Genomic DNA, 57,671 nt, shown 5'->3' with positions numbered 1-57,671 from the left:
GATGAAACCTTCGATGATCACGCGGCCTTTACCGGCACGACCGCCTTCCTGCGCGTAATCCCAGGCGGTTTTCACGTCATCGGCGCTGCGCAGCAGGCTCTGGCCTTTACCCGACGAACTCATCACCGGCTTGACCACGCACGGGAAGCCCAGGTCCTGGACGGCCTTGCTGTAATCCTCGAAAGTGTCGGCGAAGTGATAAGGCGAGGTCGGCAGGTCCAGCTCTTCAGCAGCCAGGCGACGAATGCCTTCGCGGTTCATGGTCAGCTGTGCGGCACGCGCGGTCGGGATCACGGTGAAGCCTTCGGCTTCCAGCTCCACGAGGGTCGCGGTGGCGATGGCTTCGATTTCCGGCACGATGAAGTGCGGCTTCTCGGCCTCGATCACCGCGCGCAGGGCGGCACCGTCGAGCATGTTGATTACGTGGCTGCGATGCGCGACCTGCATGGCCGGCGCATTGGCGTAGCGATCCACGGCAATCACTTCAACGCCCAGGCGTTGCAGCTCGATCACCACTTCCTTGCCCAACTCACCACAGCCACACAGCAATACGCGGGTCGCGGTTGGCGACAATGGAGTTCCGATACGGGTCATCTCAGGTCCTCAAGAAGCGGATCATCGAGGGAGGCAGCAACGTGCGCGCGTCCCCAAAGCGCGGCATTTTACATGAACCGCAGGGTTTGGCTTCAGCTGACGACGGCCTGTTTGCGCAGGCGCCAGGCCATGATCAGCCACACGGCGGTGACTCCCGCGAACTTCGAGCCCATGGCGGTGAGGATCACGCCGGGCGTGAATGCGTCGATCATTCCGAAGAAGATGAAGGTATCGAGGGGAATGCTCAAAGCCGAACTTATCCACAGGCGATCGTGCAAGGGCCGCTTGGTGACGCTGAAAACCAGCCAGTCAATGCACTCGGACACTGCGAACGCCGTGGCGCTGGCCAATGCAATGGATGGATCGGACGTGACGTAGGACAGGACCAGTGCGGCGAGCATTGCGGCAATGGCGCCGTGACCGAAGCGGGTTTGCACCATGTCGCGCAAGACAAACACCAACCCGCCCCAGGCCGACCAGATGATGTCGAGGTGCGGGGCGGTGGAAAAGGCGAAGTTGATCAGCACAACGCTGCTGATGTAGGCGATCAGGAAGAACATGGGGACGTGGAATACCTGTCAATTTGGCGCACAGAGTACCGTAGGCACTCCTACAGGTCAGGCGTTTTGCCCAGCATCCAGAGCAGGCCGCTGGATTTGGCCCGCTCATGACACAACCCCAGCACCTTGCGGCGCTCTTCATTATCCATCCGGCTCCAACGGGTGATTTCCTCCACCGTGCGCTGGCACCCGGTGCAAATATCATCCTCGTCCAGCGCGCAAATGTTCACGCAGGGCGACAGGACCGGTCGTTCGCTGGCACTCATTCGTCCTGCTCGACCAGATCGCGGGCATAGCGCTGCGAGTTGTGCACATAGTGCGCGGCACTGGCCTCCAGCATCTTTTTCTGCGGCTCGGTCAGCTCTCTAACCACCTTGCCCGGCGAGCCCATGACCAGCGAGCCGTCCGGAATCTCCTTGCCCTCTCCGATCAGCGAGTTGGCGCCGATGATGCAGTTCTTGCCGATTTTCGCGCCGTTGAGAATCACCGCGTTAATACCGATCAGGCTGTAATCGCCCACCGTGCAGCCGTGAAGCATGGCGTTGTGGCCGATGGTCACGCCGGTGCCGATGGTCAGCGGGTAGCCCATGTCGGTGTGCATCACCGTGCCGTCCTGGACGTTGCTGTTCTTGCCGATCAGGATCAATTCGTTGTCGCCACGCAGCACCGCGTTGAACCAGACATTGGCGCCCTCTTCCAGTTTGACCTTGCCCACCAGCACGGCATTGGGCGCGACCCAACTCTGCGGATGGGTTTCGACGCGGGCATCGCCCAGGCGGTATTTCATCTTGTTTTCCTCAAGGCTCAGGCAGCCGCGTTACTCGCCATACGAACGATGGCTTCAACTATTGATAAAGCTTTTGGGTGGGTGGTGCAGGCTGATGTCAGCGTCATAAAGCAGGTTGATCAACTCTACGATCATGATCGCGGTCAGGCCCCAGATTTTGTACTCGCCGTAACGATAGCTCGGCACGTACCAACTGCGCCCCTGATAATCGATGCGATGAGTGTGTTCCCGGGGATCTTCGCGGAAGAACTCCAGGGGCACACTGAACACCGCTGCGATTTCGGCATCGTTGGCCAGGTATTCGACAAAGTCCGGAATGACGCCGACATACGGCGTGACCTTGATGCCGTGCAGGGAAATCAACGGGCTTAACGGGCCGATGACTTCGACCAGCCCTGGCGGCAGACCGATTTCTTCTTCGGCTTCGCGCAGCGCGGTGAAAATCAGGTCGGGGTCTTCGGGGTCGCGGCGACCACCGGGAAAGGCCACTTCACCGCCATGGGTCGAGAGCCCACTGGCGCGCAGGGTCAGAACCAGTTCCGGTTCGTCACTGCGAGTGATGGGCACCAGTACCGCGGCCTCGGGGAAACGCTTGTCGGTTTCCAGTGTGCGTGGGATGTGGTTGCTTACTCGATGCAGTAGCTCGTCCAGCATGAGACTTCTCGACTTGTTCGCTACCTTGCATCATGCACCAATCGAACCTGTCGCCCAACCCCATAACCACTGCATGTCGCTAAACGACAACTTGCCGACAGACACCGACGCACGCCAAGATAGGCGCAGCATTCAGGAACCCAAGCATGAAATTTTGCAGTCAGTGCGGCAACCCGGTCACCCAGCGCATTCCCGAAGGCGATTCGCGCCTGCGTTTCGTCTGCGACAGCTGTCAGGCGATTCACTATCAAAACCCCAACATCGTCGCCGGTTGTGTGGCGACCTGGGGCTCGAAAGTGTTGCTGTGCCGACGCGCCATCGAGCCTCGGCTCGGTTACTGGACCCTGCCCGCCGGGTTCATGGAGAACGGTGAGACCATCGAGCAGGCGGCTATTCGCGAAACGGCCGAAGAGGCCTGCGCCCGGGTGCGCAACCTGAGCATCTATACGTTGATCGATGTGCCGCACATCAGCCAGGTGCATGTATTTTTTCGCGCCGAACTGGTGGACCTGGATTTTTCCGCTGGCCCCGAGAGCCTGGAAGTGCAGCTTTTCGACGAAGCCGACATCCCGTGGTCCGAGCTGGCTTTCCGCACGGTGGGCCGTACCCTAGAATGCTTCTTCGCTGACCGGCGGGCAGAGGTCTACCCTGTGCGGTCCGAATCGATCCCGCCGCTTGCTCAGCCTGCCAACACCTAAAGCTCCTGGCTCCAAAATCACCTATAACTAACTAAATAGTCGCGACACCTTTCAGGGATATCGTTTCAATGCGCTGGTTGCTTGCCGTGTTTTGTTTGACTTTCGTTGCCCTGTCACAGGCTTCCGTAGCGGAGACCCTGAACGGCAGAGTCATCGAGAAAGTTCTGGTTTTGAAATCCGCCCATCAATTGCAGCTGATCAACGACGGCAAGCCGATCAAGACCTATCGCATCTCCCTGGGCAAAAGCCCCAGGGGGCCGAAGCTGATGGAAGGCGACAAACGCACGCCTGAAGGTTTCTATTGGCTGGACTGGCGCAAGGTCAGCGACAAATTCAATCTGGCGATGCACATTTCCTACCCGAACATCAGCGACTCTGCCCGCGCCCGGCGTGAAGGCGTCGCGCCGGGGAGCATGATCATGATCCACGGCACGCCGGATACCGAAGACACCCCCGAAGACCTGTTCCACACGCTGGACTGGACCGACGGTTGCATCGCCATGCGCAACATGGACATGCGCGAAGTCTGGGGCCTGGTGCCCGATGGCACGATGATCGAGATTCGCCCGTAACGACGACCTTCCGTCGCCCCCCGAAAAATAAATTCAAACGATCGCAGCCTGCGTCAGCGCCTGAGGGGTAGATACCAATTCCCCCTGCAGGCGCTACCGCAGGCTGCGATCTTTGCATTCAAAATCCCCACCGCTAATACCACTTCAAACCTCACCGCCTCCAGTTTATCCGGCAGGCCAGGCTTTTCGGCGCCTGCAGCAAAGTACTGGCATTGACATGGTATTCAAGTGGTATTAATTTTCGGCCATTCGCGGGAAACAACACTCCAATAACCGCATCGGACATCCGAACATGAATGACCTCCAGGCCTTACGCCCCGACGACACCCAGCCAACGCCGCTGTACTTGCAACTGGCGCGCAATCTGGAAATGGCGATCCATGCCGGCCAGTGGAAAGCCGAACAAGCCATGCCGTCAGAGCGCAATCTCAGCGAAGTGCTGGGCATTTCGCGGGTCACCGCGCGCAAGGCGCTGGAAGTGCTGTTTGAGCAAGGCCTGATCCGCCGCAATCAAGGCTCCGGCACGTTCATCACGCCACGCCTCGAACAACCGCTGTCGCGCCTCTCCGGATTCAGCGAGATGCTGCGCCTCAAGGGCTTCGTCCCCGGTTCGCAATGGCTGGAGCGCGAGATCACCCCGCCGACCCACGAAGAACTGATCCGCCTCGGACTGTCACCGAACGACAAGGTCGCGCGGCTCAAACGCCTGCGCAAAGCCGACGACACCGTCATGGCAATCGAGATGAGCACCCTTCCCGCCTCGATCATTCCCAAACCACAAGCGGTGGGCGACTCCCTCTACGAATACCTCGACGGCATCGGCAAACCGATCGTTCGCGCCCTGCAACACATCCAGGCGATCAACGCCTCGGACGAATTCGCCGCCCTGGTCGGCATCGCCCCCGGCACCGCCATGCTGCTGATGACCCGGGTCGGCTACCTGGAAGACAACACGCCGATTGAAGTCACCGACACCTATTGCCGCAACGACTACTACGACTTTGTCGCAGAGCTTCGTAGATAGAGAGCTTCGTAGATAAAAGACTTCGCCACTAAAAGGCTTTGCCGCTCATCGTGCAACGAGAACCGATCATGTCCGAAGACAACATCCTCACCGCCCACGGCTGGGTTCGCGGCCGGCTGATTCACGAACACGGCAAGGTCGTGTCCATCGAAGGCGTGCCGTGCGATCCGGCCGACAACGACTTGCCCTACCTGCTGCCAGGTTTCATCGACCTGCACGTTCACGGTGGCGGTGGCAAAGACATCATGGAAGGCGCCACGGCCTTCGAAACCATCAGCAAAACCCACGTACGTTTCGGCACCACCTCGATGCTGGCCACCACCATGACCGCGCCAAGCGAAGAGATTTCCAGCGTGCTCAAAGCCGTCGGCGAATTTTGTGAGCAACGGCCCGAAGGCTGCGCCCGCGTGCTCGGCGTGCACCTGGAAGGTCCGTACATCAATCCCGGAAAACTTGGCGCCCAACCCAATTTCGCCCACACCGCGCTGATGGCCGAAGTCGAAGAATATTTGGCCCTGGCACCGATCCGGGTAATCACCATCGCCCCGGAAATCGCCGGCCACGACGCCTTGATCCGCGCCCTTAGTGCGCGCGGTATCCGCATGCAGATCGGCCACACCCTCGGCAGTTATGAGGAAGGCGTTGCCGCGCTGGCGGCCGGCGCGAGCAGTTTCACCCACCTCTACAACGCCATGAGCCCGTTGCATCATCGCGAGCCGGGCATCGTCGGCGCGGCATTGGCTCACGCCAAGTACGCCGAACTGATCCCAGATTTGCTGCACGTGCACCCCGGCGCCATCCGTGTCGCCCTGCGCGCCATTCCCTGCCTGTACTGCGTCACCGACTCCACCGCTGCCGCCGGCATGCCGGACGGTGAATACAAGCTCGGCAGCCACACGGCCACCAAGTGCCTGGGTGGCGTGCGTTTGCCCGATGGCACCCTGGCCGGCAGCACCCTGACCATGGATCAGGCGTTGCGCAATCTAGTGAAAGTCGGATTGTCGGTCGCCGAAGCCTCGCAACGTCTTTCGCAATTCCCCGCCGACTACCTCGGCCTTCACGAACGTGGCCGTCTTGCACCGGGCAGCTGGGCCGACAGCGTGCGGCTGGATCGCTCACTCACACTGACCGCCGTCACGGTCGAAGGAGAAGACATTGACTTCAAAAATGCTTGAAGAGGCGCTGTCCTCGTTCGAGGCCGTGCAAGCCCAACTGCAACAACTCGACCCGCAGATGATCGAGATCGCCGGACGCCTGCGTCGCCAGCCACCGCAAGTGGTGATGACTGTCGCTCGCGGGAGCTCCGATCATGCCGCCAGTTACTTCGCCTACCTGACCATGCAGCAATTGGGTTTTCCGGTGGCGTCGTTGCCGATGTCGGTGGTGACCATGCTGCAAGCGCCGTTGAAGGTCAGCGGCCAGGTGGCGTTCGCCTTCTCGCAGTCCGGGCAAAGTCCCGATCTGGTGAACAGCCTGCGTTTGCTGCGCAAGCGTGGCGCCCTGAGCATCTCAATGGTCAACGCCGAGAGTTCACCGCTGGAAGCCGCCTGTGAATTCAGCTTGCCGCTGCTGGCTGGCACCGAAAGCAGCGTCGCTGCCACCAAGAGTTTTATCGCCACCCTCAGCGCCAGTGCCCGGTTGATCGCTCATTGGAAAGACGACATGGAATTGCTGGAAGCCGGCAATGCCTTGCCCGAAGGTTTGCGCGAGGCGGCGAAACAGGACTGGAGCCTGGCCATCGACGCCCTGCGCGATTGCCAACGCTTGATGGTCATCGGTCGTGGCGCCGGTTTCGCCATCGCCCAGGAGGCAGCACTGAAGTTCAAGGAAACCTCGGCGATTCAGGCCGAAGCGTTCAGCAGTGCCGAGGTCCGTCACGGCCCGATGGCGTTGATCGATGAAAATTACCCGCTGCTGATCTTCGCCCCACGCGGTGCCGAACAGGCTGGTTTGCTGAGCCTCGCCGCCGACATGCGCCAGCGCGGCGCCCGGGTTCTGCTCGCCGCACCGGATGACATTGCCGAACGCGACCTCACCCTGACCCGCGCCGAGCACCCGGCCCTTGATCCGATTCTGGCGATTCAGAGTTTCTACGTCATGGCCGCCGGTTTGGCGGTGGCCCGTGGCCTGGACCCGGACCAGCCGCGCCATTTGAGCAAAGTAACGCGCACGCACTGAGCCTGACCCTTTACCTGATGAGTACCGAGCCATGCACAACAATAATAAAGAGCTGACCCTCAGCGCCCCGCTCAGCGGCCCGGTGCTGACGCTCGCCAAAGTTCCGGACCCGGTGTTCGCCAGCGGCGCCATGGGCGACGGGATCGCCATCGACCCGCTCAACGACACGCTTCATGCACCGTGCGCGGGGGTAGTGGTGCACGTCGCCCGCACTGGTCACGCCGTCACCTTGCGCGCCGACAACGGCGCCGAATTGCTGCTGCACCTGGGCCTGGACACGGTCGAATTGCAGGGTGAAGGCTTCTCGATGCTGGTCAAGGAAGGCGCGCGCGTCAGCAATGGTCAGCCGCTGCTGCGCTACGATCTGGACAAGGTGGCGCAGCAGTGCAAAAGCCTGGTCAGCCTGATGATCCTGACCAACAGCCAGGACTTTCAGGCGCGGCCTATTACGCTGAAGTCGGTAAAGGTCGGCGAGCCATTGCTGCACATCATTCGTCGGCAGGGCTCGGGGGCGCAGGCCGAAGCGGAGCTTTCAGGGGAAGAACGTATCGGCCACGTTCGCGTCGCCCACCGTGGCGGCCTGCACGCACGACCAGCAGCGCTGATTCGCCAGACCGCGCAAGGCTTCAAGAGCAAATCGCAGCTGCATTTCGCCGGCAAATCGGCGACCTGTAACAGCCTGATCGGGCTAATGGGCCTGGCCATCGGCGAGCAGGACGACGTTCAGGTCAGTTGCCAGGGCCCGGACGCCGAAGCGGCGCTGCAAGCATTGCTGATCGCTTTATCCACAGCGCTGGCCGAGGACAACCACGCCGCCGCGCCAGCCCCTGTGACCCGCCACCATCGAACGGCTGAAGCGGGCGTGCTGCACGGGGTTTGCGCAGCACCCGGCCTGGTGGCCGGGCCGTTGTTTCGCTTGAGCGCCATCAGCCTGCCGGTGGATGCCGGGCACCACGATCCAGCGCAACAACTGCAGGCGCTCGATGCCGCGCTGAGCGTGGTGCGCAGTGAAATCGACCACACCTTGGCCCAGGCCAAAAAACACAGGAACACGGACGAAGAAGCGATCTTCGCCGCGCACCTTGCCCTGCTTGAAGACCCGGCGCTGCTGGACGCGGCACAGGTCTCCATCGACCAGGGCACCGCCGCGACCCACGCCTGGAGCCGATCGATCGACGCACAATGCGAAGTTCTCCAGCAACTCGGCAGCCCGTTGCTGGCCGAACGCGCCAACGATCTGCGCGACCTCAAGCAACGCGTGTTGCGCGCCTTGCTCGGCGAAGCCTGGCACTACGAGGTGCCGGCCGGCACCATCGTCGCCGCCCATGAACTGACGCCGTCGGACTTGCTGCAACTGAGCCAGCAAGGCGTCGCCGGGTTGTGCATGGCCGAGGGTGGCGCGACGTCTCACGTGGCGATTCTCGCGCGGGGCAAAGGCTTGCCGTGCCTGGTTGCGCTGGGGGCGGCGCTGCTGGATCAGGAGCAAGGCCAAGCGGTGGTGCTGGATGCCGATGGTGGACGTCTTGAACTGGTGCCAAGAACCGAACGCCTGGCCGAGGTGCATCAAGCGCAACTCGAGCATCAGCAACGCCGCGCGCTCCAGCAGTCTCAAGCGCACACCCCGGCACTGACACGCGATGGCGTGCACATCGAAGTCGCCGCCAATGTTGCCTCCAGCGCCGAAGCGGCCGATGCGCTGGCCAATGGCGCCGATGGCGTGGGCCTGCTGCGCACCGAATTCCTCTTTGTCGACCGCCACACCGCGCCGGATGAACAGGAACAACGCCTCGCCTATCAAGCCGTCCTCGACGCCATGGGCGACAAGTCGGTGATCATCCGCACCATCGACGTCGGCGGCGACAAGCAACTCGATTACCTGCCATTGCCCGCCGAGGCCAACCCGGTGCTTGGTTTGCGCGGTATTCGCCTTGCTCAGTTGCGTCCGGAAATTCTCGACCAGCAACTGCGCGCACTGCTGCACACCCGCCCGCTGTCGCGTTGCCGAATCCTCCTGCCGATGGTCACTGAAGTCGATGAACTGCTGCACATCCGTCAGCGTCTCGATGCCCTGTGCATTGAACTTGGTGTCAGCGAACGCCCGGAACTGGGCGTGATGATCGAAGTCCCGGCCGCCGCATTGCTCGCCGAGCAACTGGCAGAACATGCGGACTTCCTGTCCATCGGCACCAACGATTTATCCCAGTACACCCTGGCCATGGACCGCGACCACGCCGGCCTCGCCTCCCGCGTCGATGCGATGCACCCGGCCCTGTTGCGGCTGATTGCCCAGACCTGTGCCGGTGCGGCGGTGCATGACCGTTGGGTCGGCGTCTGCGGCGCACTGGCCTCCGATCCGCTGGCCACCCCGGTACTGATCGGCCTGGGCGTCAGCGAACTGTCGGTGAGCCCGGTGCAGATCGGCGAAATCAAAGACCGCGTACGCCACCTCGACGCCGCGCAATGCCGGCGCATCAGCCACGACCTGCTCAAGCTGAGCAGCGCCGGCGCGGTGCGTCACGCCTGTCACCAGCAATGGCCTCTGAGCTGAACAACTACAACAGCTCTAAAACAACAAGAACGCAGGGAGAACCGCCATGTACCAATACTTCATCGAAGGCCTGCAACGCCTCGGCCGCGCACTGATGCTGCCCATCGCGATCCTGCCGATTGCAGGGTTGCTCCTGCGCCTGGGCGACACTGACCTGCTGAACATCGCGATCATCCACGACGCCGGCCAGGTCATCTTCGCCAACCTGGCGATGATCTTCGCCATCGGCATCGCCGTCGGCTTCGCCAAGGACAACAATGGCACCGCAGGCCTCGCGGGAGTGATTGGTTACCTGGTGATGATCTCCACCCTCAAGGTGCTGGATGCGAGCATAAACATGGGCATGCTCGCCGGGATCGTCAGCGGCTTGATGGCCGGCGCGCTGTACAACCGCTTCAAGGACATCAAATTGCCGGAGTACCTGGCCTTCTTCGGCGGCCGGCGCTTCGTGCCGATCGTCACCGGATTCGCTGCCGTTGGCCTGGGCGTGGTGTTCGGTTTGATCTGGCCGCCGATCCAGCACGGGATCAACGACTTCGGTACGTTGATGATGGAAAGTGGCAGCTTCGGCGCCTTCGTCTTCGGCGTCTTCAACCGCCTGCTGATCGTCACCGGCCTGCACCATATCCTCAACAACATGGCGTGGTTCGTCTTCGGTAACTTCACCGACCCGACCACAGGCGCCATCGTCACCGGCGACCTCTCGCGCTACTTCGCCGGCGACCCGAAAGGCGGCCAGTTCATGACCGGGATGTTCCCGATGATGATCTTCGGCCTCCCGGCCGCCTGCCTGGCGATGTACCGCAACGCCCTGCCGGAACGGCGCAAGGTCATGGGCGGGATCTTCCTGTCGATGGCGTTGACCTCCTTCTTGACCGGCGTCACCGAGCCCATCGAATTCGCCTTCATGTTCCTCGCACCGCTGCTGTATCTGGTGCATGCGCTGTTGACGGGACTGTCGATGGCAATCACCAACGCGCTGAACATCCATTTGGGCTTCACCTTTTCCGGCGGCTTCATCGACATGATTCTCGGCTGGGGCAAATCCACCAACGGCTGGTTGGTCGTGCCAGTCGGGCTGGCGTACGCGGTGATCTACTACGCGGTGTTTGATTTCTGCATCCGCCGCTTCAATCTCAATACACCGGGACGCGAAGAAGTGCCTACGGGTGAGAAAGTCGTGATCGCCAAAAACGAGCGCGCCGGGGCTTACATCAAGGCATTGGGCGGCGCCCAGAACCTGATAACCGTGGGGGCATGCACGACACGGTTGCGACTGGACATGGTGGATCGCAACAAGGCAAACGATGCAGAGCTGAAAGCCCTGGGGGCGATGGCAGTTGTGCGACCGGGCAAGGGTGGGAGTTTGCAGGTAGTGGTCGGGCCGATGGCGGACAGCATAGCCGATGAAATTCGACTGGCGATGCCTGCGTTGGGACGCGCACTCGTGTCCTCCCCTCCCGCCGTTATTGATGCGCCGGAACCAGAAGCAGTGACGCATTCAGAAACGCAGAAATGGCTAAAGGCATTGGGTGGCGGCGAAAACATATTGCAGATGGATTGCATCGCCATGACCCGGATTCGACTGCAACTGGCGGATGGCAAAGCGGTGTCGGAGTGTGATTTGAAGGCGCTGGGGTGTCAGGGTGTCAGCCAACTCGATGGAGGGGTTTGGCATTTATTGATTGGCGAAAAAGCACAGAGTTTGAGCGAGGCGCTGGAAGTGCTGGTCAATCGCAGTGAAGTGAGTGCCAAGGTATAGAGGTTTGGCGACTGAGGGCAGTCATCGCGAGCAGGCTCGCTCCCACAGGGTTTGGTGTACACCTGTAAGAGATTGGTCGGCTGGCAGGCCGCCTTCGCTGGCAAGCCAGCTCCCACAGGGTTTGGTGTACACCTGCAAGAGATTGGTCGGCTGGCAGGTTGCCTTCGCTGGCAGGCCAGCTCCCACAGGGTTTGGTGTACACCTGCAAGAAATTGGTCGGCTGGCAGGCCGCCTTCGCTGGCAAGCCAGCTCCCACAGGGTTTGGTGTACACCTGCGAGAGATTGGTCGGTTGGCGGGCCGCCATCGCCGGCAGGCCAGCTCCCACAATAAAAACCGAAGTACACCGCCCGCTCTTCACCACTCAACAGGCCGAGCGGTAGCTCGCCTGCAGCTTTTGATCTACCCGCCCCTTCGGCAGGCTGAGTGGAGGCGTTTATCTGGGGGGCAGGCGCGTAGCGCCGTGCGGCGAAGCCGCACACATCGAGAGGAGGTCGTCGCGAAGCAGACCGGAGGCGATGCCCCCAGATGAATGCCGGAACGAAGGAACACCGAGCCCCAGCGAGGGGCCGGACGTCGGGGCGAGCCTTTTTTTTGCTTACTTTTTTTGAGGCGTTTGTCAAAAAAAGTGAGTCGCCGTCAGGGCGAAACCCTAAGTGGCCGTTACCGCAGCAACGGATATACACCCGATCAACCCAAAACATGGTCGGCCCGAAGGCCGCCTCAAATCCAAAGCAATAAAAAACCCGCTGAACCCAAATTCAGCGGGTTTCTCATTTCAGCAGCAGGCAGATCAAAAATCCTCCAACCGCCACACCTCATAAGCCGGCGTCTCATAGGGATGACTCTGCTTCAGAGCCATCACCACCGAACGAATCAACTCATCCGCCACCACAAGCTCAACCTTCCATTCCTCAACCCGCTCGACCTGCCCCGCCTCACCAATAAACGGCTGACTACCGTCCAAAGGGCGAAACTGACCAAGGCCAAGCACCTGCCACGCACAATGATCATAAGCCCCGATCCGCCCACCACCCGCAGCGAATACAGCACTCTTGACCTGCTCCACATGACTGGCCGGAACAAAAAAACTGAGCTTGTACACAGCGCTTAGTTAACCCAGACCCGAGCATTACGGAACATACGCATCCAAGGTGCGTCCTCGTTCCAGTCTTCCGAACGCCACGAGTTCTGCACCGCACGGAACACACGCTCCGGGTGCGGCATCATGATCGTCACGCGACCGTCGCGACTGGTCAAACCAGTAATCCCACGCGGCGAGCCGTTCGGGTTGGCCGGATAGCTCTCGGTGACCTTGCCATGGTTATCGACAAAACGCATCGCCACGCAACCCGACAGATCGGCTTCCAGCAACGCTTCTTCACTGGCGAACTCGGCATGACCTTCACCGTGAGCGATAGCGATCGGCATACGCGAACCGGCCATGCCCTGCAGGAAAATCGAATTCGACTCCTGGACCTGCACCATCGCCACGCGCGCTTCGAACTGCTCGGAACGGTTACGCACAAAGTGCGGCCAGAACTCGCTGCCCGGGATCAGCTCGTGCAAGTTGGACATCATCTGGCAACCGTTGCACACACCGAGGGTGAAGCTGTCGGTACGCTCGAAGAAACCCTGGAACGCATCGCGAGCACGGCTGTTGAACAGCGCCGACTTGGCCCAGCCCTCACCGGCACCGAGCACGTCGCCGTAGGAGAAACCACCGCAAGCGACCAGACCCTTGAACTCGTTCAGGTCGACACGGCCGGCCAGAATGTCACTCATGTGCACGTCGATTGCGTTGAAACCGGCACGGTCGAACGCGGCCGCCATTTCCACCTGACCGTTGACGCCCTGCTCACGCAGCACGGCAACCTGTGGGCGGATGCCTTTCTTGATATAAGGCGCAGCGACGTCCTGGTTGACGTCAAAGCTCAGCTTGACGCTCAGGCCCGGGTTGTCTTCTTCCAGCAACACGTCGAACTCTTGCTCGGCGCAGTCGGCGTTGTCACGCAGACGCTGGATCTGGTAGCTGGTTTCAGCCCACTGACGTTGCAGCAGACGACGCTGACCTTCAAACACGGTTTCGCCGTTGAAGGTGATGTTGATCTGGCCATTGTTGATTGGCTGACCGATCACCGACACACACTCGCCCAAACCAGCAGCGCTGAACTGCGCGAGGATGTCCGGGGTCGCGTCCTGACGAACCTGGATCACGGCGCCCAGCTCTTCGTTGAACAGGATCGCGGCGATGTCGGCGGAGGTTTCTGCCAGACCGTCGAGGTTCAGGCTCAGGCCGCAATGGCCAGCGAAGGCCATTTCCACGGTGCTGGTCAGCAGACCACCATCGGAACGGTCGTGGTACGCCAGCAGATGACCGTCGGCGTTGAGGCCCTGGATCACGGCGAAGAACGCCTTGAGGTCTTCGGCATCATCGACGTCCGGCGCTTGCGAGCCGAGCTTGCCGTGAACCTGAGCGAGGATCGAGGCGCCCATGCGGTTCTGGCCACGGCCCAGGTCGATCAGGATCAGGTCGGTGGTGCCCTTGTCCATGCGCAGTTCCGGGGTCAGGGTCTGACGGATGTCAGCCACTGGCGCGAAACCGGTCACGATCAGGGACATCGGCGAAGTCACGGTCTTGTCGACGCCTTCGTCGTTCCAGCGCGTGGCCATGGACATGGAGTCCTTGCCCACCGGAATGGTGATGCCCAAGTCAGGGCACAGTTCCATGCCGACCGCTTTCACGGTGTCGTACAGACGCGCGTCTTCACCCGGGTGACCGGCGGCGGACATCCAGTTCGCCGACAGCTTGATGTCGGAGATCTTGTTGATGCGCGAGGCGGCAATGTTGGTCAGGGTTTCGCCGATGGCCATGCGGCCCGACGCCGGAGCGTCCAGCAGTGCCAGCGGAGTACGCTCGCCCATCGCCATGGCTTCACCGGTGTAGACATCGAAGCTGGTGGCGGTGACGGCAACGTCGGCCACCGGAACCTGCCATGGGCCGACCATTTGGTCACGGGCGACGAGGCCGGTGATGGTGCGGTCACCGATGGTGATCAGGAAGCTTTTGCTCGCCACGGCCGGGTGATGCAAAACGCGCTCGACGCAGTCGGCGATGTCCAGGGTCGACGGATCGAAATCGTCGCCCAATTCGTTTTCGCGAACGGCCGAACGGTGCATGCGCGGGGCTTTGCCCAGCAGCACTTCGAGCGGCATGTCGACCGGGCTGTTGCCGAAGTGACTGTCGGTGACGGTCAGTTGCGGCTCGGCAGTAGCTTCGCCGACGACGGCGAATGGGCAACGCTCACGTTCGCAGATGGCCTGGAAGCGCTCGAAGTCGGCCGGGCCGACTGCCAGAACGTAGCGTTCCTGGGATTCGTTACTCCAGATTTCGTGCGGGGCCATGCCCGGCTCGTCATTTGGAATGTTGCGCAGTTCGAAGCGACCGCCACGGTTACCGTCGTTGACCAGTTCCGGGAAGGCGTTGGACAGACCGCCCGCACCGACGTCATGGATGAAGCTGATCGGGTTCTTGTCACCCAATTGCCAGCAACGGTCGATGACTTCCTGGCAGCGGCGTTCCATTTCAGGGTTTTCACGCTGAACCGAGGCGAAGTCCAGGTCTGCCGAACTGGTGCCGGTGGCCATGGAGGAAGCCGCGCCGCCGCCCAGACCGATCAGCATTGCCGGGCCGCCGAGGACGATCAGCTTGGAGCCGACGGTGATCTCGCCTTTCTGCACGTGTTCGGCACGGATGTTACCCATGCCGCCAGCCAGCATGATCGGCTTGTGGTAACCGCGAACTTCGTCGCCACGCGGGGTGGTGATCGACTGTTCGAAGGTACGGAAGTAACCGGTCAGGGCCGGACGACCGAATTCATTGTTGAACGCGGCGCCGCCCAGTGGGCCTTCGATCATGATGTCCAGCGCGGTGACGATGCGCTCAGGCTTGCCGTACGGCACTTCCCACGGCTGTTCGAAGCCCGGGATCTGCAGGTTGGACACGGTGAAACCGGTCAGGCCGGCCTTCGGCTTGGCACCACGACCGGTCGCGCCTTCGTCACGAATCTCGCCACCGGAACCGGTGGATGCGCCCGGGAACGGGGCAATCGCGGTCGGGTGGTTGTGGGTTTCGACTTTCATCAGGATGTGCACCGGTTCCTGCACCGCGCCGTACTGGCGGGTTTCAGGGTCCGGGAAGAAACGGCCGGCGACATTACCGACGATCACCGAAGCGTTGTCCTTGTAAGCCGACAGAACGCCTTCGCTGTGCATCACGTAGGTGTTCTTGATCATGCCGAACAGGCTTTTTTCCTGGCTCTGACCGTCGATGTCCCAACTGGCGTTGAAGATCTTGTGGCGGCAGTGCTCGGAGTTCGCCTGGGCAAACATCATCAGTTCGATGTCATGCGGGTTGCGCTTCAAGCCGATGAAGGCGTTGACCAGGTAATCGATCTCGTCTTCGGCCAGGGCCAGGCCCAGCTCGGTGTTGGCTTTTTCCAGCGCGGCGCGGCCGCCACCGAGCACGTCGATCGCGGTCAGCGGCTTCGGCGTGGCGTGGCTGAAGAGGCCGGCGGCCTGCTCAAGGTTGCCGAGGACGATCTGGGTCATGCGGTCATGCAGCACGTCCGAAATCAGCTGTGCCTGGGCGTCGCTGAACTGACCGGCAACGTAGAACGCGATGCCGCGCTCCAGGCGCTGGATTTTGGCCAGGCCGCAATTGCGAGCGATGTCGCTGGCCTTGCTGGACCATGGCGAAATGGTGCCAAAACGCGGCAACACCAGGAACAGACGACCGGTTGGCTCTTGTACCGGAACACTTGGGCCGTACTTCAGAAGGCGCGCGAGCACCTGCTGTTCGTCGCCGGTCAGGACGCCGGTAACTTCGGCGAAGTGAGCGAATTCAGCATACAAGCCGCTGACAGCCGGGACCTTCTGGCTCAGTTGCTCAAGGAGTTTGCTGTGGCGAAAGGCAGAAAGGGCAGGAGCGCCGCGCAGGATCAACATCTTCGGGACAGCCTCGGGAAGGGGTGTGCTTTGAGGCCGTGCATTCTAGCCTAAACCGCCCGCGACATCACCCGAAACGGTACGCACGGCCGCACCCGAACGTCGGGCCGGGTATTCGGCGCTGAATCCGGGGGCTGGCAACGGATATTTTTGCTGTCACAAAAAACGCTTAAACCCCATTCCTGTGGGCTCCAAGCGGGTTTTTCACTCCCTACCAGACAAGCCCTTCGCTGTCGAGATATGGCGCTCGTGGTCCTTTGCGTATACTGCGCAAATGTTTTCCCCTACGGCTTTGCGTCCGCGGTACGCCAAATGGCTGATCGCAACCGGACTCTTCCTGATGCTCAGTGGCTGTGTTGATAAACCCAACACGCTGGAGCGCGTAAAGGAGGATGGCGTGCTGCGGGTCATTACCCGAAACAGCCCCGCCACCTACTTTCAGGATCGCAACGGTGAAACCGGCTTCGAATACGAGCTGGTGAAGCGCTTCGCCGACGATCTGGGGGTGAAACTCAAAATCGAGACCGCCGACAACCTCGACGACCTGTTCAGCCAGGTGGGCAAGCCCAACGGCCCGGTGCTCGCGGCTGCCGGCCTGGTCAGCAGCGAAGAACGCAAAAAGCAGGTGCGGTTTTCCCACCCTTACCTGGAAGTCACCCCACAGGTCATCTACCGCAACGGCCAATCGCGGCCGACCGACGCCGGTGACCTGGTCGGCAAGAAGATCATGGTGCTCAAGGGCAGCACCCACGCCGAGCAACTGGCAGGCCTGAAAAAGAAATTCCCCGGCATTGAATACGAAGAGTCCGACGCGGTTGAAGTCGTCGACCTGCTGCGCATGGTGGACGAAGGTCAGATCGACCTGACCCTGGTCGACTCCAACGAAGTGGCGATGAACCAGGTCTACTTCCCCAATGTGCGCGTGGCCTTCGACCTCGGTGACGCCAGCAACCAGAGCTGGGCCGTAGCCGTCGGCGATGACAACAGCCTGCTCAACGAAATCAACGCCTACCTCGACAAGGTGAAGGAAAACGGCACCCTGCAACGCCTCAAGGACCGTTACTACGGACATGTCGACGTTCTTGGCTACATGGGCGCCACCACCTTCGCCCAGCACTTGCAGCAACGGCTGCCCAAATACGAACAGCACTTCAAGGCATACGCCAAGAAAGAGAAAGTCGACTGGCGTCTGCTGGCGGCAATCGGTTATCAGGAATCCCTATGGCAGGCGGCGGTCACATCCAAAACCGGCGTGCGCGGGCTGATGATGCTGACCCAGAACACGGCGCAAGCCATGGGCGTGTCCAATCGCCTCGACCCCAAACAAAGCATCATGGGCGGCGCAAAATACCTGAGTTACATGAAGGATCAGCTGGATGAATCGATCCAGGAACCGGATCGCACCTGGTTCGCGCTAGCGGCCTACAACGTCGGCAGCGGCCACCTGGATGACGCGCGCAAACTGGCGGCCAAGGAAGGACTGAATCCGGACAAGTGGCTGGACGTGAAGAAGATCCTGCCGCGCCTGTCAGAGAAAAAGTGGTACAGCAAGACGCGTTACGGCTACGCCCGGGGCGGCGAGCCGGTGCACTTCGTGGCGAACATCCGTCGCTACTACGACATTCTGACGTGGGTTACGCAGCCGCAGCTTGAAGGCAATCAGGTGGCTGAGGGCAACCTGCATGTGCCTGGGGTCGACAAGTCCAAGCCAAATGTGGAAAACCCGCCGCTTTAAAGCCTCACCCCAATCAAAACTGTGGGAGCGAGCTTGCTCGCGATAGCGGTCTGACAGTCACCATTTGTGTTGACTGGAAGGGCCTCATCGCGAGCAAGCTCGCTCCCACAGCTTTTTGAGTTTGGCTTTTAGGCTTTTGCGGCGGCGGCCAGGATCAGAGCTTTCATTTCCGACACTGCCGACTTGAACCCGACAAACAGCGCATGGGCCACCAGCGCGTGGCCGATGTTCAATTCGTTGATGCCCTTGATTGCGGCCACCGCTTCAACGTTGTGATAGTGCAGACCGTGACCGGCGTTGACGATCAAACCCTGGGCCAAACCAAAGGCCACACCATCAGCGACACGCTTGAGCTCTTCAGCCACTTCAGTGGGCGTTTCGGCATCGGCGTAACGGCCGGTGTGCAATTCGATGGCAGGGGCGCCGACACGACGTGACGCTTCGATCTGCCGCTCGTCCGCGTCGATGAACAGCGACACTTCACAACCGATTTTCGCCAACCGATCCACCGCCGCCTTGATCCGCGCTTCCTGACCCGCGACGTCCAGGCCACCTTCGGTGGTCAGTTCCTGACGGGTTTCCGGGACCAGGCAAATGTGCGCCGGACGAATACGTTCAGCGAACACCATCATTTCTTCGGTGACGCCCATTTCGAAATTCATGCGGGTTTGCAGCACGTCCTTGAGCAACAACACGTCGCGCTCCTGGATGTGCCGGCGATCTTCACGCAAATGCACGGTGATGCCGTCAGCGCCCGCCTCTTCCGCGTCCAGTGCGGCCTTGACCGGATCCGGATAGCGTGTGCCCCGGGCCTGACGCAGGGTGGCAACGTGGTCGATGTTCACGCCAAGAAGAATGCGATTGCTGGTGGTCACGGAAGCGCTCCTGAAGAGGGGAAAGTTCGGTGCACAGCATACAGGGAGAATTTACGGCTTTCGAAACAACTCTCTGGAAACCAACGGTCGACCGCCCAGATGCACGGCCAGTGCCTGACGCATCAGGCGCTTGGCAGCGGACAACGCACCTGGTGCCGACCAGTCGGCGTCGGCCATGGCCAACAGTTCGGTGCCGTTGAACAGACCGGGCTGGAGCAAGTAGACCTGCTCCAGGCCGGCGTCCACTTGCAGACGGTATAGGCCGTCCGGGGCGATGGGCTCGCCATGGATGTCGGTGTTCAGCGCAAAGCCGTAACCGAGGTCATCCAGCAGGCGCCATTCGAAGGAGCGCAGCAATGGCTCCAACGGACGTCCTTCAGCCAGGGCCAGCAGGGTCGCGGCGTAGTGATCGAACACCGCAGGGTGCGGGTCTTCGGAGGGCAACAGGCGAATCAACAGCTCATTGAGATAGAGACCGCTGAACAGCGCCTCGCCATTGAGCCAGGTTGAAACACCGGCGCTTTCCATGCGCCCGACGTTCTTCAACTCGCCACGACCGCGGAACTCGACTTCCAGCGGCACGAACGGCCGCGCCAACGTTCCAGCCTTGCCCCGCGCGCTGCGCAACACCGCCCGCAGCCGACCTTGCGGCGTGAGGAAATCCACCAGCGCGCTGGTTTCGCGGTAAGCACGGGAGTGGAGGACGTAGGCGGGTTGGCCAATGGGGGCTTGAGACATGGAAGTCAGGGTTCTCAATAGAGGAACGCGATCTTATAAACGACCTGAAACCAATGTGGGAGCGAGCTTGCTCGCGATTGCGGGCTTTCAGTCAACATGGATGTTGAATTTCAGGCCCTCATCGCGAGCAAGCTCGCTCCCACAGGTTTCTCCGGTGTATCTCGAACCGGGTGTTACAGGTCGCCGTAACCCAGCGAACGCAGGGCTCGCTCGTCGTCGGACCAACCGCCTTTCACTTTGACCCAAAGGTTGAGCATGATCTTGGAGTCGAACAGCAGCTCCATGTCCTTGCGCGCCTCGGTGCCGATGCGTTTGATACGCTCGCCCTTGTCGCCGATGATGATTTTCTTCTGGCCGTCACGTTCGACGAGGATCAGCGCGTGGATGTGCAGGGTTTTGCCCTGCTGCTTGAACTCTTCGATTTCCACGGTGATCTGGTATGGCAGCTCGGCACCCATCTGGCGCATGATTTTCTCGCGCACCAGTTCAGCGGCGAGGAAGCGGCTGCTGCGGTCAGTGATCTGGTCTTCCGGGAAGAAGTGATCGTTTTCCGGCAAGTAACCGGCAATCACGCGCTCCAGGGTTTCCAGGTTATGCCCGTGCTGGGCCGAAATCGGCATGATCTGCGCGTTCGGCAGCTGTTCCTGCAACCAGGTCAGGTGCGGCATCAGCTCAGCTTTATCTTCGATGCGATCGGTCTTGTTCAGCGCCACGATCAGCGGGCCGGTCACGTACTGGACGCGTTCGAGGACCATTTGGTCTTCATCGGTCCACTTGGTGCGATCAACCACGAAGATCACCACGTCGACGTCTTTCAACGCCGCCGAAGCGGTCTTGTTCATGTAGCGGTTCAGGGCCTTTTCGCCGCCCTTGTGCATGCCCGGGGTGTCGACGTAGATCGCCTGCACGGCGCCTTCGGTCTTGATGCCCAGCATGTTGTGGCGGGTGGTTTGCGGCTTGCGCGAGGTGATCGCCAGTTTCTGACCCAGAATGTGGTTCAGCAGCGTGGACTTGCCCACGTTCGGACGGCCGACGATGGCAACATAGCCACAGCGTGTTGCGGTTGAATCAGTCATGGCCATTCTCCACGCCCAGGGCAATCAGTGCTGCAGCGGCCGCTACCTGTTCGGCAATACGACGACTCACACCCTGACCTCGGCTTTTTTCATTCAGTAAGGTGATTTCACATTCGACGAAGAACGTCCGGCAATGCGGCTCACCCTGTATATCCACCACTTCGTAACGCGGCAGCTCACAACCACGCGATTGCAGGAATTCCTGCAGGCGGGTCTTTGGATCTTTGTTGGTATCGACCAGCGTCAGGCCTTCGAACTCACCGGCCAGCCAGGCCAGCACGCGCTCGCGCGCCATGTCCATGCCTGCGTCCAGGTAGATCGCACCAATCAATGCTTCCAGGGCATCGGCCAGAATCGACTCGCGACGGAAACCGCCACTTTTCAACTCACCCGAGCCCAGGCGCAGGTAGTCGCCGAGGTCGAAACCGCGGGCCAGTACGGCCAGCGTCTCGCCTTTCACCAGACGGGCGCGCAAACGCGACAACTGGCCTTCGCGGGCCAGCGGGAAGCGATCGAACAGCGCTTCGCCGGCAACGAAGTTGAGGATGGCATCACCGAGGAATTCCAGGCGTTCGTTGTTGCGCCCGGCAAAGCTGCGGTGGGTCAGGGCCAGGACCATCAGTTCCTGATCCTTGAAGGTGTAGCCGAGCTGACGCTCTAGACGGCTTAAAGAAACGCTCACGGTTTACCCACGCTGAGTTCGTGGCTGGATTCCACTGCCTTGGCCGAAAGACGGCGCAGGCTTGGGACAATTAACGCTGTGTTCAAAAATAACGTCCTGAATATCGTTGTTTTCATGCTTCTGCCGCCGATTGTGCCGACTCCAGAAATGCATTCGGCGCTGTGTTCAACAGCGCCGTTGTGATTACTTGATCAGGCCAACCCGCGAGAAATTCGGCAGGTGACTGAGTTTGGGTTCCGGCCAGCTCATCCAGACTGCGAAGGCCTTGCCGACGATATTCTTGTCGGGAACCATGCCCAGCAGATCCTTGGGAATGCTCGGATCATCCCAGTAGCGACTGTCGTTGGAGTTGTCGCGGTTGTCGCCCATCATGAAGTAGTGCCCGGCAGGCACGGTCCAGGTATGGTCCGGCGTCGCGCGGTAGCGGCTCATTTCCTTGCGGATCAGGTGCTCGGCAGCGCCGAGTTTTTCCTTGTAGAGCTCGGCACTGCCCAGCGTGCCCGGCTCGGAGCCGACCAGTTGCTCGGCGATCGATTCACCGTTGACGAACAGATGCTTGTCGGCGGTATAGCGAATCTGGTCACCCGGCAGGCCAACTACACGCTTGATGTAGTTGACGTTCGGATCGCTCGGATAGCGGAACACCATCACATCGCCGCGCTGCGGATTACCCACTTCGATGACTTTCGTATCGATCACCGGCAAGCGGATCCCGTAAGAAAACTTGCTCACCAAAATGAAGTCGCCGACGTCCAGGGTCGGTTTCATCGAGCCGGACGGAATCTGGAACGGTTCCACCAGGAACGAACGCAGCACCAACACGATGAACAGCACCGGAAAGAACGACTTGCCGTATTCGACCAGCAGCGGCTCTTTGTTCAGTTTCTCGACGACCACCCCATCAGGCTGGCTGACGCTGCCCTGATAGGAGGCAATGGCAGCACGCCGACGCGGCGCCAGAAAAAGCAGATCGAGCAACGCCAACAGGCCGCAGACGAACACGGCGATGACCAGCAACAGCGGGAAATTTAGTGACATAGGACCTAACTATCCAACCTGAGCACTGCAAGGAAGGCTTCTTGTGGAATTTCCACGTTGCCGACTTGCTTCATGCGTTTCTTACCGGCCTTTTGCTTTTCCAACAGCTTGCGCTTGCGGCTGACGTCGCCGCCGTAGCATTTGGCCAATACGTTCTTTCTGAGTGCCTTGACAGAGGTTCGCGCAATGATCTGACCGCCAATGGCGGCCTGGATCGCGACGTCGAACATCTGGCGCGGAATCAGTTCTTTCATCTTCTCGGTCAACTGGCGACCTTTGTAGTGCGCATTGTCACGGTGCACGATCAGCGCCAGGGCGTCGACCTTGTCACCGTTGATCAGCACATCCAGTTTCACCAGACTAGCCGATTGGTAACGATCAAAATGGTAGTCCAGCGAAGCATAGCCGCGACTGGTGGATTTCAGACGGTCGAAGAAGTCCAGGACCACTTCGTTCATCGGAATATCGTAGGTCACCTGGACCTGGGAGCCGAGGAACAGCATGTCGTGCTGCACGCCACGCTTCTCGATGCACAGGGTAATGACGTTGCCCAGGTGCTCTTGCGGCACAAGAATATTGGCCCGCACGATCGGTTCACGCATGTCTTCGATCGAAGACACGTCCGGGAGCTTCGACGGGTTATCGACGTAAATCGTTTCACCGGTTTTCAGCAACAGCTCGAAAATTACTGTCGGCGCCGTGGTGATCAGGTCCAGGTCGTACTCGCGCTCCAGGCGCTCCTGGATGATTTCCATGTGCAGCATGCCGAGGAACCCGCAACGGAAGCCGAAGCCCAGGGCGTCGGAGCTTTCCGGGGTGTACTGCAGGGACGAGTCGTTGAGCGTGAGCTTTTGCAGGGCTTCACGGAAATCTTCGAAGTCGTCGGAGCTGACCGGGAACAGACCGGCGTAAACCTGCGGCTGAATGCGTTTGAAGCCTGGCAGCACGTCTACATCGGGCGTCGAGCTCAAGGTCAGGGTGTCACCGACCGGTGCACCGTGAATGTCCTTGATACCGGCGATGATGAAGCCCACTTCGCCGGCTTTCAGGTCAACGGTGGCAGTGTGTTTCGGGTTGAAGACACCGACGCTGTCCACCAGGTGGATCTTGCCGGTGGACTTGACCAGGATCTTGTCGCCCTTCTTCACCCGACCATGGCGCACGCGAACCAGGGAAACAACGCCCAGGTAGTTGTCGAACCAGGAGTCGATGATCAACGCTTGCAGCGGATCTTCGTAGTTGCCGGTCGGCGCAGGAATGGTGTGAACCAGGCGCTCGAGCACTTCGTCGACGCCCAGGCCGGTCTTGGCACTGCACTCGACCGCGTCGGTGGCGTCGATGCCGATGATTTTTTCGATTTCTTCCTTGACGCGGTCCGGATCGGCCTGAGGCAGGTCGATCTTGTTCAGCACCGGCATGACTTCAAGGCCCTGCTCGATGGCCGTGTAGCAGTTGGCAACGGACTGCGCCTCAACGCCCTGACCGGCGTCAACGACCAGCAATGCGCCTTCACAAGCCGCCAGCGACCGGCTGACTTCGTAGGTAAAGTCAACGTGGCCGGGGGTATCAATGAAGTTCAGCTGGTACTTGATGCCATCGCGGGCCGTGTAATAAAGGGTGACGCTGTGGGCCTTGATGGTGATCCCGCGTTCACGTTCCAGGTCCATGGAGTCCAGTACCTGGGCTTCCATTTCGCGCTCGGCAAGGCCGCCGCACATCTGGATGAAGCGATCGGCCAGCGTCGACTTGCCATGGTCAATGTGGGCGATGATGGAGAAATTGCGGATATGACTCAAATCACTCACGGATCAACACTCAAAAAGGCTGCAGGCATAGCCCGCCGAAAAATAGCCGGGAATTGTACCTGATCCTCGGCGCAAGCGTCACGTTCGCAGGTCAGACGGCGCTTACAAAAACGCCCCGGTCTTGCGACCGAGGCGTTTTTTTTGCCTGCAAGATCAGGAAAAACCCCGAATCAGCCAGCTCGACGCAACAAAAAGACACCGGCCAGGGCACAGACACCGGCCGGGACCAGCACCGCGAACAGCGGTGAGAAACCGAACACCAGGCTTGAAGGGCCCAGCAAGTCCTGAGCGATGCGGAAGGTAAAGCCCACCAGCACGCCCGTGAAGACTCGCTGACCGAGGGTCACCGACCGTAGCGGACCAAAGATAAAGGAAATGGCCATCAGTACCAACGCGGCAGTCACGAGCGGCTGCAACACCTTGACCCAAAACGCCAGCCAGTAACGACCGTTGCTCAAACCCTGGTCAGCCAGGTAATGGATATAACCCCACAACCCGGAAATCGAAAGCGCCTCGGGCACCATCACCACGGTGCTCAACAATTGCGGGCTCAGGGCAATTTCCCAGCGTTCGACCGGCAGGGAGACCACTTCGGTGCTCTTGTCATGAAACAGCGTGGTGGTGACATCGGTAAGCTGCCAGTGATCCTTGTCGAACTCCGCACGTTTGGCGAAGCTTGAGGACAGCATGTGGCGTTGATCGTCGAAACGATAACGGGTCACGCCATACAGCAGGCCATTGGGTTGTACGGAGTTGACGTGAATGAACTCCTCCCCCTGGCGATGCCACAGGCCATGCTTGGCGCTTTGCGCATCACCACTGCCCTGGGCCAGCGAGCGATTGGCCTGTGCGGTCTCCTCGGTGGCCGGCGCGATGTATTCGCCGATCAGCACACCCACCACCATCAAGACCAGCATCGGCTTCATGACCGCCCAGACGATCCGGCCGATCGACACACCGGCGGCGCGCATGATGGTCAGCTCACTGTGGCTGGCCAGGCTGCCGAGGCCAATCAGGCAGCCGATTAGCGCCGCCATAGGCAGCATGTCGTAAAGACGCCGCGGTGCCGTCAGCAAGACGTAGCTGAGCACGTCCATCAAGGTGTAGGTGTCGCTGACCTCACTCATCTCATCGATGAAGGCAAACAGCGTCGCCAGCCCGAGAATGATCCCCAGTACCGCGAGGATGGCTACGAATACGGTGCTACCGATGTAGCGATCGAGCTTAACCACGGGCCACCTCCAGCGCGCTGCGGCGACTTGCCATCTTCAAGCGCAGCGGCTCCCAGTAGAGCAGACCCAGGCCAATGACCAGGAAAAGCCCGTGAACCCACCACAACCCCAGCGCAGGCGGGGTCTTGCCCTTGTCGAGGGCACCGCGAGCGGCAATCAGGATACTCAGGTAAGCCATATAAAGAAGAATCGCCGGCAGCAGCTTGAGAAAACGGCCCTGACGCGGATTGACCCGCGACAGCGGCACCGCCATCAGGCTCACGATGAATACCAGTAGCGGCAGGGACAGACGCCACTGCAGTTCGGCACGAAGGCGCAGGTCGTCGCTGCCGATCAGGGAACTGGTGGTCATGGCGTCACGGTCAGTGACTTCGTCGCTGACGTCCGGCTTGGGCAGCAATACGCCGTACTCGTCGTACTTGATGGCCCGATAGTCAGCCAGCCCCGGGTTACCGTCGTAGCGATAGCCGTTGTCGAGAATCAGGTAGCGGTTGCCGTCAGGGCGGATTTCCTGGCGGCCTTTTTCGGCCACCAGCACGGTAATCCCACGATCCTTCTCATCGGAACTGACGTTCTTTTGCGAAATGAACACCCCGCCCAGATTGATGCGGTCATCCGACAGCTGCTCGGTGTAGGTCACCCGGGTGCCGTCGCGCAGGGCCTGGAATCGCCCAGGCTCCAGGGTATCGAACTCGGTCAGCGCGTCCTGCTTGTTCAACAGCAGCTGGAACTGATTGGCACCTTGTGGCGCCAGGCTCAGACTCAGCCAGGCCACGATCAGCGCTACCAGCGTCGCCGGAAACAGGGTCATGACAAACAGACGCTGCTGACTCATGCCGGTGGCCGACAACACGGTCATTTCGCTTTCGAGGTACAGACGACCGTAGGCCAGCAGGATCCCGAGAAACAGGCCCAGAGGCAGGATCAGCTGCAGAAAGCCAGGCAGGCGAAAACCCATGATCAGGAACAGCGAGCCCGGATCCAGGAGGCCAGAAGCCGCCTGGGCAAGGTATTTGATGAAGCGACCGCTCATGATGATGACCAACAGCACGGCGCTGACGGCGCTCAAGGTCAACAGGACTTCGCGGGACAGATAACGGAAGACAATCAAACCAGACACTCCAGGGTTGTCAGGCTAAGGCGGCCAAACAAGCAAACGTATCAGACAGCCCGCAAGGCAGGGCCGCCGAAAAAGTTGGCGCATTATCCTGTGATTGGGTGCGCCTGTCACTGCGCACGCTCAAGCAGGCGGTTAATGCGTTGAAGATCGTACGACCGAGGGTTGTCAGGCGCAGGGAGCGAGGTTCAAACTGCGGCCTTTGTCGCGGGCCGTGACCTGCGTCTTTCTATTTATAAGCAAACGTCTGTGCGCCGCCATTTTGCCCGCGCACGTTGACCATTAATTCAGGGACCCGGACATGGAACTGGTTGTAAAAAGCGTTAGCCCAGAAACGTTGAAGACCGCCACTCTGGTGGTCGCCGTCGGCGAAGGCCGCAAGCTCAGCGCCGCTGCAAAACAACTCGACGACCTGAGCGGCGGCGCCATCAGCGCTGTACTCAAGCGCGGCGATCTGGCTGGCAAAGTCGGTCAGAGCCTGTTGCTGCACAGCCTGCCCAACCTGAAAGCCGAGCGCGTTTTGCTGGTGGGCGTGGGCAAGGACGAAGAACTGGGCGACCGCCCGTTCCGTAAAATCGTCGCTGGCATTCTTAATACCCTCAAAGGCCTGGGCGGCAGCGATGCCGTGCTGGCGCTGGACGAAATCGTGGTCAAAGGCCGCGACAGCTACGGCAAGACCCGCCTGCTGGCCGAAACCCTGGTGGACGGCGAATACACATTCGATCAGTTCAAGAGCCAGAAAGCCGAGCCGCGCGCCCTGAAGAAAATCACCTTGGTGACTATCAAGGCGGCACAGGCTGAAGTCGAACGCGCCGTGGCCCACGCTACCGCCATCGCCAACGGCATGGCCTTCACCCGCAACCTGGGCAACCTGCCACCGAACATCTGCCACCCGACGTTCCTCGGCGAACAGGCCAAGAACCTGGGCAAGGAATTCAAAAGCCTGAAAGTCGAAGTCCTCGATGAGAAGAAGATCAAGGACCTGGGCATGGGCTCGTTCTACGCCGTCGGCCAGGGCAGCGCCCAGCCACCGCGCTTGATCGTCATGCAATACAACGGCGGCAAGAAATCCGAGAAACCGTACGCACTGGTCGGCAAGGGCATCACCTTTGACACTGGCGGCATCAGCCTGAAACCGGGCGCCGGCATGGATGAGATGAAGTACGACATGGGCGGCGCAGCCAGCGTGTTCGGCACCCTGCGTGCCGTGCTCGAACTGAAACTGCCGATCAACCTGGTCTGCATCCTGGCGTGCGCAGAGAACATGCCGAGCGGCAACGCTTCGCGTCCAGGCGACATCGTCACCACCATGAGTGGCCAGACCGTGGAGATCCTCAACACCGACGCCGAAGGCCGCCTGGTGCTGTGCGATGCCCTGACCTACTCCGAACGCTTCAAGCCGCAAGCCGTGATCGACATCGCGACCCTGACCGGCGCTTGCGTCGTCGCGCTGGGCGCTCACACGTCCGGCCTGCTGGGCAACAACGACGAACTGATCGGCCAACTGCTGAGCGCCGGCAAGGCTGCCGACGACCGTGCCTGGCAATTGCCGCTGTTCGATGAGTATCAAGAACAGCTGGACAGCCCGTTCGCCGACATCGCCAACATTGGCGGCCCGAAAGCCGGCACCATCACCGCAGCCTGCTTCCTGTCACGTTTCACCAAGAACCTGAACTGGGCGCACCTGGACATCGCCGGCACCGCATGGACCAGCGGCGGCAAGGACAAGGGCGCCACTGGCCGTCCGGTTCCCCTGCTGACCCAATACCTGCTGGACCGCGCCAAAGCCTGAAACCGATGACCTCAAGCGGCGCCACTTTCCGGTGACGCCGCCTGAGGCTCAGGAACCGCAATGACCAAAGTCGACTTCTATATCCTGCCCAGCGCCGACCCGTCGGCGCGGCTGGATTTCGCCTGCAAGCTCACCGAAAAGGCCTGGCGCATGGGCCACCGCATCTACCTGCATTGCAGCGATGCCGCCCAGCGTGATGACCTCGATGCACGGTTGTGGGCCTTCAAGGGCGAAAGCTTTGTGCCCCACGGCCCCGCCGAAAGCGAACCGGATAGCTTGATTGTTCTGGGACTGGGCGATGACTGCGGTCCGCATCAGGACCTGCTGGTCAACCTTGACCTGAAAGTGCCGGCCTTTGCCAACAAATTTGCCCGTGTGGCGGAAGTGGTGGTGGAAGATCCGACGATTCGTGCGGCTGCGCGGGAGAGTTTCCGTTTCTACCGTGAACAGGGCTATCCTCTGCAAGATCACCGTTTACAGCGACTCTGAGCATTCCGATGGACACTCCGAAACCGCAACAAAAGTCCACGCACCTGTTGGACGACCTTGAGTCGATCCGCCAACTGCTTGGCGACGACAACCTGCAACCACCGTTGCTGACCGACACGGTCATCGACGGCGATCAGGAACAGATTCCCATGTTGTTCGAACCTGCCGGCCCTGCGCCGCAGCCGGTCGCACCGACACCACCGCCCGCCCCGGCCGCTGCACCGCCGACGGCTGCCAGCAAAGGCCCCGACGCGCTGCTGCACCTGGACAGCGAACTGCGTGCCGCTGCGCTATTGATCATGCAAGACGTGATCGACGACTTCGCCCCGCACATCGAAACCGAGATCAAGCGCCGGCTTGATGCGCGGATGGAGCGGTTGCTCAGCCAGTATCAAAGTTAAGCGGCGAGAAGGCAGCGCGACAGTCTCTGAAATATAAAACACCCGACGCGGGTGTCGGGTGTCGGGGCGAAATAGGGAAAACCTATTTCCGGGCTAGACTAATTATTTTACACGGTAGCCCAAGACAAGAACGATGACTACTGCCCAGGCGGCGACACATGCCCCATACCGTCTGGTTGTTTTTCATTTCTCGCGGTTACCCATTTTTTTTGATCACGATCATATACAACTGTCGCAGTATATCCCGGCTTGACTTCAAGCCGCGAAAACCTATCACCAGTAATGTACGTACTTTTTGATGAATTATTACCAACAATAACAAAGTTATTGGTTGGACCTATTTCACTCGGCAACCTTGTTTCTTCACGCCATGTAGCCTCAGTCGGATAGAACTCTACACTGCGGTTTTGAAGCACCTGATCCACTTCCGGAATACCTGTAAGTGTGACAGCAAACGCATTTGCAGTGAACACCATACAGACGGCGACCATTAACATCCGTTTCATATCGAGATTCCCTATATAAAATACTATTTAGTTGAAAGACTAGCACAATCAAAGTTGCAATTAACAACCTGATCACCTTCAACACTAATACTCATCACAGCCTTCAGCAACTGTCAGAAATAACAGTTAAATAGATCCATATGAACTCAACAAGAAATTACTTATAACCAAACACACCACGCCAGCCTTCGCCTCAAAAACTGAAGTATTAAAAATGCTCAGGCGCTCCTTCGCCACACAAGCAACGCCGCCCCTATTCGATAGACATAGTTTTTGACGATCAGCTCGGCACCTGCTCGCTCGCCCTGCGCCCCATGCCCCGCTATACTTACCGGCTTTTCCTGAATAAATGCCAATAGGGTCCCGCCGCGCATGGATAAGACCTACCAGCCGCACGCCATTGAAACTTCCTGGTACAACACCTGGGAGTCTGAGAACTACTTCGCCCCGCAAGGCGCGGGCGAGTCCTACACCATCATGATCCCGCCGCCGAACGTCACCGGCAGCCTGCACATGGGTCACGGCTTCAACAACGCGATCATGGACGCCCTGATCCGTTTCCGTCGCATGCAGGGTCGCAACACCCTGTGGCAGCCGGGCACCGACCACGCCGGTATCGCCACGCAAATGCTGGTGGAGCGTCAACTTGAAGCCCAGGGCCAGAATCGTCACGACCTGGGCCGCGAGCAGTTCCTTGAGAAGGTCTGGGAATGGAAGGATCAGTCCGGCGGTAACATCAGCCGTCAAATCCGTCGCCTCGGCTCATCCGTGGACTGGAGCCGTGAGCGCTTCACTATGGATGACGGCCTTTCGGAAGCGGTGAAAGAAGCCTTCGTTCGTTTGCACGAAGATGGCCTGATCTATCGCGGCAAGCGCCTGGTCAACTGGGATACCAAGTTGCACACGGCGATTTCCGACCTCGAAGTGGAAAACCACGACGAGAAAGGTTTCCTGTGGAACCTGAAATACCCGCTGGCCGACGGCGCCAAGACCGCCGAAGGCAAGGATTACCTGATCGTCGCGACCACTCGCCCGGAAACCATGCTCGGCGACGCCGCCGTCGCCGTGAACCCGAACGATGAACGCTACAAAGCCCTGATCGGCAAGTTTGTCCAGCTGCCGCTGGTCGGCCGTCGCATCCCGATCATCGCCGACGATTACTGCGATCCAGAGTTCGGCACCGGCTGCGTGAAAATCACCCCGGCCCACGATTTCAACGACTATGAAGTCGGCAAGCGCCATAACCTGCCGCTGCTGAACATCTTCGACAAGAACGCCCATGTCCTGCCGGCCGCCCAGGTGTTCAACCTCGACGGCAAGCTGAACGAAAGCATCGACGGCAAGCTGCCAGCCGAATACGCCGGTCTGGACCGCTTCGAAGCACGCAAGCAGATCGTTGCTGCGTTTGACGCCGCCGGCCTGCTGGTCAGCGTTGATGATCACGCCCTGAAAGTACCGAAAGGCGACCGCTCCGGCACCATCATCGAGCCTTGGCTGACCGACCAGTGGTACGTGTCGACCAAACCATTGGCCGAGCCTGCGATTGCGGCCGTTGAAGACGGACGCATCCAGTTCGTGCCAAAACAGTATGAAAACATGTACTTCTCGTGGATGCGTGACATCCAGGACTGGTGCATCAGCCGTCAGCTGTGGTGGGGCCACCGGATCCCGGCCTGGTATGACGAGTCGGGCAAAGTCTATGTCGGTCGCGACGAAGCCGAAGTGCGCGCCAAGAACAACCTTGGCCCGGACGTCGCGCTGCAACAGGACAACGACGTTCTCGACACCTGGTTCAGTTCGGGGCTGTGGACGTTCTCCACGCTCGGCTGGCCAGAGCAGACTGAATTCCTGAAGAAATTCCACTCCACCGACGTGCTGGTGACCGGCTTCGACATCATTTTCTTCTGGGTTGCCCGGATGATCATGCTCACCATGCATTTGGTGAAAAACGAAGACGGCACGCCTCAGGTTCCGTTCAAGACCGTTTATGTTCACGGTCTGGTACGTGATGGCCAGGGCCAGAAAATGTCCAAGTCCAAGGGCAACGTCCTGGACCCGCTGGACATCATCGACGGCATCGAGCTGGAAGAGCTGGTGCAGAAACGCACCTCCGGCCTGATGCAGCCGAAACTGGCGAAGAAGATCGAGAAGCAGACCCGCGACGAGTTCGCTGACGGCATTGCCAGCTATGGCACCGACGCGCTGCGCTTCACCTTCTGCTCGCTGGCCTCCACCGGCCGCGACATCAAGTTCGACATGGGCCGCGTCGAAGGCTATCGCAACTTCTGCAACAAGATCTGGAACGCCGCGCGTTATGTTCTGGACAAGGGCGAAGACTGCGGCCAGAACGGCGAGGCGTACGAGCTGTCCCTGGCGGATCGCTGGATCATTTCGCAGCTGCAACGCACCGAAGCCGAAGTGACCCGTCAACTTGACCAGTTCCGCTTCGACCTGGCGGCGCAAGCCTTGTACGAGTTCATCTGGAACCAGTATTGCGACTGGTACCTGGAGCTCTCCAAGCCTGTGCTGTGGGACGAAAATGCCCCGGTAGAGCGTCAGCGTGGCACCCGTCGCACGCTGGTTCGGGTGCTGGAAGTCGCACTGCGCCTGGCGCACCCGTTCATGCCATTCATCACCGAAGAAATCTGGCAGCGCCTCGCGCCGCTGGCTGGTATCGAAGGCAAGACGATCATGCTGCAACCTTGGCCTGTGGCCAACGAAGCGCGCATCGACCCGGCGGCCGAAGACGACATCGAATGGCTCAAGGGCCTGATGCTCGGCACCCGTAACATTCGTGGCGAAATGAACATCGGCCCGGGCAAGCCCCTGACCCTGTTCCTGAAAAACGTCAGTGCCGAAGATCAGCGTCGCCTCACCGAGAACGACGCCCTGCTGAAGAAACTGGCCAAACTCGAGTCGATCACTGTTCTGGCTGCCGGCGAAGAAGCACCGCTGTCCGCCACCGCACTGGTTGGCGAGATGGAAGTGCTGGTGCCGATGGCCGGCCTGATCGACAAAGACGCCGAACTGGCACGCCTGGACAAGGAAATCCTGCGCCTGCAAGGCGAAGTGCAACGCGTGGGCGGCAAGCTGTCCAACGCAGCGTTCGTTGACAAGGCCCCGGCCGAAGTCATCGACAAGGAACGCGCCAAACTGGCTGAGGCCGAACAGGCCTTGGGCAAGTTGGCCGAGCAACATGCGCGGATTGCCAGTTTGTAACGGCACATCGCATTGAAACAGGGAGGCCCATGCGGCCTCCCTTTTTTATGCCGGCCACATTCCTTCATACGCCGAATACCCCCCTGTAGGAGTGAGCCTGCTCGCGATGGCGGTCCATCAGCCGACATCATCGTTACCTGACACGCAGCCATCGCGAGCAGGCTCACTCCTACAGGGGGAATGTGGTGTTTGTCACAATTGGGTTCACAACGGCAGGATGTGGGACAATACCCGCCACTTTTAGCCATACCCGAATCGACCACACCCATGAACGCCCCCCGCACACCGAAACCTGCGCGCAAGAAGCCTGTCACCGCCACCCCGGCCAAAGCCGTGGAACCGCGTGAAAAGGCCAGCCTGCATCCGCGCAATCGCCACCAGGGTCGCTACGACTTCCCGGCGCTGATCAAAACCACGCCGGAACTGGCGAAGTTCGTGATCATCAACCCGTACGGCAAGGAAAGTATCGATTTCGCCAGCCCCGACGCGGTGCGTGTGTTCAACCGGGCGTTGCTCAAGTCGTTTTATGGCATTGCCCACTGGGACATCCCGGCCGATTACCTGTGCCCACCGGTTCCGGGCCGTGCCGACTACGTGCACTTCCTTGCCGACTTGTTGGCCAGCGTCAACGACGGCGAAATCCCGCGCGGCGCACCGGTCAAGGTCCTCGACATTGGCATGGGCGCCAACTGCGTCTATCCGTTGATCGGCTATAGCGATTACCGCTGGCACTTCCTCGGCTCGGAAATCGACCCGACAGCCGTCGCCGCCGCCAAAGCCATCGTGCAATCCAACGGTTTGAACAAAGCCATCCAGTTGCGCCAGCAAAGCAATCCCAAGCACATCTTGTTGGGCCTGCTTGAACCCGGCGAACGCTTTGACCTGACCATGTGCAACCCGCCGTTCCACGCTTCGATGGATGAAGCGACCAAAGGCAGTGAGCGTAAATGGCGCGCACTGGGCCGCGCCGACCCGAAACGCAAACTGCCGGTGCTGAATTTTGGTGGCCAATCGGCAGAACTGTGGTGTGAGGGTGGCGAAGCACGCTTTGTTACGCAGTTGATCGCCGAGAGCGCGCACTTCCAGCACAAAGTGCTGTGGTTCAGCACCCTGGTGTCGAAAGCCTCAAACCTGCCAGCCATCCAGACCGCGCTGAAAAAGGCCGGCGTGCTGGAAAGCCAGGTGGTGGAAATGTCTCAGGGCCAGAAGCAAAGCCGCTTCGTCGCCTGGACGTTCCAGACCAAGTCCGAGCAACAAGTGTGGCGCGAGCGCTGGGTTAAAAAAAGCTGAGTAACTGACCACAGCAGATCAACGGTGGGAGCGCGCAGGCTCGCTCCCACATAGGGTTGGCGGGTCAATCACTGAATCGCAGGCACAAAAAAACCGTGCCCGGATTGCTCCGGAGCACGGTTTTTTTTAACAAGTCTTACTTGTTAACAGCGTCGGTCAGGCCTTTGGCCACAACCAGCTTGATAACTTTCTTGGCCGCGATTTCGATGGCAGCGCCAGTCGAAGGGTTACGGCCGGTACGGGCAGGACGCTCAGTCACTTTCAGTTTGCCGATACCTGGCAAAGTGATTTCGCCGCCGTTTTCCAGCTGATCGGCAACGATTTGGCCCAGTTGGTCCAGAGCGTTACGCGCGGTGGTTTTTGGCGCGTCGATAGCTTCAGCGATGTCGGCGATCAGTTGGTCTTTAGTAAGAGCCATGTAGTGTTCCTTCCCTATCAAATTCATATGGATTGCAGAGTGCAGTGTCAGCCATCGAGCCCGATCTTCTGGATCTGGCACCCTCGGCCAATAACCACGGGATCGGGGTTATAGATACCGAAATCAGGGTTTGGTTCGACCTGACAAATGCTGAATGCACGCTTAACGCAGTGACTTCGCGTAAGACGGGGCAAAACTAGCACAGAGACGGGGAAATATCCGCCTCTAGCTACCCATTTGGTCAGCTTTATTGCTCTAAAACAGCAAAAAACTGCATAAGGGTCGCTGGACACCTGCGAATTGCCCTTCGCGCCGCGCCAAAACCAGTGGTTGCGGTACACTTGGCACTTTTTGGGGGAGCACGCCCTCCTCTCTTCAATCAGCCGAGAAGCCCATGCCGATCCGTCATTGCATCGTCCACCTGATCGACAAAAAACCCGACGGCACACCTGCAGTTCTCCATGCTCGCGATTCGGAGCTGGCCGAGTCGAGCGCCATCGAGAACATGCTTGCCGATCTCAACGAAAGCTATAACGCCAAACAAGGCAAGGCCTGGGGTTTCTTCCACGCCGAATCCGGCGCGCACCCGTTCAGTGGCTGGCTGAAGGAATACTTCGAGGGCGGCAAGGATTTCACCGCCTTCAGTCGGGTGGCGGTCGAGCATCTGCAAAAGCTGATGGAAGAGTCGAACCTCTCTGTGGGCGGCCACGTGCTGTTTGCACACTACCAACAGGGCATGACCGACTACCTCGCGATCGCCCTGCTGCACCACAGTGAAGGCGTTGCTGTGACCGATGAGCTGGACGTGACGCCGTCCCGGCACCTCGACCTGGGCCAGTTGCACCTGGCGGCACGGATCAACGTGTCCGAGTGGCAGAACAATAAGCAGTCCAAGCAATACATTTCGTTCATCAAAGGCAAGAACGGGAAAAAGGTTTCAGAGTATTTCCGGGACTTTATCGGGTGCCAGGAAGGGGTCGACGGCCCCGGTGAAACCCGCACACTGCTGAAAGCGTTCAGCGATTTCGTGGAAAGCGAAGATTTGCCGGAAGAGTCGGCTCGCGAGAAGACCAAGACCCTGGTCGATTACGCCAGCAGCCAGGCCAAGCTCGGCGAGCCCATGGGTCTGGAAGAACTCTCGGAATTGATCGACGAAGAGCGCCCGAAGGCTTTCTACGATCACATCCGCAACAAGGATTACGGCTTGTCCCCGGAGATCCCGGCGGATAAGCGCACCTTGAACCAGTTCCGTCGCTTCACCGGACGCGCTGAAGGCCTGTCTATCAGCTTCGAAGCGCACCTGCTGGGCTCGAAGATCGAATACGACGAAGAAGCCGGCACGCTGATCATCAAAGGCTTGCCGACGCAGTTGACCGATCAGCTCAAGCGACGCAACTGATGTTGGGCGGCGTACTGAAGAAATGCCTGCTGATCCTGCTGGTGGTCGTGGTCTATCAGAACTGGGGCAAGATCGAACGGGTGTTCCATCCTTCGCAGGCTGTGTCCGAGCAGACCCAGGCCAAGGCCAACGTCGTGCTCTACGCCACCGACTGGTGTGGCTACTGCAAACTGACCCGGCGTTTTCTCGATCAGAAAGGCATTCCGTACAAGGAATTCGACATCGAGAAGGACGCCGAGGCACGCAAGGCCTATGAAGCGCTTGGCGGGCGCGGGATTCCGCTGATCGATGTGAATGGCACGTTGATACGCGGCTATGACCCGGACGAAATTCTCGCCGCACTGAAATAACGGTGGGAGCAGGCTCGCTCCCACCATTCGTACGTCAGTGTTTTTCGATGCGGAAGCCAAAGCGCGGAAAGTGCACATGCACCACGCCGCAGCGCTCGTCTTCACGGCGCACAATCAATTCCTCGCGCCCCGCAAACAACAGCTCTCCAGCCACCGGGTCAACGCCGTAATCGGTGGCTGCAATCACCACGTGTTGACCCACTTCAAAACCATTCGGCTCATCAAATTGCTCATCCGGCAACGCAGCTGGCGTGGCATTGCGCGCCACGGCCAATGCTTCCTCGCAAGTCATCTCGCTGAACGCGCCGTGCCCGAACCCCATCACACGCCCGAACCACGCCGACACCGCTGGATACGCATCAACCAAGGGGGCTGTCACGTGCGTGGCTTTGAGGAACCACAATGGATGAGCCAGGGCAAAGTCAGCGATTGACGGCTCGCCAAACAGGAAGTCGCCCTCCTCACGCTGAAGTTGCTGCTCAAGACGCCCCATGAGGGTTGGCCATTGATGCCTGGCTTGCTCGGCGGACAACCTCGTAGCGCTACCGCCGCTGAACAATCCGGCGCGATCGGCAATGAACGCTTTGATCGCCTCAGATGATAAATGGCCGAAGCGTACAGCGATCGATTCCGGCTGAAACACCAGGCTCACCGCGTGCTGGAAGACCACCGAATCGGCCCAGGCAGCGAAGGTCGCGGCAAGCATTTCCTGACCTTCGGGGAAGAACGCCGGCAGGGCTTTTTCCTGATCCAGTCGACGGGCGATCAACGACGTGTCGCAATAAATATCCGCGCCAATTTGCAGCACAGGCGTTTTGCGGTAACCGCCAGTCAATGCAGTCAGATCAGGTTTTGGCATCACCGGCGGGATCTTTACCGACCGCCAGGACAGGCCCTTGAAGCCCAGCAACAAGCGCGCCTTTTCAGCGAAAGGGGACGTCGGGTAATGGTGAAGAATCAGCTCGGACATGCTCGGCTCCGCCGCACGGATAGGGAATCCGCAGCTTAGCGCGCAATCGGCAGGCAGCCTACAGATCTGCCTGATGGGCACTTATCAGTCAGGTTGATAAGCCCGCAGCCGCGCTGGCGACCAGGCATTCCTTGGCGCTTTTCTTGAGTTTTTTGATCAAGCGTTCCTGACGCAACGCTTCGCTTTTGTCACGGCATGCCTCGGTGTAGACCAAGGCCACGGCAGGGCTGGAGAGGAAAAACCGCGCGCCCTTGCCGCTCTGGTGAGTCGCGAATCGACGCACGGGATCATCGCTGATCCCGCAGTAGAGCGAACCATTGGCGGCGCGAACGAGATAGACGAACCAGGGTTTGTTCACCGGCGCATCGGCATCGACAGGGATTTCGCTGAGGGTGTTCACGTGACGATCAAGGCTTGAAAGGAAACAAGCCGCGATCTTATCAGCGACTGGCCTGGAATGCCTTCAGCCCCTTCAAGGCCTGAGCGCGAACGGCATTTCTCACCGCTGGCGTCCAGCCCAGCAGCAACCCCTTGAACCCCAGCGCTTGCCGGGACCAGGCCCACATATCGAAGCTGTCGTGGTGTTCGCAGATCTTGCCGTCGCGAAAAACGAAGCGTGCCTGAATGTCGTTGACCACGATGTTGCCGGTCTGGCTGAACAAGTACGTCGCCACCCAATGCGCGCCGCCGGTGCGCTCATCGGCTCGCACGTTATCAAAGGTCAGCGAAAAATCTTTCGCCCGGGTGGTGAGCATGCGCCACATGTCACCGGCATCACGACCACGAAGCTCGCCGAACGCCGGATCACTGAACACCACGTCATCGGTATAGCAGGCGCTCATGGCCTCGGCATCCAGCCGCTGGAAGGCTTGGTAGAAACGGGTGATCAATGCGCTGTGGGCATCACTCATGGGCAAGCTCCGAACGTTTGCAGGATTGCCTGCACGATAGTCAACAAACGCGCGGAACACTATCGGCATTCGTAGGCCGAATACCGACAGTGCGCGCAGGTCAGATTTTTTCGCTTTCGACCTGAACGTACAACGAGCGCCCGGCACCGAGGCCAGCGATGATTGCGCCGAGGCCGATGACGCCGAAGATCCAGCCCAGCGCTGTCCAGCCTCCGGTCCAGTCATGCACGATACCGACCGCGAATGGCCCCATCGATGCCAGCGTATAGCCAAAGCCTTGAGCCATGCTCGACAGGTTGGCCGCGACATGGGAATCGCGCGAGCGCAGCACAATCAGGGTCAGCGCCAGGCTGAACGTACCGCCCTGCCCCAGACCGAGCAGAATCGCCCAGCCCCACAGCCCTTCGATCGGTGCGTAGAGGCAACCGAACAGACCACCGAGCGTGAGCAGCATGACCACCACAATCGCCAGCCGTTGATCCTTGCCGCGCGTCGCCAGCCAAGGCGCCGCCAGTGAACTGGCGAGCTGGATGATGACCGATCCCGACAGCACCAGGCCCGCCTGCGTCGGGGTCAGGCCGCGACCGATCAGGATCGACGGCAACCAGCCGAATACGATGTAGGCCAGAGACGATTGCAGGCCCATGTAAAGCGTCACTTGCCAGGCCAGCGGATCTCGCAACAAGCCGCGAACCCGGTACGCAACGTTATGTGAACCATGTTTTTGACCGACTTGCGGCAACCAGAAAATCGCCGCGACCAACGCTGGCACCACCCAGAATCCGAGACCCAGGGCCCAGCTCTTGTCGAAATGCTCACTCAGCGGCACCGTCGCGCCTGCCGCCATCGCGGCCCCCAGGCACAGCGCCATGGTGTAGACACCGGTCATGGCCCCGGCCTGTTTCGGGAAATCGCGCTTGACGATACCCGGTAACAAAACGCCGATGACACCGATGCTGGCGCCCGCTAAGACACTGCCGGCAAACAGGCCGATTTCACCGAACGAACTGCGCAGGATGATCCCGCCGGCCAGCATCAACAGAATCCCCAGCACCACTCGCTCGGCGCCAAAACGCCGCGCGAGCACAGGTGCCAGCGGAGCAAACAAGCCAAGACACAGTACGGGCAATGTCGTCAGCAAACCGGCCTGGGCCGCCGATAGCCCAAGAGTCTTCGAGACCTCGCTGAGCATCGGCGCCATGCTCGACAGCGCCGGGCGCAGGTTCAGCGCCACCAGAATCAACCCCAACAGCAACAGCCACGGACGGCGCAGGATCGGGTGGCTTTGCTGGACCGCTTCGTCATCGGCCTCGGCGTCGATCAGCAGCTCTTCGAGCTCCGCTGTTCGCTTGGGCGTTGTGATGTTGCTGTTGCGGCTGGACATGGAGTTCTCGGTTTCAAGGTTCATTGATCAACTGCCTCGACAGGGCTTTGGCCCGTTCAGGGTCGCGTTGTTCGACGGCATCAAGCAGTTCGATATGAAGGTCGAACACCTCTTGGCGTCGAGGCGTGATGTTCAGCGTCTGGCGCAACTGCGCGCCGATGATGCTGGAGAAATAGCGATACAGCTCGCTGAGGGCCGGGTTGTGCGCGGCGTCCACCAGGCGGCGGTGAAACACCAGGTCGCAGGCGATGTAGCTGTCGAGATCGCCGTGGTAATGGCTGCCACTGACGCCCAGCGCTTCACGCAACGCCACCAGGTCTTCGTCGGTTCTGCGTAGCGCTGCGAGCCCGATGGCCTCTACTTCGAGGATGTGCCGAGTTTCACGGGCCTGTTCATGGGAGCAGCGGGACAAGGCTTTCAGGGTATCGAGTGGATCGACCACTGCCCGCAGGTAACTGCCGTCGCCCTGGCGGATTTCGATCAAACCGGAAAACGCCAGCACGCGCATGGCTTCACGCACGGTGTTGCGGCTGATGCCCAACTCGGCGGACAGCTCTGGCTCGGTGGGCAAGCGCTGGCCGACCTGCCAAATGCCTTCATTGATGCGCCGGCGCAGCAGGTCGAGCGCTTGATCGACCAGGGATCGCTTAACTAATGGTGAAATGTCTGACATGGAATTCGCCCTTTCATCCAATCATAGGATGAATTTTCTGACATGTTAGTCAGCTTCGTTTGGGACGGCAACCGACTACGGTCAAAAAGCGGAAGTGGGGCGTGATGCTGTTCACTTTTGGGGTTGGGGTTGGGGTTGGGGTTGGGGACATATCCGTTTTTGGGGGTAACGGCGGCTATTGGTTCCGCCTTTACGGCGGGTCACTTGGAGAAGCGCCAAGTAACCAAGCGCTTGCGCCCCTGACGTACGGTGCCTCGCCTAGGCTCGGCATTCCCTCACTCCGGTCCTGCTCCGTGGGCCCGCCGCCATCGGCCATCCATGGCCGGGGGCGGCTAACCCGGCATCCATGCCGGGTTGCCCACTGCGCAGAACCTGCGTTCGGCCTTCCGACGGGGCAGATCAAGATCAAGATCAAAAGCTGAAGGCGAGCTAACGCTCGACCTGAAGAGTGGTGAGGAGCAACAGCGGTGCGCTGGCCTGCTCTGCTTTATGTGGGAGTGAGCCTGCTCGCGATGCTGTTGCTGTTGATCGTTCCCACGCTCTGCGTGGGAATGCCGCCGGGGACGCTCTGCGTCCCAGCTGTCGCCACCTGGCTTGAGTCTTGCACAAGGGTGACGCGGAGCGTCACGGGATGCATTCCCACGCGGAGCGTGGAAACGATCAGTCATCACGACGCGCAAGCGTTGAGCAAACAGGCCGGCCCGTAGGCCGCCTCGCTTTGCTTTGGCGGTGCACGCCCCCTCGAGAGGCCGAGCGCAGGTTCTGCGCAGTGGGCACCGCGGCAAGGATGCCGCGGTAGCCGCCCCCGGCCATGGATGGCCGATGGCGGCGGGCCCACGGAGCAGGACCGGAGCGAGGGCATGCCGAGCCTAGGCGAGGCACCGAACGTCAGGGGCAAGAGCCCTTGGTTACTTGGGGCTTTTCCAAGTGACCCGCCGTCAGGGCGGAACCCTAAACCGCCGTTACCGCAGCAACGGATATGCCCCCAACAACCCATAAAAAAACCCGGCACGAGGCCGGGTTCGTTTAACCAATCAACCAGGTATCAATGCAGAATCTGGCTCAAGAACAACTTAGTCCGCTCATTCTGCGGATTATCGAAGAAGTCGTTCGGCGCGGCTTGCTCAACGATTTCACCCTTGTCCATAAAGATCACGCGGTTAGCCACGGTGCGGGCAAAGCCCATTTCGTGGGTCACGCAGAGCATGGTCATGCCGTCTTCGGCCAGACCGATCATGGTGTCGAGCACCTCTTTCACCATCTCAGGATCGAGTGCCGAAGTCGGTTCATCGAACAGCATGATTTTCGGCTTCATGCACAGCGCACGGGCAATCGCCACACGCTGCTGCTGACCGCCGGACAATTGCCCCGGGAATTTATGCGCCTGCTCCGGAATGCGTACACGCTCCAGGTAATGCATGGCGATTTCTTCGGCTTGGCGCTTGGGCATCTTGCGCACCCACATCGGCGCCAGCGTGCAGTTCTGCAGGATGGTCAGGTGCGGGAACAGGTTGAAGTGCTGGAACACCATGCCGACTTCACGGCGCACCGACTCGATCTGCTTGAGGTCGTTGGTCAGCTCCACGCCATCAACCACGATGCGACCCTGCTGGTGTTCTTCCAGACGGTTGAGGCAACGAATGGTGGTGGACTTGCCGGAACCCGACGGGCCGCACAGCACGATACGCTCGCCCTGCTTGACGTTCAGGTTGATGTCTTTCAACACGTGAAACTGGCCGTACCACTTGTTCACGCCCTGCATCTGAATAATGCCTTCAGGGCTCACAGGCTTTTTGATTGCTTCGCTCATTACAGAACTCCTAACGCTTGTGGCCAGTGTCGAGCTTGCGTTCCAGATGCATGGAATAGCGCGACATACCAAAACAGAAAATCCAGAACACCAGGGCCGCGAACACATAACCTTCAGTGGCCATACCCAACCATTTCGGGTCGGCGGCGGCTTGCTTGACGCTGTTGAGCAGGTCGAACAGGCCGATGATGATCACCAGGCTTGTGTCCTTGAACAGCGCAATGAAGGTGTTGACGATGCCAGGGATCACCAGCTTCAGGGCTTGCGGCAGAATCACCAGGCCCATGCTGCGCCAGTAACCGAGGCCCATCGCGGCGGCCGCTTCGTACTGACCCTTGGGGATCGCTTGCAGACCACCGCGCACCACTTCGGCGACGTAGGCCGACTGGAACAGGATCACGCCAATCAGCGCCCGCAGCAGTTTGTCGAAGTTCATGCCTTCGGGCAGGAACAGCGGCAGCATCACCGAGGACATGAACAGCACCGTGATCAACGGCACGCCGCGCCAGAACTCGATGAAGGTCACGCAGACCACTCGAATCGCCGGCATGTTCGAACGACGGCCCAGGGCCAGGACGATCCCCAGCGGCAATGCACCGGCAATACCGACGGTGGCGATCACCAGGGTCAGCATCAAGCCGCCCCATTGGCTGGTCGCGACGTTGGTCAAACCAAAGACGCCGCCATGCAACAGGAAGTAGGCAATGATCGGGTACAGCACCAGGAAGCTCAGCCCGTACACCGCTTTACGGTGAAAGCGCGAGATGAACAGGGGTGCGATGCCGATGACTGCCAGCCACACGGTCAGGTCCACGCGCCAGCGCAGCTCCGGCGGGTAGTAGCCGTACATGAACTGACCGAAACGCTGCTGGATGAACACCCAGCAGGCGCCCTCCTTGGTGCAGTCGGCGCGAGTAGTGCCGACCCAGTTGGCGTCCAGGATCGCCCAATGCAGGATCGGCGGAACCACCAGGTAAATCAGATAGAACGCGAACAGGGTCAGCAGCGTGTTCAGCCAGCTGGAGAACATGTTCGCGCGCATCCACGCCACCGGCCCGAAGACTTTGCTCGGTGGCGGCATATCAGGCTTGAAAGTATGAGTACTCATGCGCTTTTCCTTACCGCTCGATCAGCGCAATGCGCTTGTTGTACCAGTTCATCAGCAGGGAAATGCTGATACTGATCGCCAGGTACACGCTCATGGTGATGGCAATGACTTCGATCGCCTGCCCGGTCTGGTTCAGCACCGTGCCGGCAAACAACGACACCATCTCCGGGTAACCGATACCGGCCGCCAGCGAGGAGTTCTTCGCCAGGTTCAGGTATTGGCTGGTCAGCGGCGGGATGATCACGCGCAGGGCTTGCGGGATGATCACCTTGCGCAGGGTCGGGCCGTTGCGCAAACCCAGCGAGTGCGCCGCTTCGGTCTGGCCGTGGCTGACCGACTTGATGCCCGAGCGCACGATCTCGGCGATGAACGCCGCGGTGTACACCGTGAGGGCCAGGGTCAGCGCCAGCAGTTCCGGGATCAGCACCCAGCCACCGACAAAGTTGAAGCCTTGCAGCTTGGGCATTTCCCAGTGCAGTGGCGCGCCGAAGATCAGCGCGCACAGCGCCGGGATCGCCAGGAACATTGCCAGACCGACCCAGAACTTATGGAACGGTACGCCGGTTGCTTCGAAGCGCTTGGTGGCCCAGCGACTCATTAGCACGATGGCGACAATGGCCACGACAATGCTGGCCACAAACGGCCAGAAACCGTCCGCCACCAACGCCGCGGGCATGTTCAGGCCTCGGCTGCTGACGAAGAAGGTGTCACCGAAGTTGTGGCTGTTGCGCGGCCCCGGCATGGTCAGGAACACCGCGAAGTACCAGAACAGGATTTGCAGCAGCGGTGGAATATTGCGGAAGACTTCCACATAGACCGTCGCCAGCTTGCTGATGATCCAGTTCTTCGACAACCGTGAAACACCAACGATGAACCCGAGGATCGTCGCCAGGATCACGCCGATAAAGGTCACCAGCAGCGTGTTGAGCAGGCCGATGACAAACACTCGGGCATAGGTGTCCGATTCGGTGTAGTCGATCAGGTGTTGAGCGATGCCGAAACCGGCACTGCGCTCCAGAAAGCTGAAACCGGAGGTAATGCCCCGGTGTTGAAGGTTGGTCTGCGTGTTGTCGAACAGATACCAACCCATCGAGACCACCGCCACAACGGTGATGATCTGAAATAGCCACGCACGCACTTTGGGATCGCTGAGGCTGAGCCTCTGCTTTGGTGCGCCGATTGAATTTTGCATGAAGTGCCCCGGATGTAATGGAACAGAACATCACCCGGTGGTTGGCCCACCGGGTGATAGAACCATCAGCGCACTGGTGGTGCGTATTGAATGCCGCCGTTGTTCCACAGAGCGTTCAGCCCGCGGTCGATTTCCAGCGGAGTGCTCTTGCCCAGGTTTCTGTCGAACACTTCGCCGTAGTTACCGACTTGTTTGACGATTTGCACGACCCAGTCTTTCTTCACTTTCAGGTCTTTGCCGTATTCGCCATCAGTGCCCAGCAGACGAGCTACGTCAGGGTTTTTGGTGGCTTTGGCTTCGGCTTCGACGTTCTTCGAAGTGATGCCGGCTTCTTCAGCGTTGAGCATGGCGTAGCCAGTCCAGCGCACGATGGCCAGCCACTCGTCGTCGCCATTACGCACGACCGGGCCCAGTGGTTCCTTGGAAATGGTTTCCGGCAGAACGACGTAGTCCTTCGGCGACGCCAGCTTGCTGCGCTGGGCGAACAGTTGGGATTTGTCGGAGGTCAGCACGTCGCAACGACCGGATTCCAGCGACTTGGCGCTTTCGTCGGAGGTGTCGAAGGTGATCGGGGTGTACTTCAGACCGTTGCCGCGGAAGTAGTCGGAAACGTTCAGCTCGGTGGTGGTACCGGCCTGGATGCAGATGGTTGCACCGTCCAGTTCCTTGGCACTTTTAACGCCCAGCTTGTTGTTTACCAGGAAGCCGATGCCGTCGTAGTAAGTGATGAAGCCAGGAAACTTCAGGCCCATACCCGCATCACGGGAGCTGGTCATGGTGGTGTTGCGCGACAGAATGTCGATTTCGCCAGACTGCAGCGCGGTGAAGCGCTCCTTGGCGTTCAACTGACTGAACTTGACCTTGGTCGCGTCGCCAAAAACGGCAGCCGCCACAGCGCGGCAGAAGTCCGCGTCGATCCCCAAAATCTTGCCGGTAGCGTCTGGAACCGAGAAGCCCGGCAGACCATCACTGACACCGCACTGTACGAAACCTTTTTTCTGCACTGCATCCAGGGTTGCACCCGCCTGAGCGAACCCACTGACACCAAGCACTGCAGCAGCAGTCACGATAGCCAGGGTGGATTTCAACATCTTCATTCAAACCTCCAGTTTTGCTCTTGTTGTGTCGGAGCTTGAGTCCAGTCGCACCCTTATGAGGCGTAATTGACCCGTGTTGGTTTTTTTTGGGGTCAACCGACGTAGGACCTGCGCTATGAGTCTAGTAGGAGAAAATCCACATCATGGACCACTCACTTCTCACCAATCGGCCGAACGGGCGGTAGCCCTTTCACGTTCGCGAAGCCCGTAGCGGCCACTGGCGAACATCCATCACCGGATTTTTTGCTATCCCACCACTAACAATGGCCTGATAGTGTTACCGACAGGCGTGGGATTTTTCGTACAGGCTTCCCATAGCAAAGCCCGTACCAGACCGCTCGCTAAAGCGATTCAGCGACAGGTCAATAGCAAAACTTGTAGCCTTGCGACATCTTCGTAACTGATCAACCTGACGCGCACTCACATCTCGCACTCAATGAGAGCGCATGCACACTATTGGAGCAGCCATGACCGAGCCCTTGATTCTTCAACCCGTCAAGCCCGCAGACGCCTGCGTAATCTGGCTGCACGGCCTGGGCGCCGACCGCTACGACTTCCTGCCGGTGGCCGAAGCGCTGCAGGAAAATTTGCTGACCACCCGTTTTGTCCTGCCGCAGGCACCGACCCGCGCGGTCACCATTAATGGTGGCTACGAGATGCCCAGCTGGTACGACATATTGGCCATGAGCCCGGCACGCGCGATCAGTCGCGAGCAGCTGGAGGAGTCCGCGCAACGGGTCATTGATTTGATTGAAGAGCAGAAGACCAGCGGAATAGACGCTTCGCGGATCTTTCTCGCCGGTTTTTCCCAAGGCGGCGCCGTGGTATTGCACGCAGCCTTTCTTAAATGGCAGGGACCGTTGGGCGGCGTACTTGCGCTCTCGACTTATGCACCGACCTTCAGCGATGAACTGGAGCTTTCGGCCAGCCAGCAGCGCATTCCCGTGCTGTCTTTGCACGGCCAGTACGATGACGTGGTGCAAAACTCCATGGGTCGCACCGCCTACGAGTATTTAAAGCAGCATGGTGTCACCGTGACATGGCAGGAATACCCAATGGGTCACGAAGTGTTACCCGAAGAAATTCGCGACATAGGCGTCTGGCTTGCCGAGCGCTTGGGTTAACCCTTGACGTTAAAAACCGCCCATTGATCATCCCACTACGCCGCGCCCGATTCTTGCATTACACTGGCCGGCGTACATTCCTTAACCAATTGATGAGATGACCGTGCTCAAAGCACTCAAGAAAATGTTCGGTAAGAGCGAGGCTGAGCAGCTCGCGCCAGTCTCCAGCGCTCCGTCTCACATCCCCAGCCACCGCACCGACGGTATTCAGCCTGGCCAGACCGCAACCGTAGCGGCACCGAAACACGAGCCGATGACCACACCGGCCGCCCCATCCGCCCCGGCCATTGCCTCTGAACAGCCGAGCAGCGAAGCCCAGAAACCTGCGAAACCACGTCGCGAACCCAAGCCAAAGGCACCGGTTATCCCGTGGAAACTCGAAGACTTCGCCGTCGAACCCCTGGAAGGCAAAACCCGCTTCCACGATTTCAAACTCGCCCCGGAACTGATGCACGCCATCCAGGACCTGGGCTTCCCGTACTGCACGCCGATCCAGGCGCAGGTGCTTGGCTTCACCCTCGCGGGTAAAGACGCCATCGGTCGCGCTCAGACCGGCACCGGCAAAACCGCTGCGTTCCTGATCTCGATCATCACTCAGCTGCTGGAAACCCCGCCACCCAAAGAGCGCTACATGGGTGAACCCCGCGCGTTGATCATCGCGCCCACCCGGGAACTGGTGGTGCAGATCGCCAAGGACGCCGCCGACCTGACCAAGTACACCGGCCTCAACGTCATGACGTTTGTCGGCGGCATGGACTTCGACAAGCAGCTCAAGCACCTCGAAGCCCGCCATTGCGACATCCTCGTGGCCACCCCGGGCCGTCTGCTCGACTTCAACCAGCGTGGCGACGTGCACCTGGACATGGTCGAAGTGATGGTGCTGGACGAAGCCGACCGGATGCTCGACATGGGTTTCATCCCACAAGTGCGTCAGATCATTCGCCAGACACCGCCGAAGAACGAGCGTCAGACGCTGCTGTTCTCCGCGACGTTCACCGAAGACGTGATGAACCTGGCCAAGCAATGGACCACCGACCCGTCGATCGTCGAGATCGAGTCGCAGAACGTGGCCAGCGAAAATGTCGAGCAACACATCTACGCCGTGGCCGGCGCCGACAAATACAAACTGCTCTACAACCTGGTCAACGACAACGGTTGGGAGCGGGTGATGGTGTTCGCCAACCGCAAGGATGAAGTGCGGCGCATTGAAGAGCGCCTGGTGCGTGATGGCGTCAACGCCGCGCAACTGTCTGGCGATGTCCCGCAGCACAAACGCATCAAGACCCTGGAAGGTTTCCGCGAAGGCAAGATCCGCGTCCTGGTCGCCACCGATGTTGCCGGTCGCGGCATCCACATCGATGGCATCAGCCACGTGATCAACTTCACGCTGCCGGAAGTCCCTGACGATTACGTGCACCGCATCGGCCGTACCGGTCGCGCAGGCGCTGATGGCGTGTCCATCAGTTTTGCCGGTGAAGATGACTCCTACCAGCTACCGTCCATCGAGGCGTTGCTGGGTCGCAAAATCAGTTGTGAAACGCCGCCGACGCATCTACTGCGGGCGGTAGAGCGAAAGCGCCCCTAACACGGGCCTTTAGCGAAAGAGGCGCAGCCGGAAACGGACTGCGCTTTTTTTTCGCCTCGATGTTGCTCAAGACAACTAAAAGTCCATAATGGACAAATTAGTTTACTTTAGCTCGGAGCCGACCATGTCCAGTACGCCCTACGTGATCAACCAATCTCAGGCCCGCGAGCTGCTGGCACAGGTGGATGTGCCGAAGATCCTGCGCAAACTGTTTCGCGACCTGGCTGCCGGTCAAGCTGTGCAACCAGCTCAGCAACTAGTGGAATTTCCCCAAGGCGCCGGTGATTTCATCAACTATCTGGGCGTGTTGGCCGAAGACGGCGTTTACGGGGTCAAGACTTCGCCTTACATCGTCCGTGAGCAGGGTCCGCTGGTGACTGCATGGACGTTGTTGATGTCGATGCAGACCGGCCAACCGCTGCTGCTATGCGATGCCGGCGAGCTGACCACCGCTCGCACAGCCGCAACGACCGCCGTCGCCATCGACGCCCTCGCCCCACCGCAAGCACAACGCCTGGCGATTATCGGCAGCGGCAAAGTGGCTCAGGCACACCTGCATTACGTCAAGGATCTGCGCGAATGGCAGAGCATCAGCCTTTATTCGCCAGGCTTGAACGAACTGGATTGCGAGGCACTGGCACAGCTCAAAAACCTCGATCCACGCCTCACCCTCGTCGACAGTCGTGAAGCCGCCATTCATGACGCCGATGTCATCATGCTCTGCACCTCGTCCGCAGGTCCGGTGATCGATCCGGCAAGCCTGAGCAAACCGGCACTGATCACGTCCATCAGCACCAATGCGCCGCGCGCCCATGAAGTGCCGCCGCAGAGCCTCAAGGACATGCACGTGTTCTGCGACTATCGCCTGACCACTCCGGGCTCGGCGGGTGAAATGCTGATCGCAGGCGAGCAACATGGCTGGGACAAAAGCTCGATCATCGGCGACTTGCCCGATCTGCTCAGTGAAAAAGTGCAACGGCCTGACTACGATCGCCATGTGTTCTTCCGCTCCATCGGCCTGGGCCTGGAAGACATCGCGCTGGCAAACGCCATTTACCGCCTACAGCCTTAACACCATCCCCCCTGTGGGAGTGAGCCTGCTCGCGATAGCATCGGGTCAGTCAACATCAATGTTGAATGACACACCGCTATCGCGAGCAGGCTCGCTCCCACAGAGGGCACCGATACCATTGGCATTTACGCCCCACAGGAGACGTTCATGAGCCAGGCAGACTTCATCATCATCGGCGGCGGGATTGCCGGCGCTTCCACCGGTTTCTGGTTGTCGCAACACGCCCGTGTGATTGTGCTCGAACGCGAATCCCATCCGGCCTATCACTCCACCGGACGCTCTGCCGCGCTGTATACCGCAGCCTATGGCACGCCGCAGGTGCGGGCGCTGACCCAGGCCAGTCGCGAGTTTTTCGACGCCCCGCCGACCGGGTTCTGCGAACACCCGCTGCTGACCCCGCGCGGCGAGATGACCGTGGACTTCACCGGCGATCCGGCCGAACTGAACAACCAATACTTGAGCGCCAAAGCCACGGTGCCTGAGATGCAACTGCTCAATGCCGACGAAGCCTGCGCGCGCCTGCCGATCCTGCGCCGGGAAAAAGTCCACGGTGCCATTTACGACCCGACCGCCAGCGACATCGACACCGATGCCCTGCACCAGGGTTATCTGCGCGGCATTCGTCGCAACAAAGGCGAAGTCCACACCGACAGCGAAGTACTGGGTCTGAGCCGTGATGCTGCAGGTCTGTGGCAGGTTCAAACCAACGGAGCGACCTTCACTGCGCCGATTCTCATCAATGCCGCCGGTGCGTGGGCCGACAAGATCGGTGAACTGGCCGGCGCCAAACCGCTGGGCCTGCAACCGAAACGGCGCGCGGCGTTCATCTTCGCCGGTCCCGAGGGCGTGGACATTCACCATTGGCCGATGCTGGTCAGCCTCGATGAATCCTTCTACATGAAACCCGACGCAGGGATGTTCCTTGGCTCGCCGGCCAATGCCGACCCGGTCGAGCCCCACGACGTACAGCCTGAAGAGTTGGACATCGCCATGGGCATCTATCAGATCGAAGAAGCTACCACCTTGACCATCCGCCGCCCGACCCGCACCTGGGCCGGCCTGCGCAGCTTCGTCAGCGATGGCGATTTGATCAGCGGCTTCGATCCGCAAGTGCCGGGGCTATTCTGGGTCGCGGCACAAGGCGGTTATGGCATCCAGACTTCACCGGCCATGGGCCAGGCCAGCGCGGCGCTGGTACGCGGCGAAGCCTTGCCCGAGCCGCTCACTCGTTTCGGTCTGGATGCCGAGATGCTATCCCCCGCTCGCCTGGGCTGATTTCGTCCTCAGGTGACGTGCCGACACGATTGCGGCAAACTTCCAGCGCCCTTTTTGCAGGGCGCTGACGCTGCCTGGAGCTCCACCGTATGAATGCACCTGAAAAAGACCCGGCCCTGGACAACTACCGCGCGATCGCCGATGCCATCGCCACCCTGTTCTTCCCCCACGCCGAGGTGGTGCTGCACGACCTGCGCACGCAAAAAATCGACTACATCGCCAACAACCTGTCCAAGCGGGAAGTCGGCGATGACGCCGCGCTGGAAGACATGCTCAGCGACGACATCAGCGAACGAAACATCGGGCCGTACGAAAAGCTCAATTGGGATGGTCAGAAGATTCGCAGTCTGAGCAGCGTGCTGCGCGACAGCGAAGGTCATCCGCTGGCGGTGCTGTGCATCAATCTGAATATTTCGCTGTTCGAAAACGCTAAAGCGGCGCTTGATTTGTTCCTGTCGCCAAGCAAGCTCATCCCGCAACCGGACGCACTGTTTCGCGATGACTGGCAGGAGCGGATCAATACGTTCCTGCACGCCTGGCTGCGTGAACGTCAGCTGAGCCTGAACCTGCTGACACGCGACCACAAACGCGAACTGGTGCTGGCACTGCACGCCGAAGGGGCCTTCAAGGGCAAAAGCGCATCGAACTATGTGGCCAATGTGCTGAACATGGGACGTGCGACTGTTTACAAGCATTTGAAGGAATTGAAGGGCTAAGATTTTTATTGGCTGATCGGGCCCCATCGCGAGCAAGCTCGCTCCCACATTAGTCCTGCTACACAGGTCCATTGTGGGAGCGAGCTTGCTCGCGATAGCTATCGATCAGTCGCCGTAGATGTCGGACTTGAAGTATTTCTCGGAAATCTTCTGGTATTGACCACTCGCGCGGATGCCGTCGATGGCGGTGTTCAGTTCACTGACCAACTCGGTATTGCCCTTGCGTACCGCAATCCCCGCACCTTCGCCGACGTATTTCGGGTCCTTGAGTTCCGGCCCGACAAAGGCATAGCCCTTGCCACGCGGCATCGACAGAAAGTCACTCAATGGAATGGTGTCGGCAAAAATGGCGTCGAGTCGACCCGCTGCCAGGTCCATGTAGATTTCTTCGTTGTTACCGTAGCGCTTGACGTTGATGCCCTTGGGTTCGAAAACCTCGGTCGCGTAACGGTCGGTGGTGGTTGCACGCTGAACGCCCACTGTCTTGCCTTTGAGGCTGGCGTATTGGTCATCGACAACCGCGCCGTCCTTCATCACCAGGCGCGATGAAGTGAAGTAGTACTTGTGGGTGAAATCCACCGACTTCTTGCGGTCTTCGTTGATGGTCATGGACGACAGCGCCATGTCGATTTTCTTCACTTTCAGCGAAGGAATCAGGCCGTCGAACTCGCCTTCGACCCACACGCATTTGACCTTCATCTGCGCGCACAAGGCGTTGCCGATGTCATAGTCGAAACCCACGATCTCGCCGGTGTCGGTTTTGGATGCGAATGGCGGATAGGCGGCTTCGATGCCAATGCGCAGGGTTTTGTCAGCGGCGAACACAGAGCTGCACGCCAACAGGCTCAGCGCCAGACCGGTGATGAGGGGGAATTTCTTCATGTTCGTTCTCTCGCGGGTTGTTGTTGGTTTGGCAAGACAGAAGAAAGAGCAGAAACGGGAAACGCCTTTTTTGTACTTATAATTCCATACTGGACTTTTATGTATAGATCGTCAATCGGCTGAACAGGGTTGAGTCTGGCCGATGGTCGGGTGAGAAGTCAGGAAGTTATTCAGTGATGCGGATGGCCTCATCGCGAGCAGGCTCACTCCCACAGTTGACCGCATTCCAATGTGGGAGCGAGCCTGCTCGCGATGGCGTACTTGAGAACTCTGAAGATCTACTGCTTCCAGCGATCCGCCGCCGCATGATCGCTGTCACGCCCTTCCACCCATCTCGGCCCCTCACGGGTGTTTTCTTTCTTCCAGAACGGCGCACGGGTTTTCAGGTAGTCCATGACAAAGGCGCAGGCATCGAACGCGGCCTGGCGGTGGGCGCTGGCGGCGCCAACGAAGACGATCGGCTCGCCCGGCTCCAGGGCGCCGATCCGATGCAGTACTTCAAGCTTGAGCAACGGCCATCGCTGCTCGGCCTCAAGGGCAATCTTGGCGAGCGCCTTTTCGGTCATGCCCGGGTAGTGCTCAAGGAACATCCCGGCCACGTCGAGCCCGTCATTGAAGTCGCGCACGTAACCGACAAAACTCACCACCGCGCCGACGCCGACATTGGCGGCGTGCATCGCATTGACTTCAGCACCCGGATCGAATGCCGTGGACTGCACGCGAATGGCCATGATCAGCCCCCCGTCACGGTCGGAAAGAACGCCACTTCATCACCGTCCGCCACCGGTTCATCGAGCTGACACAGGTCTTCATTACGGGCGCACATCAGGTTCTGCTCGCTCAGCACCTCGGCACCGTCACGCTGGGCCAGCAAGGCGCGCACGTCGTCGACCGTGGCGAAATTGCCTTCAACGTTCAACGAATCCATTCCGAGCGCTTCGCGGTAACGGGCAAAAAACTTCACGGTGAGGTTCATGGCTGATCCGCCTGGAAATGGCCGCTCTTGCCGCCGACTTTCTCCAGCAGCCGCACACTTTCAATGGTCATGCCCCGATCGACGGCTTTGCACATGTCGTAGATCGTCAGTGCGGCAACGCTGGCAGCGGTCAGTGCTTCCATCTCGACGCCGGTCTGCCCGGACAGCTTGCAACGCGCGACGATGCGCACCGTGTCCTCGCCTTCGGCACTGAGTTCGACTTTGACGCCGGTCAGCATCAGCGGATGGCACAAGGGAATCAGATCGCTGGTTTTCTTCGCGGCCTGGATGCCGGCGATGCGCGCCACGGCGAACACATCGCCTTTGGGATGACCGCCGCTGACGATCATTTGCAGGGTTTCGGGCAGCATGCGCACCAGCGCTTGGGCCGTCGCTTCACGGAACGTCACGGCTTTTTCAGTGACGTCGACCATGTTGGCGCGACCTTGGGAATCGAGATGAGTCAGCACAGGGATACTCCTGATCAGGAGCGTCGATTGTAAACCTGCGGGTCAATTTTCCGCACGCACGATTATCCGATCACATTGAACCCTGTGGGAGTGAGCCTGCTCGCGATAGCGGAGTGACAGTCACCTCCACGTCGACTGACAGTCCGCTATCGCGAGCAGGCTCACTCCCACATTTTGAATTGTGCTGAGCCTAAAAAAACCGGGCGACTGTGAGGTCGCCCGGTTCGTTGGTGAACGTTACAAATGCGATTCGGCGTATTCGGCCAGAATCGAACGAGGCACCCCTTGCAGGGTGATGTGGACACCGTTGGGGAAGTCTTTGAAGCGTTCGGTCAGGTAAGTCAGCCCGGAACTGGTCGCGGACAGGTAAGGGGTGTCGATTTGCGCCAGGTTGCCCAGGCACACCACTTTGGAACCGGCGCCAGCACGGGTGATGATGGTTTTCATCTGGTGCGGCGTCAGGTTCTGGCATTCATCGATCAAAATCAGGCTTTGCTGGAAGCTGCGACCTCGAATGTAGTTGAGGGATTTGAACTGCAACGGCACTTTGCTGAGGATGTAATCGACGCTGCCATGGGTGTTTTCATCGTCCATGTGCAAGGCTTCGAGGTTATCGGTGATAGCGCCCAGCCAAGGCTCCATTTTTTCCGCTTCGGTGCCAGGCAGGAAACCGATCTCCTGATCCAGGCCCTGCACGCTACGGGTCGCGATGATCCGGCGGTAGCGCTTGCTGACCATGGTCTGCTCGATCGCCGCAGCCAGGGCCAGGATGGTTTTACCGGAACCGGCGGCGCCGGTCAGGTTGACCAGGTGGATATCCGGATCCAGCAAGGCATACAGCGCCAGGCTTTGATAGATGTCACGCGGTTTCAGGCCCCAGGCTTCCTGGTGCAACAGGGGTTCCTGATGCAGGTCGAGAATCAGCAGGCGGTCTTCCTCGATCTCCTTGATCCAGCCGACAAACCCCTGTTCGTCGATGATGAATTCATTGACATGCACAGCCGGCAGGTTGTCGATCAGTTGCACCTGATGCCAGGTGCGACCGTGGTCCTGACGGGTTTCGACATTCTTCACGCGATCCCAGAACGAGCCGTCCATGGTGTGATAACCATTGGGCAGCAGCGATACGTCATCAACCAGTTGGTCAGTGCTGTAGTCCTCGGCCGCGATCCCGCACGCGCGGGCCTTGAGGCGCATGTTGATATCTTTGGTGACCAGTACCACGGGCAGCTTGGGCTCGCGCGCGTGCAGGTCAATCAACTGGTTGATGATGATGTTGTCGTTCAGGTGTTCCGGAAGAATGATGTTCGGCTCGGCACGCTTGCTCATCAGAATTGACAGCAAACCCTTGGGCCCGCCTTTGCCACGCTGAATCGGCACACCCAGCTCGACATCTTCAGGGCTGGCATCGCCCAGGGTCTTGTCGATCAGGCGAATCGCCTGACGGCATTCCGCGGCCACGCTGTGATGCCCGCTCTTGAGCTTGTCCAGCTCCTCAAGCACGGTCATCGGAATGGCAACGTGGTGTTCTTCGAAGTTAAGCAGGGCGTTTGGATCGTGAATCAATACGTTGGTATCGAGTACATAAAGGATTGGCTGGTTGGAGGAAGAACTACGTCCGTGATCATCCATACTCGGTCACCTTTGTGGGAGCCATTCGACGCAATACCTTTACAGTGCTGCGCCTCGAAGTGACTGCCGAATTCACCTGCGAGGACTCAAGTGAACTGCACACAAATGGGGGTCTTGGAAGACGCCACCTGTCTGCAGGTTTCGGCGGTCTGTCTTCGTAATACTCCAAAACCCATGACAGAAAAAAGTACTTTGACGTTTTTTTGATGTTTATTTTTCAGAGTGACCAATAACACTAGGCGGATGGCCATCACCCCGTTAAAGTCGGAAGTCCGCCTGCACCGAAATCCTCTGAAAAATCCCCCCTCCTGGCCATCATCCCCAATGATTGCTGGCTTTCTCGCGTTCAGCGAAAGGCGTCCTGACAGTCCTCCCAACCGATCCCGCTTTGCGCCGTTTGCGTGATGAGCCAGGGCATCGCCGTTTTCACCGCATCCTGCTTCACATTGAAATTAATCACCCCGTGCCGCCACAACAGCATCAGCGTCAACACGCGTTGCGCGCTCGCGCTGCCCTTGAGCTTGCCAGCGCCGTCCTGGGCATCGATGTCCCACAAGCCCACCTGCAAGCCCTGAGCCTTGAAGAAGCTTTCGGCATCCGAGCGTCGCTGTCCGTCGGGTGGGCGAAACAGCGGCACATAGTTTTCCGGTAGTTTGCTTTTGACCAGTTCGACGCTGCGACGCACGGAATCCTGCCAGTCCTGCCAATGGCTGTGGGAGCGAAACTCCCAGCCTTGCACACCGATGCACTGCGTGGAGTACGTCGCTTGCAGACTGGCCACCGAGCGCTCGGCCAGACGCGCCTGAATATCCTTGCCCAGCACGAAGAACGTGCCGCTCATGTTGGCCTTGCGCAGGTATTGCGCCACCCAGTCGGTGTTGTCCGGCGTGGCATTGGCGGCACTGTCGAACGTCAGCAAAAACAGGCGGTCATGCATCTCGTCGCCGTTGCGCTCATAGTCGCCAAAACGATCGACTTCACTGCTGACTTGTGGGAACAGCGCGGCCTTGCGCAACTGTTCGTCAAGGTACTGGGCATGGAACAAACGGCTCGGTTCGGACCACTTGATGTAATAGCTGTCATCGCTGAGCTGAAACTTGGCCGCTTGCTGGCGCAGGGTGTCCAGGTCTTCGACCAGGAAACAGAACGAGGCATCCTGATCGCAGCTGCGCTGGGCGAAGTTGTAGTTGGCGAGCAGGCGCTGCCACAGGCGCTGGCGCAGGTTGTTGACCGATTCGAGGTTGATCGTGCGCAACCCCAGGCGCTGGGCCAGAGCGGGCTCATCCAGCGATTCGCTGGCCAGCAGTACGCGCGCAAACATGAGGATCTCAGCCCGCGAAGCGACATCAAACAGCGTCGGGTTATTGAGCTGTTCAGGCCAGGTGCTGCGATCAAGTGTCGCCACGTCGCCCGGTGCCGCCATGGCGCCGAAACTCAAGAGCCAGGCCGAGAATAGAAAAACGATACGCAATGGGATGTCTCCATAACAAAACCCGCGCGGCACTATAGCTGATCCGGCCCGCATTCCCGCAGCACTGTGGGAGCGAGCTTGCTCGCGATTGCGGCGTATCAGGCGACATCGATATTGAGGGTGCCGCCGTCATCGCGAGCAAGCCCGCTCCCACAAGGTTCGTGGATGGCCACCGATCACCTATGAACGTGATAGCTGGAGTCAACCGGCCCAACCCCCTAGAATCGGCGCCACGATTAAAGGAGACGACTTCATGCTGATGGTGATTTCCCCCGCCAAGACCCTCGATTACGAAACACCGCCGGCCACCCAACGTTTCACCCAGCCGCAATACCTCGATCACTCCCAGGAGTTGATTCTGCAACTGCGCGAGCTGACGCCCGCACAGATCAGCGAGTTGATGCACGTCTCCGACAAGATCGGCGGGCTCAACGCGGCGCGTTTCGGCAGCTGGACTCCGGCCTTCACCCCGGACAACGCCAAACAGGCATTGCTGGCCTTCAAGGGTGATGTCTACACCGGGTTGAACGCACAAACCTTCAGCGAAGCCGATTTCGATTACGCCCAACAGCATTTGCGCATGTTGTCCGGCCTGTACGGCTTGCTGCGCCCACTGGACCTGATGCAACCGTATCGCCTGGAAATGGGCACCAAACTGGCGAATGCCCGTGGCAAGGACTTGTATGCCTTCTGGGGCACGCGGATCAGCGAATGGCTGAACGAAGCCCTGGCCGATCAGGGTGATGACGTGCTGCTGAACCTGGCCTCCAACGAGTACT

General features: G+C 59.7%; 53 protein-coding genes (2 of these 53 cut by a window edge). 21 read left to right on the top strand and 32 right to left on the bottom strand.

Annotated features, from left to right (window positions below):
• The 5 genes from purT to ACM6I0_RS27935 form a co-directional block, all read right to left on the bottom strand.
• A protein-coding gene (gene purT, locus ACM6I0_RS27955) for a formate-dependent phosphoribosylglycinamide formyltransferase (RefSeq protein WP_208669863.1) crosses the window boundary here: on the bottom strand, nt 1–594 show its 5' portion. Its footprint begins 588 nt before the window's first position; the window shows 594 of its 1,182 coding nt (coding positions 1–594); its start codon is at nt 592–594; its stop codon lies beyond the left edge, outside the window.
• Nucleotides 595–686: 92 nt separating this feature from the next.
• Entirely contained in the window at nt 687–1,154 is a 468-nt protein-coding gene (locus ACM6I0_RS27950; protein WP_285436521.1) for a preQ0 transporter, read from the bottom strand.
• Nucleotides 1,155–1,204: 50 nt separating this feature from the next.
• Entirely contained in the window at nt 1,205–1,420 is a 216-nt protein-coding gene (locus ACM6I0_RS27945) for a DUF1289 domain-containing protein (RefSeq protein ID WP_208669864.1), read from the bottom strand.
• The gene (locus tag ACM6I0_RS27940) at nt 1,417–1,941 is read right to left on the bottom strand and encodes a gamma carbonic anhydrase family protein (RefSeq protein ID WP_090188034.1); all 525 of its coding nucleotides are present in this window, start codon (nt 1,939–1,941) and stop codon (nt 1,417–1,419) included. Before ACM6I0_RS27940 ends, ACM6I0_RS27945 begins: the two co-directional genes overlap by 4 nt.
• Nucleotides 1,942–1,995: 54 nt before the next feature.
• Nucleotides 1,996–2,595 (bottom strand): CoA pyrophosphatase, encoded by a 600-nt coding sequence (locus ACM6I0_RS27935; protein ID WP_090188037.1) that lies wholly within the window; start codon nt 2,593–2,595, stop codon nt 1,996–1,998.
• A 146-nt stretch (nt 2,596–2,741) separates the two neighbouring features.
• Between ACM6I0_RS27935 and ACM6I0_RS27930 the strand changes: the two genes are divergently transcribed.
• From ACM6I0_RS27930 to nagE, 7 genes are all read left to right on the top strand, one after another.
• A complete protein-coding gene (locus ACM6I0_RS27930; RefSeq protein WP_285436519.1) occupies nt 2,742–3,293 on the top strand; it encodes an NUDIX hydrolase in 552 nt (183 codons plus the stop codon).
• Between the two features lie 68 nt (nt 3,294–3,361).
• Complete coding sequence (locus ACM6I0_RS27925) at nt 3,362–3,865, top strand: L,D-transpeptidase family protein (RefSeq protein WP_222589901.1); 504 nt, start codon at nt 3,362–3,364, stop codon at nt 3,863–3,865.
• A 292-nt stretch (nt 3,866–4,157) separates the two neighbouring features.
• Nucleotides 4,158–4,889: a GntR family transcriptional regulator gene (locus ACM6I0_RS27920; protein WP_222589900.1), complete on the top strand. Its 732-nt coding sequence runs from the start codon at nt 4,158–4,160 to the stop codon at nt 4,887–4,889.
• 68 nt (nt 4,890–4,957) lie between these two features.
• A complete protein-coding gene (gene nagA / locus ACM6I0_RS27915) occupies nt 4,958–6,064 on the top strand; it encodes an N-acetylglucosamine-6-phosphate deacetylase (RefSeq protein ID WP_414923796.1) in 1,107 nt (368 codons plus the stop codon).
• Nucleotides 6,045–7,067 carry an SIS domain-containing protein gene (locus ACM6I0_RS27910; RefSeq protein WP_414923795.1) on the top strand — a complete coding sequence of 341 codons (1,023 nt, stop codon included), beginning with the start codon at nt 6,045–6,047 and terminating at the stop codon, nt 7,065–7,067. The genes nagA and ACM6I0_RS27910 overlap by 20 nt, the downstream gene beginning before the upstream one ends.
• 31 nt (nt 7,068–7,098) lie before the next feature.
• The gene (gene ptsP / locus ACM6I0_RS27905) at nt 7,099–9,615 is read left to right on the top strand and encodes a phosphoenolpyruvate--protein phosphotransferase (protein WP_414923794.1); all 2,517 of its coding nucleotides are present in this window, start codon (nt 7,099–7,101) and stop codon (nt 9,613–9,615) included.
• 46 nt (nt 9,616–9,661) lie between these two features.
• Nucleotides 9,662–11,377, top strand: a complete 1,716-nt coding sequence (gene nagE / locus ACM6I0_RS27900; RefSeq protein WP_414923793.1) for an N-acetylglucosamine-specific PTS transporter subunit IIBC — start codon at nt 9,662–9,664, stop codon at nt 11,375–11,377.
• Between the two features lie 791 nt (nt 11,378–12,168).
• On the opposite strand, the gene ACM6I0_RS27895 is transcribed toward nagE, so the two are convergent.
• Entirely contained in the window at nt 12,169–12,480 is a 312-nt protein-coding gene (locus ACM6I0_RS27895) for a YqfO family protein (RefSeq protein ID WP_285435475.1), read from the bottom strand.
• A 5-nt stretch (nt 12,481–12,485) separates the two neighbouring features.
• A complete protein-coding gene (gene purL / locus ACM6I0_RS27890) occupies nt 12,486–16,382 on the bottom strand; it encodes a phosphoribosylformylglycinamidine synthase (RefSeq protein WP_414923792.1) in 3,897 nt (1,298 codons plus the stop codon).
• 274 nt (nt 16,383–16,656) lie between these two features.
• Between purL and mltF the strand changes: the two genes are divergently transcribed.
• Nucleotides 16,657–18,117: a membrane-bound lytic murein transglycosylase MltF gene (mltF, locus tag ACM6I0_RS27885; RefSeq protein ID WP_285435472.1), complete on the top strand. Its 1,461-nt coding sequence runs from the start codon at nt 16,657–16,659 to the stop codon at nt 18,115–18,117.
• Nucleotides 18,118–18,245: 128 nt separating this feature from the next.
• On the opposite strand, the gene pdxJ is transcribed toward mltF, so the two are convergent.
• From pdxJ to lptF, 8 genes are all read right to left on the bottom strand, one after another.
• Complete coding sequence (pdxJ, locus tag ACM6I0_RS27880; protein ID WP_414923791.1) at nt 18,246–18,992, bottom strand: pyridoxine 5'-phosphate synthase; 747 nt, start codon at nt 18,990–18,992, stop codon at nt 18,246–18,248.
• 51 nt (nt 18,993–19,043) lie between these two features.
• On the bottom strand, nt 19,044–19,730 hold the full coding sequence (gene recO / locus ACM6I0_RS27875) for a DNA repair protein RecO (protein ID WP_285435470.1): 687 nt from the start codon (nt 19,728–19,730) through the stop codon (nt 19,044–19,046).
• A 173-nt stretch (nt 19,731–19,903) separates the two neighbouring features.
• Complete coding sequence (gene era / locus ACM6I0_RS27870) at nt 19,904–20,806, bottom strand: GTPase Era (RefSeq protein ID WP_008151577.1); 903 nt, start codon at nt 20,804–20,806, stop codon at nt 19,904–19,906.
• The gene (gene rnc, locus ACM6I0_RS27865; protein WP_059403405.1) at nt 20,799–21,488 is read right to left on the bottom strand and encodes a ribonuclease III; all 690 of its coding nucleotides are present in this window, start codon (nt 21,486–21,488) and stop codon (nt 20,799–20,801) included. The genes era and rnc overlap by 8 nt, the downstream gene beginning before the upstream one ends.
• A gap of 183 nt (nt 21,489–21,671) precedes the next feature.
• Nucleotides 21,672–22,526, bottom strand: a complete 855-nt coding sequence (gene lepB, locus ACM6I0_RS27860) for a signal peptidase I (protein WP_222589890.1) — start codon at nt 22,524–22,526, stop codon at nt 21,672–21,674.
• A gap of 5 nt (nt 22,527–22,531) precedes the next feature.
• Nucleotides 22,532–24,331, bottom strand: a complete 1,800-nt coding sequence (gene lepA, locus ACM6I0_RS27855; RefSeq protein ID WP_090188076.1) for a translation elongation factor 4 — start codon at nt 24,329–24,331, stop codon at nt 22,532–22,534.
• Nucleotides 24,332–24,501: 170 nt separating this feature from the next.
• The gene (gene lptG, locus ACM6I0_RS27850; protein ID WP_414923790.1) at nt 24,502–25,563 is read right to left on the bottom strand and encodes an LPS export ABC transporter permease LptG; all 1,062 of its coding nucleotides are present in this window, start codon (nt 25,561–25,563) and stop codon (nt 24,502–24,504) included.
• A complete protein-coding gene (gene lptF / locus ACM6I0_RS27845; RefSeq protein ID WP_285435467.1) occupies nt 25,556–26,674 on the bottom strand; it encodes an LPS export ABC transporter permease LptF in 1,119 nt (372 codons plus the stop codon). The genes lptG and lptF overlap by 8 nt, the downstream gene beginning before the upstream one ends.
• A gap of 307 nt (nt 26,675–26,981) precedes the next feature.
• Between lptF and ACM6I0_RS27840 the strand changes: the two genes are divergently transcribed.
• The 3 genes from ACM6I0_RS27840 to ACM6I0_RS27830 are packed head-to-tail and all read left to right on the top strand — an operon-like array spanning nt 26,982 to nt 29,362.
• Nucleotides 26,982–28,472, top strand: coding sequence for a leucyl aminopeptidase (locus ACM6I0_RS27840; protein ID WP_285435465.1), 1,491 nt, complete (start codon nt 26,982–26,984; stop codon nt 28,470–28,472).
• Between the two features lie 60 nt (nt 28,473–28,532).
• Nucleotides 28,533–28,961: a DNA polymerase III subunit chi gene (locus ACM6I0_RS27835; RefSeq protein WP_208669876.1), complete on the top strand. Its 429-nt coding sequence runs from the start codon at nt 28,533–28,535 to the stop codon at nt 28,959–28,961.
• 8 nt (nt 28,962–28,969) lie between these two features.
• A complete protein-coding gene (locus ACM6I0_RS27830; RefSeq protein WP_285435463.1) occupies nt 28,970–29,362 on the top strand; it encodes a DNA polymerase III subunit chi in 393 nt (130 codons plus the stop codon).
• A gap of 137 nt (nt 29,363–29,499) precedes the next feature.
• Here the strand turns inward: ACM6I0_RS27830 and ACM6I0_RS27825 are convergent, their stop codons facing one another.
• Nucleotides 29,500–29,868 carry a hypothetical protein gene (locus tag ACM6I0_RS27825; RefSeq protein ID WP_285435462.1) on the bottom strand — a complete coding sequence of 123 codons (369 nt, stop codon included), beginning with the start codon at nt 29,866–29,868 and terminating at the stop codon, nt 29,500–29,502.
• A 372-nt stretch (nt 29,869–30,240) separates the two neighbouring features.
• Between ACM6I0_RS27825 and ACM6I0_RS27820 the strand changes: the two genes are divergently transcribed.
• Both ACM6I0_RS27820 and rlmF read left to right on the top strand, forming a co-directional pair.
• Complete coding sequence (locus ACM6I0_RS27820) at nt 30,241–33,087, top strand: valine--tRNA ligase (protein WP_414923789.1); 2,847 nt, start codon at nt 30,241–30,243, stop codon at nt 33,085–33,087.
• 267 nt (nt 33,088–33,354) lie between these two features.
• Nucleotides 33,355–34,377, top strand: coding sequence for a 23S rRNA (adenine(1618)-N(6))-methyltransferase RlmF (gene rlmF, locus ACM6I0_RS27815; RefSeq protein ID WP_222589883.1), 1,023 nt, complete (start codon nt 33,355–33,357; stop codon nt 34,375–34,377).
• 136 nt (nt 34,378–34,513) lie between these two features.
• On the opposite strand, the gene ACM6I0_RS27810 is transcribed toward rlmF, so the two are convergent.
• The gene (locus ACM6I0_RS27810; protein ID WP_007905514.1) at nt 34,514–34,795 is read right to left on the bottom strand and encodes an HU family DNA-binding protein; all 282 of its coding nucleotides are present in this window, start codon (nt 34,793–34,795) and stop codon (nt 34,514–34,516) included.
• Nucleotides 34,796–35,189: 394 nt separating this feature from the next.
• Here ACM6I0_RS27810 and yejK point away from each other — a divergent pair, with 394 nt between their 5' ends.
• Together yejK and ACM6I0_RS27800 are read left to right on the top strand one after the other, a co-directional pair.
• Nucleotides 35,190–36,194 (top strand): nucleoid-associated protein YejK, encoded by a 1,005-nt coding sequence (gene yejK, locus ACM6I0_RS27805; RefSeq protein ID WP_285435459.1) that lies wholly within the window; start codon nt 35,190–35,192, stop codon nt 36,192–36,194.
• Nucleotides 36,194–36,544: a glutaredoxin family protein gene (locus ACM6I0_RS27800; protein WP_285435458.1), complete on the top strand. Its 351-nt coding sequence runs from the start codon at nt 36,194–36,196 to the stop codon at nt 36,542–36,544. Before yejK ends, ACM6I0_RS27800 begins: the two co-directional genes overlap by 1 nt.
• Nucleotides 36,545–36,578: 34 nt before the next feature.
• Here the strand turns inward: ACM6I0_RS27800 and ACM6I0_RS27795 are convergent, their stop codons facing one another.
• From ACM6I0_RS27795 to ACM6I0_RS27755, 9 genes are all read right to left on the bottom strand, one after another.
• Nucleotides 36,579–37,514 (bottom strand): glutathione S-transferase family protein, encoded by a 936-nt coding sequence (locus ACM6I0_RS27795; RefSeq protein WP_285435456.1) that lies wholly within the window; start codon nt 37,512–37,514, stop codon nt 36,579–36,581.
• An 88-nt stretch (nt 37,515–37,602) separates the two neighbouring features.
• Nucleotides 37,603–37,914 carry a GIY-YIG nuclease family protein gene (locus ACM6I0_RS27790; protein WP_414923788.1) on the bottom strand — a complete coding sequence of 104 codons (312 nt, stop codon included), beginning with the start codon at nt 37,912–37,914 and terminating at the stop codon, nt 37,603–37,605.
• 40 nt (nt 37,915–37,954) lie between these two features.
• Entirely contained in the window at nt 37,955–38,425 is a 471-nt protein-coding gene (locus ACM6I0_RS27785) for a nuclear transport factor 2 family protein (RefSeq protein ID WP_208669886.1), read from the bottom strand.
• Nucleotides 38,426–38,525: 100 nt separating this feature from the next.
• On the bottom strand, nt 38,526–39,833 hold the full coding sequence (locus ACM6I0_RS27780; protein WP_414923787.1) for a CynX/NimT family MFS transporter: 1,308 nt from the start codon (nt 39,831–39,833) through the stop codon (nt 38,526–38,528).
• Nucleotides 39,823–40,482: a FadR/GntR family transcriptional regulator gene (locus tag ACM6I0_RS27775; protein WP_414923786.1), complete on the bottom strand. Its 660-nt coding sequence runs from the start codon at nt 40,480–40,482 to the stop codon at nt 39,823–39,825. Before ACM6I0_RS27775 ends, ACM6I0_RS27780 begins: the two co-directional genes overlap by 11 nt.
• 1,045 nt (nt 40,483–41,527) lie before the next feature.
• Entirely contained in the window at nt 41,528–42,292 is a 765-nt protein-coding gene (locus ACM6I0_RS27770) for an amino acid ABC transporter ATP-binding protein (protein ID WP_149628833.1), read from the bottom strand.
• Nucleotides 42,293–42,302: 10 nt separating this feature from the next.
• Nucleotides 42,303–43,400 carry an amino acid ABC transporter permease gene (locus ACM6I0_RS27765; RefSeq protein ID WP_285430973.1) on the bottom strand — a complete coding sequence of 366 codons (1,098 nt, stop codon included), beginning with the start codon at nt 43,398–43,400 and terminating at the stop codon, nt 42,303–42,305.
• Nucleotides 43,401–43,410: 10 nt separating this feature from the next.
• On the bottom strand, nt 43,411–44,592 hold the full coding sequence (locus ACM6I0_RS27760; protein WP_285430972.1) for an amino acid ABC transporter permease: 1,182 nt from the start codon (nt 44,590–44,592) through the stop codon (nt 43,411–43,413).
• 65 nt (nt 44,593–44,657) lie between these two features.
• On the bottom strand, nt 44,658–45,689 hold the full coding sequence (locus ACM6I0_RS27755; protein WP_090188122.1) for an amino acid ABC transporter substrate-binding protein: 1,032 nt from the start codon (nt 45,687–45,689) through the stop codon (nt 44,658–44,660).
• Nucleotides 45,690–46,156: 467 nt separating this feature from the next.
• Here ACM6I0_RS27755 and ACM6I0_RS27750 point away from each other — a divergent pair, with 467 nt between their 5' ends.
• The 5 genes from ACM6I0_RS27750 to ACM6I0_RS27730 all read left to right on the top strand — a co-directional run bounded on the left by ACM6I0_RS27750 (nt 46,157) and on the right by ACM6I0_RS27730 (nt 51,461).
• Nucleotides 46,157–46,813, top strand: a complete 657-nt coding sequence (locus ACM6I0_RS27750; protein WP_414923785.1) for an alpha/beta hydrolase — start codon at nt 46,157–46,159, stop codon at nt 46,811–46,813.
• A gap of 97 nt (nt 46,814–46,910) precedes the next feature.
• The gene (gene rhlB / locus ACM6I0_RS27745; protein WP_285430969.1) at nt 46,911–48,398 is read left to right on the top strand and encodes an ATP-dependent RNA helicase RhlB; all 1,488 of its coding nucleotides are present in this window, start codon (nt 46,911–46,913) and stop codon (nt 48,396–48,398) included.
• Nucleotides 48,399–48,522: 124 nt separating this feature from the next.
• A complete protein-coding gene (locus ACM6I0_RS27740; protein ID WP_414923784.1) occupies nt 48,523–49,470 on the top strand; it encodes an ornithine cyclodeaminase family protein in 948 nt (315 codons plus the stop codon).
• Between the two features lie 147 nt (nt 49,471–49,617).
• Entirely contained in the window at nt 49,618–50,745 is a 1,128-nt protein-coding gene (locus tag ACM6I0_RS27735) for an NAD(P)/FAD-dependent oxidoreductase (protein ID WP_414923783.1), read from the top strand.
• Nucleotides 50,746–50,834: 89 nt separating this feature from the next.
• Entirely contained in the window at nt 50,835–51,461 is a 627-nt protein-coding gene (locus ACM6I0_RS27730) for a transcriptional regulator (protein WP_285430966.1), read from the top strand.
• 105 nt (nt 51,462–51,566) lie between these two features.
• On the opposite strand, the gene ACM6I0_RS27725 is transcribed toward ACM6I0_RS27730, so the two are convergent.
• The 6 genes from ACM6I0_RS27725 to ACM6I0_RS27700 form a co-directional block, all read right to left on the bottom strand.
• Nucleotides 51,567–52,343, bottom strand: a complete 777-nt coding sequence (locus ACM6I0_RS27725; RefSeq protein ID WP_285430964.1) for an ABC transporter substrate-binding protein — start codon at nt 52,341–52,343, stop codon at nt 51,567–51,569.
• A gap of 278 nt (nt 52,344–52,621) precedes the next feature.
• Nucleotides 52,622–53,074, bottom strand: coding sequence for a molybdopterin synthase catalytic subunit MoaE (moaE, locus tag ACM6I0_RS27720; RefSeq protein WP_285430963.1), 453 nt, complete (start codon nt 53,072–53,074; stop codon nt 52,622–52,624).
• Between the two features lie 2 nt (nt 53,075–53,076).
• Complete coding sequence (moaD, locus tag ACM6I0_RS27715) at nt 53,077–53,319, bottom strand: molybdopterin converting factor subunit 1 (RefSeq protein WP_414923782.1); 243 nt, start codon at nt 53,317–53,319, stop codon at nt 53,077–53,079.
• Nucleotides 53,316–53,789: a cyclic pyranopterin monophosphate synthase MoaC gene (gene moaC / locus ACM6I0_RS27710; RefSeq protein WP_285430961.1), complete on the bottom strand. Its 474-nt coding sequence runs from the start codon at nt 53,787–53,789 to the stop codon at nt 53,316–53,318. The genes moaD and moaC overlap by 4 nt, the downstream gene beginning before the upstream one ends.
• A gap of 237 nt (nt 53,790–54,026) precedes the next feature.
• Nucleotides 54,027–55,421: a PhoH family protein gene (locus ACM6I0_RS27705; protein ID WP_285430960.1), complete on the bottom strand. Its 1,395-nt coding sequence runs from the start codon at nt 55,419–55,421 to the stop codon at nt 54,027–54,029.
• A gap of 346 nt (nt 55,422–55,767) precedes the next feature.
• A complete protein-coding gene (locus ACM6I0_RS27700) occupies nt 55,768–56,892 on the bottom strand; it encodes a polysaccharide deacetylase family protein (RefSeq protein WP_285430959.1) in 1,125 nt (374 codons plus the stop codon).
• A 253-nt stretch (nt 56,893–57,145) separates the two neighbouring features.
• On the opposite strand from ACM6I0_RS27700, the gene yaaA reads away from it, so the two are divergent.
• Nucleotides 57,146–57,671: the 5' portion of a peroxide stress protein YaaA gene (gene yaaA, locus ACM6I0_RS27695; RefSeq protein ID WP_414923781.1), read on the top strand. Its footprint extends 254 nt past the window's final position; 526 of the gene's 780 nt are visible here — the first part of the coding sequence; it begins with the start codon at nt 57,146–57,148; its stop codon lies off the right edge, out of view.

The organism is Pseudomonas sp. IT-P294 (genome assembly GCF_949767865.1).
GTDB lineage: Bacteria > Pseudomonadota > Gammaproteobacteria > Pseudomonadales > Pseudomonadaceae > Aquipseudomonas.
This window is presented reverse-complemented; position numbering and strand designations above follow the sequence as displayed.

What these genes read in the sequence shown, in the direction of transcription:
- ACM6I0_RS27950 (WP_285436521.1), bottom strand. Translation starts at nt 1,154, where the DNA reads ATGTTCTTCCTGATCGCCTACATCAGCAGCGTTGTGCTGATCAACTTC.
- ACM6I0_RS27945 (WP_208669864.1), bottom strand. Translation starts at nt 1,420, where the DNA reads ATGAGTGCCAGCGAACGACCGGTCCTGTCGCCCTGCGTGAACATTTGC.
- ACM6I0_RS27940 (WP_090188034.1), bottom strand. Translation starts at nt 1,941, where the DNA reads ATGAAATACCGCCTGGGCGATGCCCGCGTCGAAACCCATCCGCAGAGT.
- ACM6I0_RS27935 (WP_090188037.1), bottom strand. Translation starts at nt 2,595, where the DNA reads ATGCTGGACGAGCTACTGCATCGAGTAAGCAACCACATCCCACGCACA.
- ACM6I0_RS27930 (WP_285436519.1), top strand. Translation starts at nt 2,742, where the DNA reads ATGAAATTTTGCAGTCAGTGCGGCAACCCGGTCACCCAGCGCATTCCC.
- ACM6I0_RS27925 (WP_222589901.1), top strand. Translation starts at nt 3,362, where the DNA reads ATGCGCTGGTTGCTTGCCGTGTTTTGTTTGACTTTCGTTGCCCTGTCA.
- ACM6I0_RS27920 (WP_222589900.1), top strand. Translation starts at nt 4,158, where the DNA reads ATGAATGACCTCCAGGCCTTACGCCCCGACGACACCCAGCCAACGCCG.
- nagA (WP_414923796.1), top strand. Translation starts at nt 4,958, where the DNA reads ATGTCCGAAGACAACATCCTCACCGCCCACGGCTGGGTTCGCGGCCGG.
- ptsP (WP_414923794.1), top strand. Translation starts at nt 7,099, where the DNA reads ATGCACAACAATAATAAAGAGCTGACCCTCAGCGCCCCGCTCAGCGGC.
- nagE (WP_414923793.1), top strand. Translation starts at nt 9,662, where the DNA reads ATGTACCAATACTTCATCGAAGGCCTGCAACGCCTCGGCCGCGCACTG.
- purL (WP_414923792.1), bottom strand. Translation starts at nt 16,382, where the DNA reads ATGTTGATCCTGCGCGGCGCTCCTGCCCTTTCTGCCTTTCGCCACAGC.
- mltF (WP_285435472.1), top strand. Translation starts at nt 16,657, where the DNA reads ATGTTTTCCCCTACGGCTTTGCGTCCGCGGTACGCCAAATGGCTGATC.
- recO (WP_285435470.1), bottom strand. Translation starts at nt 19,730, where the DNA reads ATGTCTCAAGCCCCCATTGGCCAACCCGCCTACGTCCTCCACTCCCGT.
- era (WP_008151577.1), bottom strand. Translation starts at nt 20,806, where the DNA reads ATGACTGATTCAACCGCAACACGCTGTGGCTATGTTGCCATCGTCGGC.
- lepB (WP_222589890.1), bottom strand. Translation starts at nt 22,526, where the DNA reads ATGTCACTAAATTTCCCGCTGTTGCTGGTCATCGCCGTGTTCGTCTGC.
- ACM6I0_RS27840 (WP_285435465.1), top strand. Translation starts at nt 26,982, where the DNA reads ATGGAACTGGTTGTAAAAAGCGTTAGCCCAGAAACGTTGAAGACCGCC.
- ACM6I0_RS27835 (WP_208669876.1), top strand. Translation starts at nt 28,533, where the DNA reads ATGACCAAAGTCGACTTCTATATCCTGCCCAGCGCCGACCCGTCGGCG.
- ACM6I0_RS27830 (WP_285435463.1), top strand. Translation starts at nt 28,970, where the DNA reads ATGGACACTCCGAAACCGCAACAAAAGTCCACGCACCTGTTGGACGAC.
- ACM6I0_RS27825 (WP_285435462.1), bottom strand. Translation starts at nt 29,868, where the DNA reads ATGAAACGGATGTTAATGGTCGCCGTCTGTATGGTGTTCACTGCAAAT.
- ACM6I0_RS27820 (WP_414923789.1), top strand. Translation starts at nt 30,241, where the DNA reads ATGGATAAGACCTACCAGCCGCACGCCATTGAAACTTCCTGGTACAAC.
- rlmF (WP_222589883.1), top strand. Translation starts at nt 33,355, where the DNA reads ATGAACGCCCCCCGCACACCGAAACCTGCGCGCAAGAAGCCTGTCACC.
- ACM6I0_RS27810 (WP_007905514.1), bottom strand. Translation starts at nt 34,795, where the DNA reads ATGGCTCTTACTAAAGACCAACTGATCGCCGACATCGCTGAAGCTATC.
- yejK (WP_285435459.1), top strand. Translation starts at nt 35,190, where the DNA reads ATGCCGATCCGTCATTGCATCGTCCACCTGATCGACAAAAAACCCGAC.
- ACM6I0_RS27800 (WP_285435458.1), top strand. Translation starts at nt 36,194, where the DNA reads ATGTTGGGCGGCGTACTGAAGAAATGCCTGCTGATCCTGCTGGTGGTC.
- ACM6I0_RS27795 (WP_285435456.1), bottom strand. Translation starts at nt 37,514, where the DNA reads ATGTCCGAGCTGATTCTTCACCATTACCCGACGTCCCCTTTCGCTGAA.
- ACM6I0_RS27785 (WP_208669886.1), bottom strand. Translation starts at nt 38,425, where the DNA reads ATGAGTGATGCCCACAGCGCATTGATCACCCGTTTCTACCAAGCCTTC.
- ACM6I0_RS27780 (WP_414923787.1), bottom strand. Translation starts at nt 39,833, where the DNA reads ATGAACCTTGAAACCGAGAACTCCATGTCCAGCCGCAACAGCAACATC.
- ACM6I0_RS27775 (WP_414923786.1), bottom strand. Translation starts at nt 40,482, where the DNA reads ATGTCAGACATTTCACCATTAGTTAAGCGATCCCTGGTCGATCAAGCG.
- ACM6I0_RS27770 (WP_149628833.1), bottom strand. Translation starts at nt 42,292, where the DNA reads ATGAGCGAAGCAATCAAAAAGCCTGTGAGCCCTGAAGGCATTATTCAG.
- ACM6I0_RS27765 (WP_285430973.1), bottom strand. Translation starts at nt 43,400, where the DNA reads ATGAGTACTCATACTTTCAAGCCTGATATGCCGCCACCGAGCAAAGTC.
- ACM6I0_RS27760 (WP_285430972.1), bottom strand. Translation starts at nt 44,592, where the DNA reads ATGCAAAATTCAATCGGCGCACCAAAGCAGAGGCTCAGCCTCAGCGAT.
- ACM6I0_RS27755 (WP_090188122.1), bottom strand. Translation starts at nt 45,689, where the DNA reads ATGAAGATGTTGAAATCCACCCTGGCTATCGTGACTGCTGCTGCAGTG.
- ACM6I0_RS27750 (WP_414923785.1), top strand. Translation starts at nt 46,157, where the DNA reads ATGACCGAGCCCTTGATTCTTCAACCCGTCAAGCCCGCAGACGCCTGC.
- rhlB (WP_285430969.1), top strand. Translation starts at nt 46,911, where the DNA reads ATGACCGTGCTCAAAGCACTCAAGAAAATGTTCGGTAAGAGCGAGGCT.
- ACM6I0_RS27740 (WP_414923784.1), top strand. Translation starts at nt 48,523, where the DNA reads ATGTCCAGTACGCCCTACGTGATCAACCAATCTCAGGCCCGCGAGCTG.
- ACM6I0_RS27735 (WP_414923783.1), top strand. Translation starts at nt 49,618, where the DNA reads ATGAGCCAGGCAGACTTCATCATCATCGGCGGCGGGATTGCCGGCGCT.
- ACM6I0_RS27730 (WP_285430966.1), top strand. Translation starts at nt 50,835, where the DNA reads ATGAATGCACCTGAAAAAGACCCGGCCCTGGACAACTACCGCGCGATC.
- ACM6I0_RS27725 (WP_285430964.1), bottom strand. Translation starts at nt 52,343, where the DNA reads ATGAAGAAATTCCCCCTCATCACCGGTCTGGCGCTGAGCCTGTTGGCG.
- moaE (WP_285430963.1), bottom strand. Translation starts at nt 53,074, where the DNA reads ATGGCCATTCGCGTGCAGTCCACGGCATTCGATCCGGGTGCTGAAGTC.
- moaD (WP_414923782.1), bottom strand. Translation starts at nt 53,319, where the DNA reads ATGAACCTCACCGTGAAGTTTTTTGCCCGTTACCGCGAAGCGCTCGGA.
- ACM6I0_RS27705 (WP_285430960.1), bottom strand. Translation starts at nt 55,421, where the DNA reads ATGGATGATCACGGACGTAGTTCTTCCTCCAACCAGCCAATCCTTTAT.